43 protein-coding genes and 1 pseudogene are annotated in these 49,888 nt (G+C 65.3%); 10 read left to right on the forward strand and 34 right to left on the reverse strand.

Features of this window, described 5'->3' with window-relative positions; all coding sequences use genetic code 11:
* Positions 1–435 precede the first annotated feature (435 nt).
* The 6 genes from D779_RS11155 (at position 436) to D779_RS11180 (ending at position 6,572) form a co-directional block, all read left to right on the forward strand.
* The gene (locus D779_RS11155) at positions 436–639 is read left to right on the forward strand and encodes a hypothetical protein (RefSeq protein WP_043753862.1); all 204 of its coding nucleotides are present in this window, start codon (positions 436–438) and stop codon (positions 637–639) included.
* A gap of 7 nt (positions 640–646) precedes the next feature.
* On the forward strand, positions 647–3,382 hold the full coding sequence (locus D779_RS11160; protein WP_043753864.1) for a sensor histidine kinase: 2,736 nt from the start codon (positions 647–649) through the stop codon (positions 3,380–3,382).
* A 15-nt stretch (positions 3,383–3,397) separates the two neighbouring features.
* Complete coding sequence (locus D779_RS11165) at positions 3,398–3,772, forward strand: response regulator transcription factor (RefSeq protein WP_043753866.1); 375 nt, start codon at positions 3,398–3,400, stop codon at positions 3,770–3,772.
* A gap of 75 nt (positions 3,773–3,847) precedes the next feature.
* Entirely contained in the window at positions 3,848–5,299 is a 1,452-nt protein-coding gene (locus D779_RS11170; protein WP_052348059.1) for a DUF294 nucleotidyltransferase-like domain-containing protein, read from the forward strand.
* A 135-nt stretch (positions 5,300–5,434) separates the two neighbouring features.
* Positions 5,435–6,046, forward strand: a complete 612-nt coding sequence (locus D779_RS11175) for a hypothetical protein (protein WP_408606009.1) — start codon at positions 5,435–5,437, stop codon at positions 6,044–6,046.
* Between the two features lie 88 nt (positions 6,047–6,134).
* Positions 6,135–6,572: a DUF29 domain-containing protein gene (locus D779_RS11180; RefSeq protein ID WP_043753868.1), complete on the forward strand. Its 438-nt coding sequence runs from the start codon at positions 6,135–6,137 to the stop codon at positions 6,570–6,572.
* A 159-nt stretch (positions 6,573–6,731) separates the two neighbouring features.
* On the opposite strand, the gene D779_RS11185 is transcribed toward D779_RS11180, so the two are convergent.
* From D779_RS11185 to D779_RS11245, 13 genes are all read right to left on the reverse strand, one after another.
* Complete coding sequence (locus D779_RS11185; RefSeq protein WP_043753930.1) at positions 6,732–7,145, reverse strand: hypothetical protein; 414 nt, start codon at positions 7,143–7,145, stop codon at positions 6,732–6,734.
* Between the two features lie 15 nt (positions 7,146–7,160).
* Entirely contained in the window at positions 7,161–8,225 is a 1,065-nt protein-coding gene (locus D779_RS11190) for a sulfate/molybdate ABC transporter ATP-binding protein (protein WP_043753871.1), read from the reverse strand.
* Positions 8,225–8,890, reverse strand: a complete 666-nt coding sequence (locus D779_RS11195) for a molybdate ABC transporter permease subunit (RefSeq protein WP_043753872.1) — start codon at positions 8,888–8,890, stop codon at positions 8,225–8,227. Before D779_RS11195 ends, D779_RS11190 begins: the two co-directional genes overlap by 1 nt.
* Before the next feature lie 166 nt (positions 8,891–9,056).
* A complete protein-coding gene (gene modA / locus D779_RS11200) occupies positions 9,057–9,764 on the reverse strand; it encodes a molybdate ABC transporter substrate-binding protein (protein ID WP_043753874.1) in 708 nt (235 codons plus the stop codon).
* A 13-nt stretch (positions 9,765–9,777) separates the two neighbouring features.
* Positions 9,778–12,018 (reverse strand): TonB-dependent receptor, encoded by a 2,241-nt coding sequence (locus D779_RS11205; RefSeq protein ID WP_043753876.1) that lies wholly within the window; start codon positions 12,016–12,018, stop codon positions 9,778–9,780.
* Between the two features lie 15 nt (positions 12,019–12,033).
* Entirely contained in the window at positions 12,034–13,083 is a 1,050-nt protein-coding gene (locus D779_RS11210) for an ABC transporter substrate-binding protein (protein WP_043753933.1), read from the reverse strand.
* 116 nt (positions 13,084–13,199) lie between these two features.
* Entirely contained in the window at positions 13,200–15,482 is a 2,283-nt protein-coding gene (locus D779_RS11215) for a TonB-dependent receptor (RefSeq protein ID WP_052348051.1), read from the reverse strand.
* A 79-nt stretch (positions 15,483–15,561) separates the two neighbouring features.
* Positions 15,562–16,404 carry an energy transducer TonB gene (locus tag D779_RS11220; RefSeq protein ID WP_043753879.1) on the reverse strand — a complete coding sequence of 281 codons (843 nt, stop codon included), beginning with the start codon at positions 16,402–16,404 and terminating at the stop codon, positions 15,562–15,564.
* Positions 16,401–16,793: an ExbD/TolR family protein gene (locus tag D779_RS11225; RefSeq protein WP_043753881.1), complete on the reverse strand. Its 393-nt coding sequence runs from the start codon at positions 16,791–16,793 to the stop codon at positions 16,401–16,403. Before D779_RS11225 ends, D779_RS11220 begins: the two co-directional genes overlap by 4 nt.
* On the reverse strand, positions 16,793–17,452 hold the full coding sequence (locus tag D779_RS11230) for a MotA/TolQ/ExbB proton channel family protein (RefSeq protein ID WP_052348052.1): 660 nt from the start codon (positions 17,450–17,452) through the stop codon (positions 16,793–16,795). Before D779_RS11230 ends, D779_RS11225 begins: the two co-directional genes overlap by 1 nt.
* 73 nt (positions 17,453–17,525) lie before the next feature.
* Complete coding sequence (locus D779_RS11235) at positions 17,526–18,134, reverse strand: molybdopterin-dependent oxidoreductase (protein ID WP_081763468.1); 609 nt, start codon at positions 18,132–18,134, stop codon at positions 17,526–17,528.
* The gene (locus D779_RS11240; RefSeq protein WP_043753943.1) at positions 18,134–20,116 is read right to left on the reverse strand and encodes a TonB-dependent receptor plug domain-containing protein; all 1,983 of its coding nucleotides are present in this window, start codon (positions 20,114–20,116) and stop codon (positions 18,134–18,136) included. The genes D779_RS11235 and D779_RS11240 overlap by 1 nt, the downstream gene beginning before the upstream one ends.
* 407 nt (positions 20,117–20,523) lie before the next feature.
* Entirely contained in the window at positions 20,524–21,318 is a 795-nt protein-coding gene (locus tag D779_RS11245) for a TOBE domain-containing protein (RefSeq protein WP_232424161.1), read from the reverse strand.
* Positions 21,319–21,544: 226 nt separating this feature from the next.
* On the opposite strand from D779_RS11245, the gene D779_RS11250 reads away from it, so the two are divergent.
* On the forward strand, positions 21,545–21,973 hold the full coding sequence (locus D779_RS11250) for a TOBE domain-containing protein (RefSeq protein ID WP_043753885.1): 429 nt from the start codon (positions 21,545–21,547) through the stop codon (positions 21,971–21,973).
* Between the two features lie 79 nt (positions 21,974–22,052).
* Here D779_RS11250 and D779_RS11255 read toward each other — a convergent pair whose 3' ends face one another.
* The 16 genes and pseudogenes from D779_RS11255 to D779_RS11325 all read right to left on the reverse strand — a co-directional run bounded on the left by D779_RS11255 (position 22,053) and on the right by D779_RS11325 (position 39,575).
* Positions 22,053–23,027, reverse strand: coding sequence for a hypothetical protein (locus tag D779_RS11255; RefSeq protein ID WP_157726377.1), 975 nt, complete (start codon positions 23,025–23,027; stop codon positions 22,053–22,055).
* Between the two features lie 56 nt (positions 23,028–23,083).
* A complete protein-coding gene (locus D779_RS11260) occupies positions 23,084–23,365 on the reverse strand; it encodes a hypothetical protein (protein ID WP_052348053.1) in 282 nt (93 codons plus the stop codon).
* Between the two features lie 394 nt (positions 23,366–23,759).
* Positions 23,760–23,945, reverse strand: a complete 186-nt coding sequence (locus D779_RS11265; protein ID WP_043753891.1) for a hypothetical protein — start codon at positions 23,943–23,945, stop codon at positions 23,760–23,762.
* Between the two features lie 170 nt (positions 23,946–24,115).
* On the reverse strand, positions 24,116–26,377 hold the full coding sequence (locus D779_RS11270; RefSeq protein WP_043753951.1) for a putative bifunctional diguanylate cyclase/phosphodiesterase: 2,262 nt from the start codon (positions 26,375–26,377) through the stop codon (positions 24,116–24,118).
* Between the two features lie 25 nt (positions 26,378–26,402).
* A complete protein-coding gene (locus D779_RS11275) occupies positions 26,403–27,482 on the reverse strand; it encodes a protein-glutamate methylesterase/protein-glutamine glutaminase (protein ID WP_043753893.1) in 1,080 nt (359 codons plus the stop codon).
* On the reverse strand, positions 27,479–28,021 hold the full coding sequence (locus D779_RS11280; RefSeq protein ID WP_043753896.1) for a chemotaxis protein CheD: 543 nt from the start codon (positions 28,019–28,021) through the stop codon (positions 27,479–27,481). The genes D779_RS11275 and D779_RS11280 overlap by 4 nt, the downstream gene beginning before the upstream one ends.
* 13 nt (positions 28,022–28,034) lie before the next feature.
* A complete protein-coding gene (locus tag D779_RS11285) occupies positions 28,035–28,841 on the reverse strand; it encodes a CheR family methyltransferase (RefSeq protein WP_043753898.1) in 807 nt (268 codons plus the stop codon).
* A gap of 36 nt (positions 28,842–28,877) precedes the next feature.
* A complete protein-coding gene (locus D779_RS23350; RefSeq protein ID WP_456297599.1) occupies positions 28,878–30,542 on the reverse strand; it encodes a methyl-accepting chemotaxis protein in 1,665 nt (554 codons plus the stop codon).
* A 27-nt stretch (positions 30,543–30,569) separates the two neighbouring features.
* Positions 30,570–31,604: pseudogene (locus D779_RS23355) on the reverse strand (MCP four helix bundle domain-containing protein); the annotation flags it as partial.
* A 234-nt stretch (positions 31,605–31,838) separates the two neighbouring features.
* Complete coding sequence (locus tag D779_RS11295) at positions 31,839–32,390, reverse strand: chemotaxis protein CheW (protein WP_043753952.1); 552 nt, start codon at positions 32,388–32,390, stop codon at positions 31,839–31,841.
* 11 nt (positions 32,391–32,401) lie between these two features.
* Positions 32,402–35,029 (reverse strand): cache domain-containing protein, encoded by a 2,628-nt coding sequence (locus D779_RS11300; protein ID WP_043753904.1) that lies wholly within the window; start codon positions 35,027–35,029, stop codon positions 32,402–32,404.
* Between the two features lie 27 nt (positions 35,030–35,056).
* Positions 35,057–37,279, reverse strand: coding sequence for a chemotaxis protein CheA (locus D779_RS11305; protein WP_052348054.1), 2,223 nt, complete (start codon positions 37,277–37,279; stop codon positions 35,057–35,059).
* Positions 37,280–37,289: 10 nt separating this feature from the next.
* Positions 37,290–37,598 carry an STAS domain-containing protein gene (locus tag D779_RS11310; RefSeq protein WP_043753907.1) on the reverse strand — a complete coding sequence of 103 codons (309 nt, stop codon included), beginning with the start codon at positions 37,596–37,598 and terminating at the stop codon, positions 37,290–37,292.
* Positions 37,595–37,963: a response regulator gene (locus D779_RS11315; protein ID WP_043753910.1), complete on the reverse strand. Its 369-nt coding sequence runs from the start codon at positions 37,961–37,963 to the stop codon at positions 37,595–37,597. The genes D779_RS11310 and D779_RS11315 overlap by 4 nt, the downstream gene beginning before the upstream one ends.
* Before the next feature lie 27 nt (positions 37,964–37,990).
* Positions 37,991–39,130, reverse strand: coding sequence for a methyl-accepting chemotaxis protein (locus tag D779_RS11320; RefSeq protein ID WP_232424162.1), 1,140 nt, complete (start codon positions 39,128–39,130; stop codon positions 37,991–37,993).
* 43 nt (positions 39,131–39,173) lie between these two features.
* Positions 39,174–39,575 carry a response regulator gene (locus tag D779_RS11325; protein WP_052348056.1) on the reverse strand — a complete coding sequence of 134 codons (402 nt, stop codon included), beginning with the start codon at positions 39,573–39,575 and terminating at the stop codon, positions 39,174–39,176.
* Positions 39,576–39,799: 224 nt separating this feature from the next.
* Between D779_RS11325 and D779_RS11330 the strand changes: the two genes are divergently transcribed.
* Positions 39,800–40,648, forward strand: a complete 849-nt coding sequence (locus tag D779_RS11330; protein ID WP_043753912.1) for a PstS family phosphate ABC transporter substrate-binding protein — start codon at positions 39,800–39,802, stop codon at positions 40,646–40,648.
* The gene (locus D779_RS21105) at positions 40,645–41,676 is read left to right on the forward strand and encodes a GGDEF domain-containing protein (protein ID WP_052348057.1); all 1,032 of its coding nucleotides are present in this window, start codon (positions 40,645–40,647) and stop codon (positions 41,674–41,676) included. Before D779_RS11330 ends, D779_RS21105 begins: the two co-directional genes overlap by 4 nt.
* 48 nt (positions 41,677–41,724) lie before the next feature.
* Here the strand turns inward: D779_RS21105 and D779_RS11340 are convergent, their stop codons facing one another.
* The 5 genes from D779_RS11340 to D779_RS11360 form a co-directional block, all read right to left on the reverse strand.
* A complete protein-coding gene (locus D779_RS11340) occupies positions 41,725–42,357 on the reverse strand; it encodes a response regulator (RefSeq protein WP_043753914.1) in 633 nt (210 codons plus the stop codon).
* Positions 42,354–44,168, reverse strand: coding sequence for a PAS domain-containing sensor histidine kinase (locus D779_RS11345; RefSeq protein ID WP_043753918.1), 1,815 nt, complete (start codon positions 44,166–44,168; stop codon positions 42,354–42,356). The genes D779_RS11340 and D779_RS11345 overlap by 4 nt, the downstream gene beginning before the upstream one ends.
* 219 nt (positions 44,169–44,387) lie before the next feature.
* The gene (locus D779_RS11350; protein ID WP_052348058.1) at positions 44,388–45,395 is read right to left on the reverse strand and encodes a S49 family peptidase; all 1,008 of its coding nucleotides are present in this window, start codon (positions 45,393–45,395) and stop codon (positions 44,388–44,390) included.
* Positions 45,392–46,099, reverse strand: a complete 708-nt coding sequence (locus tag D779_RS11355) for an HAD family hydrolase (RefSeq protein WP_043753965.1) — start codon at positions 46,097–46,099, stop codon at positions 45,392–45,394. The genes D779_RS11350 and D779_RS11355 overlap by 4 nt, the downstream gene beginning before the upstream one ends.
* Positions 46,100–46,110: 11 nt before the next feature.
* Complete coding sequence (locus tag D779_RS11360) at positions 46,111–47,079, reverse strand: RluA family pseudouridine synthase (protein ID WP_043753921.1); 969 nt, start codon at positions 47,077–47,079, stop codon at positions 46,111–46,113.
* Between the two features lie 778 nt (positions 47,080–47,857).
* On the opposite strand from D779_RS11360, the gene rne reads away from it, so the two are divergent.
* On the forward strand, positions 47,858–49,888 hold a 2,031-nt coding region (gene rne / locus D779_RS11365; RefSeq protein WP_043753968.1), incomplete at its 3' end, for a ribonuclease E.

The raw sequence follows: 49,888 nt of genomic DNA on the forward strand, positions 1-49,888 counted from the left end.
CCTGTGGATCGGGCTGCAGCGCGCGGCTGATTTCGTGCTCGCTCTTGAGGCTCAGCGCTCTGCAGGGGCGAGTTATGGGTAAAGCCATGACCTCGAGGACGTCACATGCGTCCCGAATCTGCTATCGATTAAACACGCGCCCCCAATACTCCAACCTTCAGGGCAACGACCGCCCTGGTTCGACACGCGAAGAAACCGGCCGTTTCCCACTTCAGGACCGGCGAGCAATGCCCCGATCGAATCGGCGCAGACAAGACGCTTGCGACACTGGGTCACGCCCCTTGAATCGAAGAGGTGACCAACCATACTTCACCCAATCACTCAACCCCATCAGCTAATTCAAGTATATACACAAGAGTCGCTCGACGGACGAGATTCGACCCAGTAACCAGACCTGGATTCCCGACCGACCGAACCACAGCCACCGGAGCGATCATGCCTCGCGCCAGCCTGCTCAGACAACGCCTCCTGGCGCTCTTCCTCGCCGGAGTGCTGGCCCTTTTCTCGCCCCTGGTGAGCCAGTTCGAAACGCCCGAGCGGCTGCTCGGCATCCCGTCGCTCTTCATCTATCTCTTCGCCGTCTGGGCGGCCATCATCGGCGCCGCCGCCTGGATCCTCTCCCGCGGCCCGGACCGATGACGACGGCATGATCAGCGCGCCCTTCATCGTCGGCGTCTCCTGCCTCTATCTGAGCCTGCTCTTCGCCATCGCCTACTGGGCCGACCGGCGCGCCGACCGCGGACGTTCCGTCATCGCCCACCCCACCGTCTATGCGCTTTCGCTCGCGGTCTACTGCACCGCCTGGACATTCTACGGCAGCGTCGGGCGCGCCACCGAGAACGGCATCGGCTTCCTGCCCATCTATATCGGTCCGACGCTCATGGCGCTGCTCTGGGGCTCGGTCATGCTCAAGATGGTCCGGGTGAGCAAGTCCGAGCGCATCACCAGCATCGCCGACTTCATCGCCTCGCGCTACGGCAAGAGCCAGGCGCTCGCCGGCCTGGTCACCCTGATCGCGGTGATCGGCGTCGTTCCCTATATCTCGCTCCAGCTCAAGGCCGTCTCCTGGAGCTTCACCATCCTCCACGAGTATCCCCTGGTCCGCATGCCCGAGCAGACCAGCCTGCCGCTCTGGCACGACAATGCCTTCGTGGTCACACTGCTGCTGGCCGTCTTCGCCGTCCTCTTCGGCACCCGCCAGCTCGACGCGAGCGAGCGTCACGAGGGCATGGTCGCTGCGATCGCCTTCGAGTCCATCGTCAAGCTCGTCGCCTTCCTCGCCGTGGGACTCTTCGTCACTCTCGGGCTGCTCGGACTCGGCGACACCGGCCTGGACCGGCTGACGACACACCCCGACATCGCGGAGACGCTCGGGCCACTGCTCGCACCCAGCGTCTCGCCCTTCCAGGACTGGTTCGCGATCACGCTGCTGGCCGGACTGGCGATCATCCTGTTGCCGCGCCAGTTCCAGATGGGCGTGGTCGAGATCAGCGACGAGAGCCATCTCAGGCGCGCCATCTGGCTCTTTCCGCTCTATCTGCTGCTGATCAACCTCTTCGTCGTCCCCATCGCCATCGCCGGACTGAGCCTCTTCCCGAACGGCCAGGCCGACGCCGACACCTTCATGCTCACCCTGCCGATCGCCTTCCAGCAGCCGTGGCTCGCGCTGCTGGTCTTCATCGGCGGACTCTCCGCCGCGACCGGCATGGTGATCGTCGAAAGCATCGCCCTCTCCACCATGGTCAGCAACGATCTGGTCCTGCCCATGCTGATGCGACTCTGGCGCCGGCGCACGCCCCCGGCCGACCTCGGGCGCCTGCTGCTGAACGTCCGCCGCGGCGCCATCATGGGCATCCTGCTGCTGGGCTATCTCTATTACCATTTCGCCGGCGAGGCCTACGCACTGGTCAGCATCGGGCTCATCAGCTTCGTGGCCGTGGCCCAGTTCGCCCCGGCCCTGATCGGCGGACTCTACTGGCGCGGCGGCACCCGCGAGGGCGCGCTCGCCGGGCTCTCGGCCGGATTCCTGGTCTGGATCTACACCCTGCTCCTGCCCTCCTTCGCCCGCTCGGGCTGGCTGCCGACCGCCTTCATGGAATCGGGTCCGGGCGGACTGGATATCCTGGCACCGCTGGCCCTTTTCGGTCTGGAGGGCTGGAACAGCATCACCCACGGGCTCTTCTGGAGCCTCAGCGCCAACATCGGCGCCTTCCTGCTCGTCTCGTCCCTGCGCGAACCCAATGCCGCGGAGACGCGCCAGGCGCGGCTCTTCGTGGACGCACTGCGTCAGCGCCAGCCCACCAGCGCACCGCTTTGGCGCGGCAGCGCCGAGGTGCGCAAGCTAACCGCCATGGCGGAACGCTTCCTGGGGATCAAACGCACCCGCGAGGCATTCGCCCGGTTCGCCGAAGGGCGTGGATTCGAATCGTCCGATGCGCTTCCGGCCGACGCCGAGACCGTCAGCTTCGCCGAGACCCTGCTCTCGGGGGCCATCGGCAGCTCTTCGGCACGGGTCATGGTGGCCTCGGTGACCGAGGAGGAGACCTTGGGGCTCGCAGAGGTGCTGGACATCCTCGACGAGGCATCCCAGATCCGCGCCTACAGCCACGAACTGGAGCAGAAATCGCAGGCCCTGGAGGAAGCCACCGGCGAGCTGCGCGCCGCCAACCTGCGGCTGCAGGAACTCGACCGCATGAAGGACGACTTCATGTCCTCGGTCACGCACGAGCTGCGCACACCGCTCTCCTCCATCCGCGCCTTCTCCGAGATCCTCTTCGACGATCCGAAGATCCCGCTCGACCGACGCAGACACTTCCTCGGCATCCTGGTCAGCGAGACCGAGCGGCTCTCGCGCCTGGTCAATCAGGTCCTCGACCTGGCCAAGATCGAGTCAGGTCACGCCGACTGGAAGAACGAGACCCTCGACCTGCGCGAGGTCGTCGAGCAGGCCGTCGCGGCAACCCAGCAGCTGATCGCCGAGCGGGGGATACATCTGGAACGCGAGGTCCCCAGCGGACCCGCCCTGGTATGGGGCGACCGCGACCGCCTGATCCAGGTGATGGTGAATCTGCTCTCCAACGCCGCCAAGTTCGCCCCGAACGTATCCGGTCTCATCCGGATCCGGCTCGCGGCCGCCGAGGACCTCTGGCATCTCTGCGTCGCCGACAACGGCCCGGGCATCGCCGAGACCGACCTGGAGCTGGTGTTCGAGAAATTCCGCCAGACCCAGGTCGGCGGATCCAAACCGGCCGGCACCGGCCTCGGACTGCCGATCAGCCGGCAGATCGTCGATCACCTCGGGGGACGCATCTGGGCCGAAGACCGGCCGGGAAAAGGTGCTAACCTCTGTTTCGAGCTCCCCAGATATCCGGCGGACACCTAGGATGAAGGCATCGACATGAGCAAATGCATCCTGATCGTCGACGACGAGCCCAACATCGTCATCTCACTCGAATTCCTGATGATGCGCGAAGGCCACGAGGTGCGTGTCGCGCGCGACGGCGAGGCCGGTCTGGCCGCCGTGCGCACCCATCGCCCCGACCTCATGGTGCTCGACGTCATGATGCCCAAGCTCGACGGTTTCGCCGTCCTCGAGGCCGTCCGCTCGGATCCGGAGCTCTCCGACACCCGCGTCCTCATGCTCACCGCCAAGGGACGCGAGGCCGAGCTGAAGAAGGGGCTGGACATGGGCGCCGACGCCTACATGCCCAAGCCCTTCTCGACCCGCGAGCTGGTCGAGAAGGTCAAGGAGCTGCTCGCCCTGACCGACTGAATCCCCGGGCACGCACGAGGCCGGTGCCGCAATGGAGGCTTGGCGCCGCCGATCATCCCGACAGCGGAGGCCAGCATGACCGAGATGGCGACCCAGCCGACCGACAGCCTGTCCGACCTCGCCCAACTGCGCGTCCTGGCGCGATCGCAGCCGCTGGTCGTGGAGCCCGAGACGCGGCTGCGCGAGCTGCTGTTCCGTTTCAGCCAGAACCGCGAGGACGCGGCCGCGATCGCCGACCCGGCGACCCGTCTTCCGCTCGGACTCATCCGTCTGCGCGAGCTGCTGCACGTGCTCGGCGACGAGAACGCCGATCTGGACGACCCCATCGCCGCCCACATGACCGGCGCGCCACTGACCCTGACCGCCGACACCCCGGCCCACCGCGCCCGGGTCATGATGGCCAAGCGCGGCGTCGACCAGATCCTCCTGACCGAAGCGGACGGCACACTCTTCGGCCTGGTCGGCCACGCCGACCTGCTGGGCGCCCCGACCATCGCCGCCGAGACCCTCATCGCCACCATCAACCGCGCCCGCGACCTGGACGCCATGGTGATCGCCGCCGACCAGGTGCGCCGCCGCGGGGCCGAGCGCTTCCAGGCGGGCATGGGGATCGAGTCCCTCTGCCACTGGATGTCCGGCCTCAACGACCTGATCGCGATGCGCGTCATCGAGCTCATCGAGGACGAATTCGAGCTGCCGCCCGTGCCCTGGTGCTGGCTCGCCTTCGGTTCCGAGGGACGGCTCGAGCAGACCTTCGCCACCGACCAGGACAACGGCCTCCTCTTCGTCCCGCCGACGCCGGACGCCACCGAGGACATGCGCCAGGCATTCCTGCCCTTCGCCCAGGCGGTCAACCGCGCGCTGCACCATTGCGGCTTCGAGCGCTGCCCGGGCGACATCATGGCCGGCAATCCGGACTGGTGTCTCAGCGCCGCCGAGTGGAAGCGGCGCTTCTCGGACTGGCTGGAGGTCCCCGAACCGGAGGCGGTGCTGCACAGCAGCATCTTCTTCGACTTCCGTCCCATCTACGGCGACGGCAGTCCGGCGGACCAGCTGCGCGACTGGTTGAGCACCAACGCGCACAGTCATGCCCGATTCTTCCATGCGCTCGCATCTCTCAACCTCGAAAGCACCCCGCCGATCGGCTGGACCGGCCAGTTCACCTTCGACCGCAACCGCGATTTCCCCCACACCATCGACCTGAAGCTGCAGGGCGCGCGCTATTTCATGGACGCCGCCCGGCTCTGGGCGCTGAAGGAAGGGGTCTGGGCCACCAGCACCGCCGAGCGTCTGCGTGCCGTCGCCCATCGACAGCAACGCAACCCGGAGGAGCTGGCCGCCGAGATCGAGGCATTCCATCTCATCCAGCGCTTCCGCATCCATCAGCAGCTGCAGACGCGCGACCGCGACGCCGCCAACCGGGTCGACCCGGACGATCTCAACGAGCTCCATCGGCTCATGCTGAAGGAATCCTTCAAGCAGGCGAAGAAGATCCAGTCCAGGATCCGCCAGGAGCTCGTCTTCTGAAGCATCCCGGTCCGAGGGATGAGGCACAATAGCCGCCCCGGAACCGGACCGCTGCCGGTTCCATGGCCCGGCCATCCGCGTAGAGGCCGGCGACTTCCGCTATCAAACAGCAGCGATTCCGAAAGAGGCGAAATCATGATGACGAAGACAGGGGCCGCCGTCCTTGGACTCACCGCGGCGCTCGGCATCTCCGGCGCGACGCTCGCGGACGAGGTCACGGACCAGATCGAGGCCGCGCGCAAGTCCTACGAGGCGGGCGAGCTGCGCACCGCCGTCGAGACACTGAACTTCGCGGTGACCAAGATCCAGGAGCAGATGACGGCGAGCCTGCTGAAACTGCTCCCCGAGCCGCTCGAAGGCTGGAAGGCGGACGCCCCCGAGGCCCAGTCCGGCGGCATGGCGGCCATGATCACGGGAACGACCCTGAGCCGGCGCTATTACCGCGACGATCAGGGCGAGGTCAGCCTCGATCTCATGGCCGACTCGCCGATGATGCCCATGCTGACCATGGCCCTGTCGATGCCGCTCATGATGCAGAGCAACCAGGACATGAAGGCCTATTCGCTGAAGGGCTACCGGGGCATGATCGAGCATGCCGCGGACAGCGAGGACTACGAGATCACCCTCATGGTCGGCAACCGACTGGTGGTCCAGGGCAAGGGCTCGCACCTGAAGGACAGCAAGCCGATCGAGGACTATCTCAACGCCCTCGACCTGGATGCCATCCAAGCGGCGCTCTCGAAGTGAAGCGGGTCTGAGGTCTTATCGTCGGGGTACGGCAGCGTACCCTGCGTCGAACCGAGAATCCTCGCCCTACCCCCTTCCGGAGGAATGCATGTCAAGCCTCTATGAAACCGATTTTCACGCCTGGGCGAACGAGCAGGTGGCACTGCTGCGAGACGGCCGGCTGAGCGAGGCGGATGTCGACAACATCATCGAGGAGATCGACAGTATGGGACGCAGCGAAAAGCGGGAGCTGGTCAACCGCCTGGTCGTCCTCCTCCTGCATCTGCTCAAATGGCGTTTCCAGCCCGGTCTTCGCGGCAACTCCTGGCGGCTCTCCATCAAGGAGCAGCGTCTGCGCCTCGAATCGCATCTCGCCGACAATCCGAGCCTGAAGTCCAAGCTCGATGAATCCATCGGCCGGGCCTATCGGCTGGCCATGATCGAGGCCGAACGCGAGACCGGGCTGCCGGAATCCACCTTTCCCAGCGAATGCCCCTTCTCATTCGAACACATCATGGACGAAGGCTTCTGGCCAGAAGATTCCTGATCGCCGGCAACAGGAGTAGCGATCGAGCCGTCGACTCCAGGATGGTCGATTTGTGACCGCCACCCCTATTCTCCAGTCTTACCAAATCCTTAAGGCCGAGTCACACAGCTTATCCACAGAGCCGTTCACGCCGATTGGGGACAAGAAACGACGGATGCCTCACCGAGGCATCTGAGGTTCGACCTCGAGACGGCATTCCGGATCGCCCTCGGCACCGAGCGACTCGACGCAGCGATGCACCAGCCAGCGGCCGTCGGCGAGCCGCCAGGCGACGACCGATTCGGCATAGGCGAGCGTCTCGTAGAAGTCCTCGTCGTCGTCCGAGCGCAGATCGATCAGACGATAGTCGTGCGCGCTGTAGCAAATGGCACCGTCTCCGTCGTAGCCGAAGACGCGGCGCGCCGGGATCTCGAACTCGCGGAAGACGCGAAACGACTGTGGCGCGACGACCCGCGCGCGCCACTCATGCGGCAGCCCTTCCGTCCAGCTCGGAACGCAGGTGTCCGATCGGCTTCGGCGATGGCGGCGGGGATGCCTGCCGTAGGCGCACTCGGATGTGAAGGCGTCGTTCATGATCATGACCTCGGCTCAGTTGCATGCGGACGAAGGAATGGCCGGGACGCGCCCCCTGGCGGGCAGCGGCAGGATGCAATGCTCCGGAATCGAGAGGCGCGTCCGGGTCCCGGGCGGAGGCGGAGACGCCTGGGGCGGGAGGTGGATCTGCAGCGCAGTACGATCGGGCAGACGGCACAGCAGCGTCCGGTAGCCACCCATGTCGGTGATGCGGGCGATCTCGACCTCCAGGCCGGGACCCTCGGTCAGACTGGGACCATGGGGCCGGATGGCGACGAGCTCCGGTATCCCGGACGCGAGCGCCCCGTTCAGTCTCAGGCACCCCCAGCCGCCCCGCACCCAGCCGTCCTCGCAGCCCGAGACCGGGAGCCGGTTGTCCCAGCCCAGGACCCGGGCCACCTCGGCATCGCAGGGCGTCGAGAAGACCTCCGCCGTCGGACCGAACTGGCGCAGCTCGCCCTCGACCAGGACCCCGACCCGGTCGGCGAGATGGCGCACGTCGTCCAGATCGTGGGTCACCAGGACGGTCGGCATGGACCGATCCGCGACCACCTCCTGGAACAGCAGACGCAGCGACTGGCGCAGCCCCAGGTCGACGGCCGAGAAGGGCTCGTCGAGCAGCAGCACCTCCGGACGCGAGGCCAGGGCGCGCGCCAGGGCGACCCGCTGACGCTGACCGCCCGAGAGCGCGTGCGGCCGGCGCTCGGCGAACGGCAGCAGCTGCAGCCGCTCGAGCCAGAACCGCACCGCCTCCGCCCCATCGCCGCGCGGCTGGCCGAAGGCGACGTTGCGCGCCACGCTCAGATGCGGGAAGAGCGCATAGTCCTGGAACATGAGACCCACGCGGCGGAGCCTCGGGGCCAGATCGATGCCCCGTCCCCGGTCGAACCAGACATGCTCGCCGTGACGGATATGACCCGACCTCGGCCGTTCCAGACCGGCCAGCAGACGCAGTACCGTCGTCTTGCCGCAGCCCGAGGGACCGACCAGAGCGGTGATTCCGGTCTCCGGGACGCGGATCCGGGCGGCGAGCCGGAAGCCGGCGCGTCTGAAATCGAGATCGGCCTCCAGACAGGGCATCAGAGCCTCCCCAGCCGGCGCAGGATCAGGAAGAGCCCCAGGGACAGGATCCCGAGCAGGATCGAGAGCCGTGTGGCGCAAGCGAAGTCGCCGTCGAGGACCTGGTTGTAGATAGCCAGCGACAGGGTCTCGGTCGAGCCCAGGATGTTGCCGCCGAGCATGAGGGTAATGCCGACCTCGCCGAAGGAGCGCCCGATCCCCAGGGTCAGACCGGCGGCGATGTGACGCCGGATGACCGGGATCACCACCAGGAAGAGGGTCGCCAGGCGTCCCTTACCGAGCGTGTAGGAGACCTCGATCAGCTCGCGCGCGCTGCCCTCGATCGCCGACTGGATCGGCTTGACCACCAGCGGCAGACCGGCGACGAAGGCGGCCAGGACCAGCCCCGGAAAGGAGAACACCAGATCCCAGCCGAACCGCTCGTGCAGCGGCCCGCCGACTGCACCGTGACGCCCCAGCAGCATCAGCAGGAAGAAGCCGATGGCGATCGGCGGGAACACCAGCGGCAGCGAGACCAGGGCGTCCAGCAGATTCCGGAACGGGATCGGCTGACTGAGCGCATAGCCGAGCGCGATGCCCGCCACCAGGAAGAGCACCAGCACCACGCCGGCGACCTCCAGACTCAGCAGCAGCGCGGCGGGAGAACAGTCGAGCCAGGGTGTCATGCCGGGGTACTCGGGGAATCGAACCGCAAAGGCGCAAAGCGCGCAAAGGGTTTCGATGCTGGACGCCGAGGCATGCGAAACGACCCGCCCTGCGCAAACATGGATTGAATAGCGATCATTCGAAGATCTTTGCGTCCTTCGCGCCTTTGCGGTTCAAATTTTCCTGTCAGAGCCCGTATCTGACCAGGATGCCCCTGGCCCGGTCCGATCCGAGGAAGGTCTCGAATGCGCTGGCCGAGTCGGACGCGGTCCGGTCCTTGGGGAAGGCCAGGACGATCCGAGGCGGATCGTAGAGATCGAGCGGCAGCGCCTCGTATCCGGCGATCCGGTCCTGGATGCCGAGCGCGTCCGTGATGTTGATGAAGCCGGCGTCGACCGTTCCGGCGATCAGATAGGCCGAGACCTGAGGTACGGTCGCCACCACCATGAGCCGGTCCTTCACCTCCGGCATGAGTCCGCTGCGCTCCAGGAACTGGGTCGCCGCCTTGCCGTAGATGGCCTTCCCGGGATCCGGCAGGGCGATGCGCTCCACCGAGGGGTCGGCCAGATCGCGATAGCCGCCGAGCGCCTTGGGACCATAGGCCAGGACCAGGCGTCCGGTACCCAGCTCGACGTAGCGCGCGAAGAGCCCGGTCTTCTCCAGGAAGCCGCGCTCGCCGACCACCAGATCGACCCGCCCGCTGTCGCGGGCCTGGGCCATGACCTGCTGCATGTTGCCGAAGGCGGCCTCGACCCGGGTTCCGCTCGACGCCTCGAAGGCGGCATAGATCTCGACCATGGGCTTCTTATAGCCGGCGCCCGCGGCGATCAGGAGCGAATCCGCCCAGACCGGAACCGCGAACAGGAGGACCAGGGTGAGTGTGATGAGCCGCATGGGAATCTCCCCGCTAGAAGTTGGCTGACAGCGACAGGGCGACCGTGAAGGGGGCACCCGGGTAATAGTCGATGCTTTCGGGCCGGGCGTCGTCCTGCCCCACGTCGATGGTCGAGATGTAATCGGCGTCGAAGAGGTTGATCACGGACATCCCGATCTCGAGCGATTTCATGCCGGCGACCTTGCCGAGCCGATAGACCGCGTTGAGATCGACCGTGGCATAGTCGTCGACCGACTCCTGGTTGAGGGCATCGCCGTAGCGGCGTCCGACATAGCGCGCGATCGGGGTCAGACTCCAGTTGCCGTAGCGGAACTGGGCGCCCAGCTTGGCGAGCCATTCGGGGGCGTCCGGCACCTGGTTGCCCGAGGTCTCGAGCAGCGCCGAGCTGCCGGCGCGGATGTCGTCGTCGAGCCGGTTGCGGTTCCAGGACAGGCTGCCGAGCAGGGTCCAGTGCCGGTCGAGGCCCCAGCTCGCCTCCAGCTCGGCGCCGTAGGCGGTGGCGTCGACCCCGCTCTGCAGATAGGAGACGCCGACCGCTGGATCGTAGGCGGTGACCTGCTTGTCGCTCAGGTCGCTGTAGTAGAGCGTCGGGGTCAGGACCAGGCTGCCGTGACGCCATTCGAGACCCAGCTCGATGGTGTCGGACGTCTCCAGGGCCAGATCGTCCCACAGTTGCTGCAGCGGGATACCCGCCTTCTGGAACGCCTTGCGGTTGCTCATGTAGACGCTGTAGAGCGGCCCCATCCAGGGATTGCCGACGCTGCGTCCATAGGCGGCCTTGAGGTCCAGCGTCTGGGTCAGCTCGACACGCGAGCTGAGGGTGGGCAGCCATTCCTCCAGGGTCACCGCATCGGTGCTGAGTGCGGCCACGACCGCCGGGTTCATGGACAGCGCCGTATCGTGGCTCACGTTCGGCAGACCCGAGCCGTCGTAGCTGGTGATGCCCGGGATGCGGAAGCTCAGATAGCGCAGTCCGATGCCATAGCGCCAGCGTCCACGCTCGCCCGACAGCTGGAGATAGGGGCTCTCGTAGGCGCGGTCGCCCATGTCGGCGAGGATGCCCCATTTGGAGAAGACCAGACCGCCCTGAGCGTCGATCGCATAGACCTTCTGGCTCATGGGCGGCGGCATGGAGGAGAGTCGCTGGGTCCAGTAGCCCAGGGTCAGTGTCTGGTCGGCGAGCTCGGCGACCAGCTCGGCGGTGGCGCCGTACTGCTCCTGGTCGATGTCGATCACCATGACCTTGTCGGTCTTGCCGACCCGGCGCTCGCCCTCGTTCGACAGCCAGTAGGGACTGAATCGGATCTGGATGTCGTCGGTCAGCGCCCAGCTGAAGCGCGCGAGCAGATTGGTCTCGTCGAACTGCTGGCTGTTGTAGGAGTAATAGTCGGCGTCGGTCGTCGCCACCCCGGTCAGATCGGCGTTGTAGTCCAGATCCCCGTAGCGATCCAGGTCCCGGCTCTGTGCATAGGTCAGGGGACGATACTCGTCGCGATGGAAGCGGTTGTGGGCGGCATAGATCTCCAGGGATCCGCGCTCGCCGAAGGTCTGGGCGAAGCCGGCGTTGAAGGTGTCGCGGGACTGACCGCCCTCCCCGCGCCATTTGTCGCTCTCGGAGGTCGAACCCGAGACGAAGAGGCTGGAGCCGCCGTTGAAGGTACCCGTATCGATGCGACCGAAGAGCTTGTGGAAGCCGTCGCCGCCGACCGAGGTGCGCAGATGCGCCCCCGCCTCCTCGGTCGGCGCCTTGATCGCCAGGTCCAGACTGCCCGCCAGGTTGCCCATGCCGAGCCCGACGTCCGCCGGCTGGGCGCCGCGCCAGAGAGTGACGGACTCCAGGTTCTCCATGTCGAACAGATTGCCGACGCCGCCGCGCCCGGCGCTGACCGAGGATGGGGTGCCGTTCACCGTGACGGCCAGGTTGCTGTAGGTCGAGGCGGCGATACCCCGCACGCGCATGGCGTTCTGGTCGACGCTCAGACCATAGGCGTCCACGCCGGTGAGGTTGACCGATGGCATGAGATCGAGCGCCCGGTAGGGATTGGCCTGGGCCGGACCGCCGAAGGCGGCCAGACCCTCGGCGTCGACGCGCGAGGCCGAGTAGTCCTGCCCCGAGAGCGGCGCCACCGAGGGGATCGGCGAGGCCGTGACCTCGATCGGGGTCAGCTCGGTGTCCGGGGCGGCGAGCGCGCCCTGGGAGACCGCCAGCAGCGGCCACAGCAGCATGAGCGATGGGGTATCGTGCCGAATCATGTCATGACGTCCCCGTCAGCCCTTGCCCAGGATCGCCTGGACGTCCACGACCTCGGGCTCCACGCCGAGATAGAGGCTGTAGAAGGCCTTGATCTCCTTCTCCACATCCCAATCGAAGCGTTCCGGATACAGGAGATTGGCGAACCACTCCATGGCCACCGCGCGCATGAAGGACGGCGGACGCCCCATCCAGTTGAAGGGCTTGGAGGGCACCAGATAGACCTGGCCCTCGCGCACCGCGCGCAGAGCGCTCCAGGCCGGATCGGACTCGATGTGCGCGAACGCCTTGGGACGATCGACCAGGATGACGTCCGGATCCAGCTTTTCGACCTCTTCCAGGGACACCGGGTCGCGGCCGCACATGGCCTTGGTCTCGCAGCGCATCACGTTGTGCCCGCCGGCTAGCTCGATGACCTCGGCATGGAAGGAGTCATGGCACTCGGTGAGCAGCCCGTCGTTGCCCTCGGCGAAATAGACCCGCTTGCGCTCGGACTCGGGGATGGGACCGACGGCCTCGCTCACGCGCCGCAGGCGGGTACGGATATCCTCCGCCAGCAACGCCGCCCGCTCCTCCTCGCCGATCGCCTTGCCGACCAGCTCGAAGGCGGCCGGATAGTCGGCGAGATGTTCGAGATGGACGAAGAGCCCCGGCGTCTTCAGATTCTCGAAGGTCCGCTCGACCTGCTCAGCGTCGATGAAGGGGATGTCCCAGGCGATGCTGAGCTGGGGATCGGTCTTGGCCAGGAGCTCGGGATTGGGCGGCTGGCCCTCCCCGGTATAGCGCCCCACGATCGGCAGATCCTTGACCAGCGGGGACACGTAGGGCGCATCCTCCGGCTGGAAGGGGAAATTGAGCGTGACCAGCTTGCCCGGATCGATGGCATAGACCAGGGGCACCACGGGCGGGGCGACGGCGAAGACGCGCTCGACCGCGTCGGGCACCTGGACCTTGCGGCCGGTCATGTCGGTCAGCTCGGCCGCCTGGACGGCGAACATGGGCAGGGCCAGGGCCGCCGCGATCAGGCTCGGCCGAAAGGGGAAGGTACTATCTTTAGTGTCAGACATGATGAACGATTCCACGAAACGACAAGACGATCGCATTGGCGCCGGACGCAGCCCCCGATACAGGATAGGGATCCTTTGCGCCCTTCGCGCCTTTGCGGTTCAAAAAAGGTTCGACCTCAGAAATCCACGGCCACCTTGGCGAGCACCGTGAAGGGGGCGCCCGGGTAGTAGTTGAAACCCCCGGTGTCCTGGACGTAGCTGGTGTTGACGTAGCCGATGTAATCGGTGTCGAAGAGGTTGATGAAGCTCAGGGTGAAGCGGTAGTCGCCCGGGCCGAGCCGTTCCTCGAAGCTCAGGTCCAGATCGACGGTGACATAGTCGTCGACCTCCTCGGTACGGGCCGAATCGGCGTAGTAGTCGCCGGAGTAATGCACCACGGGCGAGACGCCGAAGCGCCCGATCCGCCAGTGCCCGCCGAGACTGGCATGCCACTGGGGAGCGCCCGGGATCTGTTTGCCTTCGACCTCGAGCTTGGCCCCGCCGGTGGTGACCAGATCCTCGTCGAAGACGGAATGGTCGTAGGACAGGGTTCCGAACAGATCGAGGTTTCGGGCGGCCTGCCAGGTACCGAGGATCTGCGCGCCATAGGCGTGGCTCTCGGCGATGTTCTGGGTGTAGGCGATCCCGACCGCCGGATCCCAGAAGGAGACCCCCTGATTCTCGTAGGAGGCGTAATAGATGGTCGGCTCGAGCGAGCCCCAGGGGAAGCGCAGACTCATTCCCAGATCGATGGCGTCCGAGATCTCGGGCTCGATGGTGTCCCAGATATCGGCGGCGCTGACGCCGGCGGCGGCGAACTTGGCATAGTTCATCTGGAATACCGGCCAGGCCCCGTAGACGGGGGCGCCATAGTTGCGCCCGACGCTCAGCTTGATGTCGGTCGCCGGATCGAGCGCATAGGTCAGCCCCAGATAGGGCAGCAGCTCGCGGAAGGTCGTGCCGCCCGTGCTGCGATTGCGATTGATTCGGGTAGCGCGCTTCAGTGCCCGATCGTAGGAGAGATCGCCGATCCCAGTGGTGTCGTAGACGTCGAATCCGGACATATGCTCGACCAGATAGCGCGCGCCGGCCTGGACCTTCAGATCGCCGAATTCATGGGTTCCCGTGGCGTACAGGCTCTGGAAGCTGTGACGCTCGGTCGGCTCGGCGAGCAGGGCCCATCTGGAGAAGGAGAGTCCGCCCGAGGCGGTCGGGTCGTGGAGCTTCCAGGCCGTGGGAGGACCGGGCGGGTCCATGGTGTTGAGCCAGTAGCCGACCTTGAGATCCGTGTCCTGGATGCGGGTCTCCAGCTCGGCGCTGAGGCCGTACCAATCGTGGTCGATCAGCCACTCGCGGACCTTGCCGTTGGACATCCCGTTGTAGAAGACCCCCTCCTCGTAGGCATAGAAGGGCTTGATGGTGAGCAGGGTCTCGCCCCGCAACGGCAGGGTGAATTCGCCGAAGAGGGTCCAGTCGGTGAAGTCCTGGGTGTTGTACTTGTAATAATCGACCGCCTCCGCGGGATTGGCGCTCGGCTGACTGTTGTAGCCGTAGTTGCGATAGCGCGAGAGATCCTTGGACTGGGCGTAGCTCAGCGACCGGTAGCTGTCGAGGCTCATGTCGTTGTAGGCGAAATAGAGTTTGGCCTCGGCGCCGTTGTCGAAGCGCTGGACCACCCCGCCCTCGAAATTCTCGCGCCCCTCGGGCGAGTCGCCGGGACCACGCCATTGATCACCCGAGGTATAGGAGGCCGACCCGAAGAGGCTCATGCCGTTCTCGAGCAGTCCCGAGTCCAGGCGCACGAAGCTGCGCGTGAAGTCGTAGGCCCCCAAGCTCTGGGAGAGATGGACGCCGGCCTCGGGCTCCGGCCAGCGCAGCCGGTTGTCGAGCACGCCCATGGTGGTGAAGAAGGCGAGACGATCGGGCGGGATCGGCCCCTGGGTCAGGGAGACCGACTCGATGTTCTCCATGTCGAACAGCCAGAGATAGCCGGGCCCCGGGTTGATGCCGGTCAGCGGCAGACCGTCGACGCTGCCCATGGCGCCGTGGCTGGCAATCTGGCCGCGCACCCGAAGCCCCTTGTTGCTGAACAGGTTCGAGAACCCGTAGGGGTCCATGTCGCCGACGCTCACCGAGGGCAGCTCGGCCAGGGCGCGATAGGGATTCACCTGACTCGGGGCGGCGAGACGCTCCAACGTCTCCCCAGAGATCCGATAGCTCGTGGAGGTCGTCTCCTCTTCCCGGCCGATCGCGGCCCGGTCGGACAGATCCTGCTGGCCATAGACGATGACGGGCGCGAGCTGGGTCTCCACGGCCATGGAGGGTGCGGACATGGCCAGGGCACATCCCGTCGCGATCAGCGTGCGGGGCACGTCGAGGCGCAGGGCCGAGAGGTACGGGCTCGAAAAGGGTGATTTCATACGGCGAATTCCCTCTGAAACGATGTCTTTCGTGAGTCGATGGGGCATGGAGCAGACATTCGGCAGCGCCCTGCCCGGCCTATTGATTCAGCCTGAAGCGAATGGGGATGCGGACCCAGGCCGAGATCGGCTGTCCGTTCCGCTGCGCCGGCTTGAAGCGCCAGCGGCGCACCGCACGGAGCGCGGCCTGATCGAGGCTGGAGACGCCCGAGGACGTGGCGATCCGCACCTCGCCCGGCCGCCCCTTGGCGTTGACCAGCACCCGCAGATGGACCGTGCCCTCCTGGCGCTGGCGGCGCGCCGAGCCCGGATAGCCGGGCGCGGGGTTGTTCAGATAGGCCGCCGGCGAACTGGCGCCTGCGGCGGCTCCACCCTTTCCCGAGCGAGACCCGCCGGCATGTCCGGCCTTGCTGGACGCCTGTCTTGTGGCCTGCGCCCTGGAGGACGCCGGACGCGCCTGGGGTTTGGCCTTCGGCTTCGGCTTGGCCTGCGGCTTCGGCTTGGGCTTTGGTTTTGGCTTCTTCTCGGGCTTGGGCGTCGGCTTCGGTTTGGGCGGCGCGACCGCAACCTGCTCCGGCGCCGGTTCCGGGACCGAGAGCGGCGACGGCACTGGATCGGGCGTCTCCTCGACGGGAGGCTCGGGCGGCTCCGGTTCAGGTTCAGGTTCGGGTTCGGGAACCGGCGGTGGCTCGGGCGCCACGGGCGGGGAAGGCGTCTCTTCCTCCGCGCCGGCCGCAGCGGAATCGGCCAACGCGGAGGCGGACACCAAACTCACTTCGATCGCATCCATCCCGGGCGGCGTGACGGGGCGCGACGGCCAGTTCGACAGACCGACCACGACCGCCGCCTCGGTCCCGAGGGCGATCAGCGTGGCCAGCCACAGGGGCAGTGCCGGCAGGGGCTGCGCCTCGGTCCGGATCACGCCTCGGGCTCCCGGGTGGCGATACCGATCCGGGTCACCCCGGCGAGCCGGCAGACGTCCATGACGGCGACCAGATCGCCGATGGCGGCGGCCTCGGCGCCGGCGATGACGACGCGGGTCTCGGTGCCACGCTCGCGCAGCAGCAGCCCCAGACCATCGAGCGTCATGGGCGTCCGATCGACACTGACCATACCCGCGGCGTCCAGGGTGACCACGACCTGGGGGGATTCGAGACGCTCGGCGCTGGCGCTCGACGGCAGACGGCTGTCGATCCCGCTGGCGGGGATCATGTCGAGCGTGACCATGATGAAGAACACCAGAAGGAAGAACATGATGTCGATCATGGGCACGATCTCGATGCGTGCCTTGCGCCGCTCCAGATAGCGCATCAGAGCCCCCCGGAGAGGGTCTCCGGGCCGCCGGTCACGGCCCCCCCGGACGCGGCGAAACGGTTGACCAGCATCACCTTGAGCGTTTCCATCTGGTGCACGGCGAGCCGAACGCGCTCGTTGAGACCGTTGAAGAACACCAGGCCGACGACGGCGATCAGCAGCCCGGCCGCCGTGGCCACCAGGGCCTCGGCGACGCCGCCGGTCACGGCATTGGGCGAGGCGCCCGGCTCGGCCAGCACGTCGAAGGCATGGAACATTCCGATGATGGTCCCGAGCAGACCGAGCAACGGGGCCAGGGTGACCGTGGTGTCCAGCACCCAGAGACGCCGGTCCAGGAGCGGCACCTGACGCAGAATGACCTCTTCCAGACGGCTGGCCAGCGTCTCCTGCGGGCTCGGCGGCAGGGTCAGCGTGGTCTCCAGCAGCGCCCCGTGCAGGGGGCGCGACTGGGTCTCGCGGATCCAGTCGAGCCCGGACCGATCCTGCGCGGAGAGCTCGGTCAAGGCCCGGGTCAGACGCTCGCCGTGACGGGTCAGGCTGCGCAGCGCCCAGGTGCGCTCGGCGATGACCGCCAGGGCGGCGGTCAGCAGGACCGCCATCAGATAGAGCACGCCACCCGAATGATCGGCCAGCTGCAGCAGGTACGAGAGGGTCATGGACGGTCTCCGCGCACAGTCGCTATATCTTTTTTGAAATAACGCATGGTTCAGTCGTTCGTGTCGGCGACGCTCAATCGACCAGCTGCCGAACCTCGATCCGGTTCAACCAGCGCACGTGACGCGGTCCGGTCCGCTGGTCGGTGGTCGAGATGAGCGCGATCTGTCCCTCCTCGACCCCGAGCGGCGCCCCGTCCTTGCGGAAATAGACGATGACGTGATCGCCGACGTCCGAGTTGAAGATCTCGGCCCAGGAGAAGACCGCGACATAGTCGTCTGTGGCCCTGGCGATCACCGCCATCTTGCGGAAGTCGCGCGGCGCGGGGGCCTTGAGCTTGGCCCGATCGAGAATGTCGCGCAGCAGGACGCCCCGCAGGTTCTCCTTCTTGCCGATGTTGACGCCCGTGTCGCAGATCATATCGACCTCGCCGATCTGCTGGGGCGGAAAGCCCTCCAGATCCGTCACCGACAGACTGAGCGGCTGCTCGACCGCCCCGGTGACGGCGACCGTCTCCGAGATGTAGGACATCTGCGGAGCGGTGCCATGCGGCGCGGCGGGATCGACTGCGGCAACCGCCAGGCCAGCCGCCAGCAGGCCCGGGATCAGGAAGGCGACTCCCGCCATGAGCCCGGTGGATCGTTCGACGTCGTCCGAAACGCGCCTGGTCATGAGATGAGCCATCAGAATTCGTACCTCGCGTTGATGAACCACATGCGACCGGCGCTCGGATAGCCGTCCGCCAGCTCGTAGTCGGCGTCGGCCAGATTGTCGAGCCGCGCCTCCAGGACGAGGTCGTCGACCGGCCGGTAGGAGAGCTTGAGGTTGGCGGTGGTATAGGCGTCCAGCTCGACGCTGTCGGACTCCCAGCGCGGCCCCTCGTGCTCGACGAAGAGCAGCGCCTCCAGACGCTCGATCGGACGGAAGAGCAGATGCGCGGTGATCTTGCGATCGGGCACCCCGGTGAGTTTGGTGTCCGGATCGCTGCGGTTCTCGCGATCGAGGAGGGTCAGATTGCCGCCCACCTCCCAATGGGTGCCGATCGGGGCCGATGCGCTCAGCTCCCAGCCGGTGACACGCACCTCGCCGACGTTCTGCATCTGGTACTTGTCGTCCTCGACGTTGTCGACCTGCTGGATGAGGTCCGTGACGTCGCTCAGGAAGACCGCCGTCTCGAGGTGCACCCGGCCCCATGGAGTTCCCTGATAACCGATCTCGTAGTTGATCGACTGCTCGGCCTCCAGGTCCGGGTTGGGAACGGCGTTCCCGAGACGCAGCGAATAGCGGTCCTTGAGGGTCGGGAAGCGGGTCTTGCCGGCGATCGTGCCGTAGATCCGGCCGACCTGGTCCAGGTCCCAGAAGAGCCCGGCCTGGGCGTTGGTGGCGGACTGGTCGTCCGGCTCGGGCACGGGATCGCTCGCCTTGTAGACGGTGTCGGCGCTCAGCTCGCTCCAGGCGACACCGAGCGAGAGGGTCAGGTTATCGCGCAGGGCGATGTTGTCCTCGAGGCCGACCGTGGTCAGGGTGTCCTCGAAATGCTCGGTGCGCTCGATGGTATCGTCGGCCTTGTGTTCGTCCTTCTTGAGCTGGACGCTGAACCGCAGGTCCTGACGCTCGAACCGGGTCGATCGCAGCTCGATCGAGCCGCCGTTGGTTCGGTCCTCGTAGACGCTCTTGCCGGCCGATCCGACGCTGCCGCGCCCGGAGGTCTTGAGCCTGGTGTAGGTGTCGTCGGTGTAGGACTCGACCGCGTTGTCGTACTCGTCGTGATAGAGCCGGATCTTCACCGACTCGGTCTCGCCGAGCGCCGTGTTGGAGATGAAATAGAGGCTCTCCTTGTCCCAGTAGGGCCATTGCCAATAGCGGGCATAGCTCGGATCGGTCGAGGGCGGCTGGCCCTTCTCGCCGCTCTGGCGGTAATAGCTCAGGGCGTACTCGTCGGTGTCGTTCGGGGTCAGACCGATCTTCAGCGACACCTTGTCGTCGCGCCGGTAGGAATTCTCGCGCTCGTCGCCGTCCTCGGTCGGCGTCGGATCGAAGTCGGACGAGAGACGGAAATCGTCGGACTCGACCCAGGAGGCCCCGGCCTGGACGTACCAGAGCCCCTGATTGCTGCCGAGATTGACCGAGGCGGTGCGCTCGTTGCCCTCGCCGTAGCCCAGGCTCAGGTCGCCCTCGATCTCGCGGGTCGGCTTGCGCGAGATGAGGTTGATGGCGCCGCCCAGTGCGTTGGGGCCATAGGTCACGGAGCTGAATCCCTTGGCGACCTGGATCGCCGAGAGATCGGCCGTGGTGAAGCGGTTGAAGTCCACGTAGCCGTCATAGGGGACGTAGACCGGGATGCCGTCGATGAAGAGCGGCACCTGACGCGAATCGAAGCCGCGGACGTAGACGGTCTTCTCGTTGCGCGAGTTGGTCGACACCGTCACGCCCGGCAGCAGATCGAGCGCGTCGCCCACGTTGTCGCGGTTGTAGCGGCGTATCTCGTCGAGCGTGATCACGGAGGACGCCTGATCTCCCCCCACCTCGCCGAGCTGGGATGGGGTCGCCGTCACCTGGACCGCGCCCAGGTCGTAGAGCGGCAGGACCTCGTCGGCCTGGGTGCCGACGGCGGCACCGAGGAGCGACAGCCCAATGGCTTTTTGGATACCTGTTCTGCGTTTCAAGATCTGTTCTCGCTGTCGGATCTGTTGATGGTCGCGCATCGAGCCGCTCGCCCCGAGGGGGCAAAACCGAGCGGAACGCATGTCGAGGGATCGGAGACCAAGTGGTCCGATCTCGATCCCAACCAATCGTTATACTCAATCTGATATAACGATGAAGAGGAGCAGGCGTGCAGTCGCGTTCGGCCTGTCAGAGGTTAAGCATTTTCAATGCCATATTCGAATATTTCATCAAAAATCCGCCCAACCACCTGTCTATTAAAGATATTTATAGAAACACCGGATCCCTTGAAAATAGAACTATGGGGAGAGTTGGGTGCAAAGGCGCCAAGCGCTATGTCGCATGTTATACAACGGTGCGCAATCCTACATCGATAGGGCCAGAAATACGAGAAGGATCCCCGATGCGCTCAGTTCAGGGTGACTAGAATGACGCTGGATGCCTTGAAGACGGCGCAGACGGATGCGCCGACCGTCAGCCCGAGGCTCGCGGCGCTCTCCTTGGTGACGAGGGCCGTGACCGTGCGTCCCCCGGCGATCACCAGGGTCACCTCTGTATTGACGGCGCCTTGGTGGATGCGTTTGACCTGGCCCCAGAGGTGATTGCGCGCCGAGGTCCGCAGATGCGGATCGACCGAGAGGATGACGGATGACGCCTTGATGAATGCCTGGACCTCGCGACCGATCTCGAGCTGGAGATGGCTCGCACTCTCCCTGGTGATGAGCGCGGTCAGCTCGACCCCGGCATCGACGTCCAACCGCACCTCGCTACTGACCTCGCTGAAATGGATGCCGGAGACCTTGGCCACGAACTGGTTGCGGGCGCTGGTCTTCATACCCATCCGCCTCAATAGCCGACGGCACTCCTGGAGATCCGCTTCCTCGTTTTGGCTCATCTCGCGCGAGAGCCGCTCCAGGGCTTCCTGGTATTCCTGCTCGACCGCACGGAACATGGCGATGAGCCTGGAGCCATAGGGGGTCAGATGCGTGCCTCCACCCTGGCGTCCGCCCACCGAACTCTGGACCAGAGGCGTCTCGGCGAGGTTGTTCATGGCATCGACGGCGTCCCAGGCCGCCTTGTAGGACATGGGCACGGCCTTGGCCGCGCGCGAGATGGAACCGTAATGGCCGATGGCCTCCAGCAGCCGGATGCGGGTATCGCCCAGGAAGCTGCCGAGCTGAGTCTCGACCGACAGCCTGCTCATGAGGCGGACGGATTCTGCACCATTGGGGAGCATTGGATTCGCTATATTGAAAAAAATATAGCGCCGATTATACAACGGAGATCGCTACCGACCAGCGGTCGCTCGCTATGGTTGCAAATACAAACCGCATCGCCATAGATTGAGCGCGTCAGGAGACTGGTCTGGCAACGATGGGGTCCCCTTCGAGGGACCACTGCAACCCTAGTGAAGAAGAGTGAGTTCAGACATGAAAATCAGTGCACGCAATATCCTTCGCGGTACGGTCGAAACGGTCAAGGCCGGCGCGGTCAATAGCGAAGTGGACGTCCTCTTGCAGGGCGGTGACAAGCTGGTTGCCATGGTCACCAACGACAGCGCCCAATCGCTGGGTCTGGCCGCGGGAAAGGAGGTCGTCGCCCTCGTCAAGGCATCGTCCGTGCTCGTGATGACGGACGATTCGGGAATCCGCCTCAGTGCACGCAACTGTCTGGCCGGCACGGTCAAGAAGGTCACCGCCGGTCCGGTGAGCGCCGAGATCACCATCGCACTCGCGGGCGGTGACGAGGTCCATGCCACCATCACCCACAATGCCGAGTCGGAGCTGGGCCTCGCGGAAGGCACCTCGGCCATGGCCGTCTTCAAGGCATCGGCCGTCATCCTCGGCGTCGCCGTCTGATCCATCGAACCGCACTGCGGACCGAGTCCCCTAGCCCTCCCGCATAGGGGACTCCATCTCTGCTCAAGACCCATCGGTCTCAATCGAACAGCGCTCGGATCAGGCTCTGCCAGATGGGATTCTCCGGGCGACCGGGAGGCTCACTGGACTCGATCAGCATGAGGGCGCGCCCTTCCGCATCGTAGAGCCTCAATTGGTAGCGCCCTCCCCTTGGACCCGGCCGTTCGAGCACCCAGGCACTGTCGATCGCTTCCGCGTCGAAACGCACCTCGGCCAGGTCGCCCGACCAGCGCAGCTGGTCGCCTTTGCGCTGACGAAAACTGTGGAAGCATCCCGTGCAGCTCTGCGCCACCCCTCGGGTACCGGTGAACAGACGCACGCCCAGGGACTGATCGGAGACGGCCTCGAGAAAGCAGGGAACCAGTTCGGGCGCGGCCAGACGCGCGCGCCCGCGGGACTGCATCCGCGCCGGGTTCAGTGTGAGCCGGCCACCGACTTCGGCCAGGTCGCCGACGTCGGGCGGCGATCCTCCGAGCCTCAGGACCGCGGCCAATGTCTGCATCCACTTGTCCAGCCGGGTGAAGCGATCCGCATCCGCCCGCATGGGAGCCGTTCTCCCGCCATGCGGACAATGGATTCCGAGAAAGGTCTTGAGCAGGAATGCAGGCCCGCCGGGCTCGGCCGACACCCGCATCAGCGTTTCCCGATCGACGCCCTCGATGCAAAGCCCTACCCCGGGGTCGGACAGGTTCGATGTCGAGGGACGCATCGCATGCCAGGCATCGAGCAGACAATAGAGCTCGAACCCAGGTCCGGCGGCATAGCCCAGCCCTTCGCGAAGATGCAACCCCTGCAGATGTATCCTCTGGGAGACCTGAATGCCCGGTATGCGGGTCTCGACCCGAACCCGGCCGAGACAGGCCAGGTCCCACAGCATCTCGGTCCAATGGCCGCTCTGCCGCGCCGACTCGAATCCTCGGCCCGCGGGTTCGTCGTCATCGACCCAAGGCGTTCCAAGGGCATGAATGGAAGAGAGGGATGTCGCGGCGGTCATGGCTGCACTCCAAGGCTGATCGGGCATCACGGGATTGCGGTCGACATGGCCCGGCATCACGAGGACGCGGTGGCCGCTGCGCATCGGGGCGCGCCACGATGCCCGGCGATCCAGCGCCAGTGCCGGGCGAAACGGCGATAGGCGCATTGCTCCTCGGGGTCGCGGCAGACCTCCGGGTGGAGATAGAGTGCCTCGAGATGACGCACGACGGATTCGGCCCTTTCGGCGGTCCCTTCGTGCGCATAGCCGCGAATCAGGTCGCCCACCTTGGACTCCAAGACGCGACGATCGAGACGACCGAGATCATCGGCCGACAGCATGGCGATGAGATGTTGCATCCAGCTTCTCCATAGGGATTGATTGCGAACGGCCGGCGGGCGGCCCGGAACCGAGTCCCTGGGCGGCTGGCATGGCGATCTCGATGAGGAACAGGCTCGGCATTCGCGGAAGCCCCCTGACATTTATTGCTAATGCGAACCGTTCTCAATAAATATAGAAGCCTATCGGCCAATGGTCAAGAGCCCAATGACAGGATGGCGAACCGATACACGAGGCCCATTTCCGTGCAGCCGGGATCCCGTGCGGGCGATCTCGGCCACGGAGAGACCATGCCTATTTCAGGCATTCCTGTCCGGAGGAAGGAAACGGAGAACCACCGACCCGTGCCGGGAAACGGCGGATAGGGACAGGCTGGCCTGAATCCAATCCCAGGCGCAGCGAAGGATGAGAAGGCTATTCGGATCGATCGCGGCAGTGACGACCCGATTCCTTGGCGAAGCGGTGAATCATGCCCCAGCGTTCACGCCGCCGGCTCATCGGCATGGAGTCGAGAACGGCCCGCAGCCAGCGCTGAAGGCGCCCGCGGAATCGGGTCTTGGAGGAGAGCGTGCGATCGAGACAGGGACTCAAGAGGCTCATGCAGACTCCTTCGGGCGGCGACGGAACAGGTTCGGCGCCGTTTCGGGGTAGAGTTGGCATAGCAAAAAATACGAACAATTCGCATTGATTTCAAGACCCGGAATTCGCCCCGCCTCGATAGCAGTGCCGGTCGCGGGTCGGCGTTCCTGGAAATGCGTCCTCGAGAAGACTCAGGTCCCCTCCGCCGAACGCACCATCAGTGTCCGTCCGTCGCGCAGCAGACGCTCGCACGCCTCGGCCGGAAGCGGACGGCTGAAGAGAAAGCCCTGCACCTCCTCGCAATCGTTCAGCACCAGATAGCGCAGTTGAGCCTCGGTCTCCACGCCCTCGGCGACCACCGAGAGCCCGAGCGAATGCGCCAGGACGATGATGGCGCGCGTGATCGCCTCGTGATGGCCGCCATCGCCACCGAGCGGACTCACGAAGGAACGATCGATCTTGAGCCGGTCCAGCGGGAAGCTGCGCAGATAGCCGAGCGAGGAATAGCCGGTGCCGAAATCGTCGACCGACAGACGCACCCCCATGTCGTTGAGCTCGTTGAGGATGCGGATCGCATCCTGAACGTCCTCCATGAGCGCGGTCTCGGTGATCTCGAGCTCCAGCTGGCCGGCCTCGACGCCACTGCGCATCAGCATGGTCGCGATGCGCTGGGCGAGATCGGGCCGACGCAGCTGACGCGGCGACAGGTTGACCGCCATGGTGCCCGGATTCAGCCCCTGATCCAGCCAACTGGCCTGCTGCTCCAGTGCCTGCTGCAGAACCCAGTCCCCGATCTCCAGAATGAGTCCGGACTCCTCGGCCACCGGGATGAATTCGGCCGGGCTGATGGCCCCTTCCTGACGGCAGTTCCAACGCAGCAGCGCCTCCCAGCCGGTGATGCGTCGGGTGAGCAGATCGATGCGCGGCTGGTAATGCAGATGGAACTCCTGCTCCTCGATGGCCACACGCAGCAGACCCTGCAGCCGGTGCCTCCGCTGGACCTGCTCGGCCACCGGACCGTCGTAGAAGGCATAGCTGCCGCCCCCGGATGTCTTGGCCCATCCCAAGGCCAGGTCGGCCTTGCGCACCAGCTGGCTCACGTCGCGGCCATCGGATGGAATGAGCGCGATGCCCAGGCTCAGCGTCTGACGGTGTTCCCACTCATTGATGAGGATGGGCGCGGAGAATGCCGCCAGGATCCGCTCGGACAGAGCGACGACGGACTTGCGGTCGGCCCCAAAGAGGACGGCGACCAGCACGTCGCCGCTGAAGCGCACCAGGGGCGTGCCTGGCGGCAGGATCTCGACCAGTCGCGCACAGACGGCGACCAGCAGGAGGTCGCCGAACTCGTGCCCGAGCGATTCGTTGACCTGGCGAAAACGGTCCAGATCGATCAGGGCCAAGGCGCCGGGCACGAGGAGCCCCTGCTCGTCGGCCAGGATCTGGGATAGCTGCGAGCGATTCGGCAACCCCGTCAGATCGTCCTGGGTGGCCATGGTGTGCAGCAGATAGGTTTGGCGGGTCTGCTCGGAGGTGTCCTGGACGAACGCCATGACCAGAGGCCATCCGCCGATACTGGCACAGCTGAGGGTCATGTCGGTGGTGACATCCCTGCCGTCAGGCCCAACCAGGGGGAGAGACACCGAGCTACCGGATTCGGGCTCGGCGCAGTCTCCGAGTTCGGCGAGCGCGCGGCGCAGGGACTCCCGACCCGAGGCATCGGGAATCAGATCCAGCAGGTTAGCGATAGCGAGGGGCTCGTCCGTCTCGCCCATCATGGTGGCGAACTGTCGGTTCACGTAGCGAATGCCGGCGTCCATATCCATGATGAGGATACCCGCCGGGGCATGATCGATCAGACGCTCGATGCACTCGACGCTCGGCCTGGGCCTCAGGCCGGACGCTTCGGTCTCCTTTGGAGATGCCTCCCGCAGCATCCAATAGAGCCCGACCAGCATCATCAGATCGACAACCGGCTGGAACGGCGCAAGACCGGGCATCCGATACGTCAACCCGAGCGCCAGCACCCAGATCTGCAGCAGGATCAGACCCAGCAGTATGGTCCGACGCCGGCGACTGGCGCTGCGTCCCGTGGCGGCGGCGAGAACGACGATGGACGCGGCATAGACCGACAACAGCAGCCAGCTCGTCAGGTCGAGTCCCGCGGCCAGTGCGAGCAGAACGGCGAATGCCGCCGCCAGCGGAATCCGCAGGCTCCAGCTCGCCCGAGTCGAGGAGCCGATCAGACCGACCCTGACCGCGGCCCGCTCGGCGAGGGTCGCGGCGAAGGCGGCCATCGCCACCTGGACGAGGCCCCTGAGCATGCCCGGGACACCGGACCAGACATCGCCGAGCGAACCCGAGATCAGCCAGATCAGGGCCGGCAAGGCCAGGAGGATCGAGACCCTGGTGACGGAGATGGGGCGCCTGACGTCAAAGGGCCCAAGATGCATCGTCATACTCCACCGACCTTGTTCGCTATCTCCGCCCCTCTCCGAAGGCCATGATGGTCCCGGCGATATCGCCGAGCGGCATCGACCGCTCGACGGCACCCAGCTTGACCGCCTCCTTGGGCATACCATAGACGACGCAGGTCGCCTCGTCCTGCGCCACCGACATGGCGCCAGCGTCGCGCATCTCCTTGAGTCCGCGTGCGCCGTCGTCGCCCATGCCGGTCATGATGACCCCCAGGGCGTTGCGCCCGGCGCTGCGCGCGGTCGAGCGGAAGAGCACGTCGACGGACGGCTTGTGCCGGCTCACCGGCGGACCGTCCATGATGCTGACCTGATACTGGGCGCCACTGCGCTTGAGGACCATGTGCCGACCTCCGGGCGCGATCAGTGCCCGTCCCTGAATCACCCGGTCGCCGTTCTGGGCCTCGCGGACCTCCATCTGGCAGAGACCGTCGAGCCGCTTGGCGAAGGCGGTCGTGAACTGCTCGGGCATATGCTGCACCACCACCAGGCCCGGCGCCGTGCGCGGCAAGGCGGTCAGGAGCACCTCCAGCGCCTGAGTGCCGCCGGTCGAGGTACCGACCGCCACGATCTTCTCCGTGGTCTGATGCATCGCCCGATCGGGGGCACTGCCGAGCACCACGTCGGCCGTATATTTCGGGACCACCGCCGGGGCCGGAGCCGATGCGACCCGCTTCATATTGGCCTTGGAGGCCGCGCGTACGGCCCGGGCGACCTCCTTGGCCGCCGAGGAGAGAAAATCCTTCAGCCCCACCTGGGGCTTGGTGATCACCTCCATGGCGCCGGCGGCCAAGGCCTCGATCGTCGTCTGGGCACCCTTCTCGGTCAGGGAGGAGCAGATGACGACGGGGGTCGGATGCTCGGCCATCAGCTTCTTCATGAAGGTGATGCCGTCCATCCTAGGCATCTCCACGTCGAGGACGATGACGTCCGGCCAATCGCGCTTCATCTTCTCGAGCGCGAAGATCGGATCCGAGGCGGTCGCGATCACCTTCAAGTCGTGCTCGTTCTCGAGCAACCCGGAAAGCACCTGCCGTACCGTGGCCGAATCGTCCACGATCATGACCTTGATGCATGCACTCATGCCACTTTCTCCTTTTTGCACCGACGGCACCAGCCCTCGCAGACGACGGGGGAATGCTTGAGCCAGGCGAGACCGCTGGCGACATCGAACACCAGTTGACGATGCCCGTGACCGCCAAGATGCTCGGCCACCACCGGATGCCCGAAATATTTCGCCAGTTCGCGACCGGCCGCGATATTGCGCTCGTTGACCCGATTGGTGGAGATGTCGCATCCGGCATCGGGACAGGGAAACATGATGCCGCCACCGAAGAGCTTGGCCTCGAACTCGTGCGGCGGACGTCCGGTCGCCTCGATCTCGCGCTCCAGCATCGCCATCGCCGAATCGGCGTAACAGCCGCCACGGTCGGGCTTGAGGGAGGCAGGGGAACGGGAGATCATGAAATGGCAGAGTCCTCCGATCCGTAGCGTCGGATGCCAGAGGGTCACGGCGACACAGGAACCGAGGACGGTCCGCAGACGCGTCTCTCCGCCCCCGAACCAGATGTCGCAGGGATAGACATAGATGTCTTGTTGGTTTTCTTGACGGGTATTGGTCATGGAGGCGGTCCGCTCAGACCTTGCGATAGACGGCGGGGGCGATTCCTTCCAACCCCTTGACCAATCCGGTGAGACTCTCCGAGTGTCCGATGAAGAACCAGCCCCCCGGACGCAGACGGTTCATGAGACTCTCGACCACCTTGCGCTTGGTATCCGGCTGGAAATAGATCATGACGTTGCGCAGAAAGATGGCGTCGAAGGTTCCGGTCGAGGGCAATGGCGCCGTCAGGTTGATCTGGGCGAAACTCACCCTGGAACGGAGCTGGGGCGAAATGATGAAGCGTCCCTCCTGGCTGCCGATCCCCTTGAGACAATAGCGTTTCAGCCGGGCCTGCGACAGCTCGGGCGCGCGCTCCATCGAATAGAGCCCGGATTCGGCCTGCTCCAGGACCTTGCTGCTGATGTCGGAACCCAAGACCTCCCAGGAGCCGGCCCCCAGAGACTCCTCCAGCACCATGGCGAGCGTGTAGACCTCCTCGCCGCTGGAGCAGGCCGCGCTCCACACCCGGAAGGGACGTTCGCGCGGATGCTGGGCCAGGAGCCCGTCGCGCAGCAGCTCGAAATGCTTCGGCTCGCGGAAGAAATGGGTCTCGTTGGTGGTCAGCAGATCCACCGCGATCTGGCGCTCCTCGCTCTCGGCCGAGATCAGACGATAATAGTCGGTGAAGCTATTCAGACCATGGTGACGCAGACGCTTGGTCAGGCGCCCCGCCACCAGCGTCTTCTTCACCGGGGACAGACTGATACCGGCGACGCCATAGATGAATTTCCGGAATTGAGCGAACTCATGGTCGCTCAGCCGCGTCTCATGCGTGCTCATGTCGCGTCTCGTCTTCGGATGCCATGACAACCTCCATCAGAAACTGACGAACTCGGAATCCAGCGTCGGGCTGGCCGACAGCCGCTTGAGGCCCGGCTTGGATACCATGCTCGCCTCCTCGGGGGCCTTGAGCGCCTTGGATGCCGATGCGGCAGCCGCAGGGAGGGGGCGGGCCGACTCGCCGCCGGTCTTGAAGAAGCTCATCATCTGCTGGAGCTGCTCGGCCTGGCCGCTCATCTCCTCGGCCGTCGCCGCCAGCTCCTCGGAGGCCGAGGCGTTCTGCTGGGTCGTCTGATTGAGCTGTTCCATGGCACCGTTGATCTGGCCCACGCCGGTCGACTGCTCGCTCGACGCGGCCGCGATCTCCTGCACCAGGTCCGAGGTCTTGGCGATCGCCGGCACGATCTCGTCGAGCAGACGTCCGGCGCGCTCGGCCAGCTCCACGCTGGAGCCCGCCACCTCGCCGATCTCCTGGGCCGCCTCCTGGCTGCGCTCGGCCAGCTTGCGCACCTCGGCCGCAACCACCGCGAAGCCTTTGCCGTGCTCGCCCGCCCGCGCCGCCTCGATCGCCGCGTTCAGGGCCAGCAGGTTGGTCTGATAGGCGATGTCGTCGATGATCCCGATCTTCTGGGCGATCTGCTTCATGGCATGCACGGTCTCGCGCACCGCCTCGCCGCCCTCGGCCGCCTCCTTCGCCGCCTTGGCCGCCATGCCGTCGGTCACGGTGGCGTTCTCCGTGTTCTGCGCCACCGAGGCCGCCATCTGCTCCATCGAGGCCGAGGTCTCCTCGACGCTCGCGGCCTGCTCGGTCGCGCCCTGGGACAGCGACTGGGACGTCATGCTGACCTGATCGGCGGCCGAGGTGAGATCGTCCGCGGTATCGCGCACATCGACCATGGTCTGAGCCAGCTTGGCCACCGTGTTGTTCACCGTGGTGCGCAGCTCCTCGAGCCGCCCCTGGTAGCGGGTCTCGATGGTCTCGGACAGATCGCCCTCCTCCATCAGGCTCAGGATGCGCATCACCTCGTTCACCGGACCGATCACCGCATCCAGGGTCGCGTTGATCCCCTCGACGATGCGACGGAAGTCGCCGCGATGATGGGCGGCGTCGGCGCGCACCTCGAGCCGGCCGGCCACGGCGGCCTCGGCCAGCCGGTCGGCGTCCTCGATCAGGGCCTTGATGTTGCCGCGCACCTGCTCGACGGTCTCGTTGATGAAGCGTTTCTTCCCCGGAAAGAGTTCCAGCTCGGCGTCCATGTCGCCTTCGCCGAAGGCCTTCACGCAGGCCATCGCCTTCTTCTTCACCGCGATGTGGCCCGCGACCATGTCATTGACCCCCTTGGCCATCGTCCGGAAGTCGCCCTTGAACCGTTCCTCGTCCATGCGCACGTCGATATCGCCCGCGTCGTGCTCGTCCGCCATCCGGCTCATCTCGTCGATGAAACCGCGGATGTTGCCCCGCACCTGCTCGATGGTGTCGTTGATGAAGCGTTTCTTCCCCGGAAAGAGTTCCAGCTCGGCGTCCATGTCGCCCTCGCCGAAGGCCTTCACGCAGGCCATCGTCTTCTTCTTCACCGCGATGTGGCCCGCGACCATGTCGTTGACCCCTTTGGCCATCGTCCGGAAGTCGCCCTTGAACCGCGCCTCGTCCATGCGCACGTCGATGTCGCCCGCGTCGTGCTCGTCCGCCATCCGGCTCATCTCGGCGATGAAACCGCGGATGTTGCCCCGCACCTGCTCGATGGTGTCGTTGATGAAGCGCTTCTTCCCCGGAAAGAGTTCCAGCTCGGCGTCCATGTCGCCCTCGCCGAAGGCCTTCACGCAGGCCATCGCCTTCTTCTTCACCGCGATGTGGCCCGCGACCATGTCGTTGACGCCCTTGGCCATCACCTGGAAATCGCCCTGGAACCGCGCCTCGTCCATGCGCACGTCGATGTCGCCCGCGTCGTGCTCGTCCGCCATCCGGCTCATCTCGGCGATGAAGCGCTGGATGGCGTCAGACATCTTATTCATTGCCGCCATCAGACTGGAGTCATCACCCTTTTTGAGGACGATCTCCGAGCCCAGATCACCGACCGCGATCCGGTTGGCGACCGCGGCGGCGAAGTCGGGCTCGCCGCCCAGCTGCTTGAGCAGACCGCGCGTGATGGTGATCCCCAGGAGGCCGACCACGAACAGGGTCAGAGCGACCAGGATCAGGGTCGTGCCGAAGGCGCTATCGCGGGTGGTCTCGGCCAGATCGGCCGCCCGATTCGCCAGTCCGACGTTGTATGCGAAATGCTCGTCGAGGACGGTGTCGAGCTGCCTGGCGATCGAGGCGATCGCGGACGCCTGCTCATGGGCCGCCTCGAGGTCGTTGGTGCGCGAGCGCATGAGCAGCGGATCGAGTCCGACGACGTATTGCTGGTACAGCGCCATCTCCCGCTCGAGAAACCCCTTGTCCGTCTCGTCGGAGACGAGGGACAGGTAGGCCTGCTCCGCCTGCTCGAATCCCGCGCGACCCTCGGCGATCTCCTTCTCGACCGCCGCCATCCTGGCCGAATCGGTACTGAGGATATGACGATAGACGCTGACCCGAAGCCGCGCGAACCGACCGCGCAAGTCGTCCAGGGCCACCAGGCTGGGGACCGAATTGAGGGTGCTGTAATTCGCCGCCTCATAGACCTTGACCATCTGCCGGTCGTTCAGGAAGGTCAGCAGTCCGATTCCGAGCAGCGCCGCACCCACGAGCAGGGTCATCTTTTTGGCGACAGTGAACTTCATGAGGATAGGTCCCCTTGATTAGTGTGAAATCATCCAACCATGCAGGAATGCATCGGCTCGGCGGACCAATCTGCGAGGCCTCGCCGTCATCTGGAATGCCCTTCATGGACTTCGGGGGATCCATCGATGCCTTCGTCCGCCACCGGCGAGCCGCCCCTCCGAGCGCAAAGCCGGCCATGATCAGACGACCGGTCCCGACACCCGACGGAGGCGGAACCGGTCGCCGAGGAGTCTTCAACCCGAGGATGCGGCCCGATTGGAAACGGCGGCGATCGCGGGGGACACGAGACCGATGAGACCCTCGGTGCCCAAGACGCGCGAGACGTCGAGCAGGATGACGAAGCGACCGTCCACCTTGCCCATGCCCCGAATGAAGTCGCTCTTGATGCCGGCGCCGAAGGCCGGTGGCGGCTCGATCTCCTCGGGCGAGATCTCGAGCACCGCCGAGACGCTGTCGACCAGGATGCCCACGTCCTGAACGCTGCCTTCCTCGTTCATCTCGACGATGACGATGCAGCTGCGCCGCCCGGCCTCAGCCGCCCGTCCATGGAAACGGGCGGACAGATCCACGACCGGAACCACGGCCCCGCGCAGATTGATCACGCCCCGGATGAAGTCGGGCATCATGGGCACGCTCGAAACCGCGCCGTACTGGATGATCTCCTTGATCGCCAGGATGCCGATGCCGAACATCTGTCCCGCCACGGTGAAGGTCAGATACTGGCTGGTGCCTTCCTCCTCGACGTCGATCGGACCGGACCGCGTGTTTGGATCCTTGGATGCCATGATCACCTCCCTCAGAAACTGACGAATTCGGAATCCAGCATCGGACTGGAGGAGAGCCGCTTGACGCTCGGCTTGGATACGATTCTCGGCTCGGCGGACGCCTTGGGCTTGGCTGGCGCCGCCGGAAGCTGGACCGAACCGCCGCCGGTCTTGAAGAAGCTCATCATCTGCTGGAGCTGCTCGGCTTGGCTGCTCATCTCCTCGGCCGTCGCCGCCAGCTCCTCGGAGGCCGAGGCGTTCTGCTGGGTCGTCTGATTGAGCTGCTCCATGGCGCCGTTGATCTGACTCACGCCGGTCGACTGCTCGCTCGACGCGGCCGCGATCTCCTGCACCAGATCCGAGGTCTTGGCGATCGCCGGCACGATCTCGTCGAGCAGACATCCGGCCTTCTCGGCCAGCTGAACGCTGGAGCTGGCCACCTCGCCGATCTCCTGGGCCGCCTCCTGGCTGCGCTCGGCCAGCTTGCGCACCTCGGCCGCGACCACGGCGAAGCCCTTGCCGTGCTCGCCCGCGCGCGCCGCCTCGATCGCCGCGTTCAGGGCCAGCAGGTTGGTCTGATAGGCGATGTCGTCGATGATGCCGATCTTCTCGGCGATCGATTTCATCGCCATCACGGTCTCCTTCACCGCGACGCCGCCCTCGGATGCCTCCTTCGCCGCCTTGGCCGCCATGCCGTCGGTCACGGTGGCGTTCTCGGTGTTCTGCGCCACCGAGGCCGACATCTGCTCCATCGAGGCCGAGGTCTCCTCGACGCTCGCGGCCTGCTCGGTCGCGCCCTGGGACAGCGACTGGGAGGTCATGCTGACCTGATCGGCGGCCGAGGTCAGATCGTCGGCGGTGCTGCGCACGTCCTGCATGGTCTGAGCCAGCTTGACCACCGTGTTGTTGACCGTGGTACGCAGCTCCTCGAGCCGCCCATGGTAGCGGGCCTCGATGGTCTCGGACAAATCGCCCTCCTCCATCAGGCTCAGAATGCGCATCACCTCGTTCACCGGACCGACCACCGCGTCCAGGGTGGCGTTGATCCCCTCGACGATGCGGCGGAAGTCGCCGCGATGATGGGTCGCATCGGCACGCTCGTCCAGCCGGCCCTCCAGGGCGGCCTCGGACAATGTGCGGGTATCCGCGATCACGGACTTGATCGCCTCGATACTGGTGTTGACGGCCGTGGAGATGGCGTCGAAGGTCTCCTTCGCCTCCTGGGTGTCGGCATCGGCGGCATCGGTCAGGATCTGGAAGTCGACGTCGCCCTCGGCGAGCTTCGTCAGTCCCGTCACCAGCTTGTGGGTCTCGGCCTTCTGATACTCGGAGACCTTTCTCGCGACCCGTTCGTTGCGCTTGACCTGGGTCTGATCGACGATGAACTCGAAGGCCCCGACCACATTGCCCTCGCCGTCCACCAACGGGGCACCTGAATAGGCGATATCCAGATCGCGGCCGCCCGGATGGGCGTCGGTCTCGCTCGATGCGGTCTGGTTCTTGTTCATGGCGCAGGCGCTGGCGCACTTGGCCGACTGACAATCACTCGTCCTGAACTGGTCGTAGCATTTGGTACCCAACAGCTGGTCCGGCGATTTGCCGCCCATCTTTGCCCCGAGTTCGTTGATGTACTGGATGTTGAAATCCCGGTCCATGATCATGGCCGGAGCCGGCATGAAGTCGAGGAAGCCGACCAGACGATCCAGGGTCGCGTTGATCCCCTCCACGATCTTGCGGTATTCGCCGGCATGCTGGCCGGCGTCCGCGCGCTCGTTGAGACGGCCGAGCTCGGTCTCGCGGATCAGCCGCCGGGTATCGGCCGACATGGCGCGGAGACTGTCCTGAACCTTGCGTACCGCGCGCAGCAGCTGGCCGGTCTCGTCGCGGCTCTGCGAATCCACCAGCTGGCTGAGATCGCCGGTGGCGAGCAGATCCGCGGCCTCCACGGCCCGACCGATGGGGCGCACGATGGAGCGGGTGATGAGCACCGCGAATCCGAGCAGCACGATGGCCGAAACCAAGGCGATGGCGCAGAGGAGCAACGCGGCCTCCCAGAAGGTCGCGTTCACGTCGTCGATATAGACGCCCGTACCGATCACCCAGCCCCAGGGCTCGTAGAGATGCCCGACGGACAGCTTGGCGACTGGCTCGCTGTGACCCGGCTTGGGCCAGAGATATTCCAGGAATTCCCACTCGCCGGACATGGCATGATCGACCAGCTTGCGCAGGATGCTCACGCCGGTGCTGTCCTTGACACCGGAGACGTCCTTGCCGACCAGTTCGGGCTTGATCGGCTGAACCAGCATCCGATAGTCCGTGTCGATCACGAACAGATAGTTGTCCCCTTCGTAGCGCATGGCAGAGAATGCCTCCTTGGCCTCTTCTCGGGCGGCCTCCGGTGTCATGGCGCCGCTCTTGACCTGGCTCTCGTAATAATCGAGCGCACTCACGCCCAGCTCGACCATGTTCTGAAGCTTGTCCTGCTTCTCCTGCATGATCGAGGATCGCAGAACACCCAGTGAGACAGCCGTGATGACGATGAGTACGAGTACGACGCTGGCGATCAATAGATTGAGTCGGGTTCCGATCCTCATGTCGAAACGTCCCTTGCCGGCCTGGTCCTGAGTGGAATTGGAATTGCTGGATTGAGCTTGGTCCATGGTGTCACCTGAGCAAACTGCTGAATGTCAAACGAGGTCGATCTGTTCTTTGCCGGGGCTGGATTCCACCGCCCCGCCTGCTTCGCGCTGTACGGAAATTCGAATGAGCTCCTGAACGTCCAGAATCATCGCCACCTCCCCCCCACCGAGGATGGTGGAGCCGCCGAAGAATCCCCGGAGATGGTTCAACAGACGCCCCAATGGCTTGATCACGGTCTGGAACTCGCCCAGCAGATAATCCACGACCAAGCCGACCCGCTGGCCGGCGTACTGAATGACGACGATGTTCTGACGCCGCGGCGGAGTGCCCCCGATATGGAAGAGATCGCGCAGACGCAGGAAGGGCAGCACCTGGCCGCGGAGATTGATGTAGTCCTTGTCGCTGGTCTCGGCCGGATCGCATTTCATGCACTCGACCACGCAATCGAGCGGAATGATGTAGTAGCCGTCTCCGACCCCGACCAGGAAGCCGTCGATGATGGCCAGGGTCAGTGGCAGACGAATGGCGACCCGAGTACCGACTCCGGGCTCGCTTTGGAGACCGATGGTGCCGCGCAAGGCGTCGATATTGCGCCGAACCACGTCCATGCCGACCCCGCGTCCGGAGAGATTGGTCACCTGCTCGGCGGTCGAGAAGCCGGGCTCGAAGATCAGGTGATCGATTTCATGATCGCTGAGCGTCTGACCCGGCTGGACCAGACCCCGCTCCTGGGCCTTGGCCAGGATCCGGGCGCGATCCAGACCGCCGCCGTCGTCGACGATCTCGATGACGATGCTCCCGGATTCGTGATAGGCGTTGAGGCGCAGCGTCCCCTTGGCCGGCTTGCCCGCCGCGATCCGCCTTTCGGTGGATTCGAGACCATGGTCCATGGCGTTGCGCACCAGATGCATCAGCGGATCGCCGATCTTCTCCACCACCGACTTGTCCAGCTCGGTCTCGGCACCGGTGATGACGAGGTCGATCTCCTTGCCCAGATCCTGGGAGACGTCGCGGACCACGCGACGGAAGCGGTTGAAGGTCTCGCCGATCTCGACCATGCGCAGCCGCAGCGCGCTGTCGCGGATCGACTCCACCAGACCGCCGATGGTCGCATTGGCCTCGACCAGCGAGCGGTTGCGGCTGCGGCGGGCCAGTGTCTCGGCCGCCGAGCCCGCGATCACCAGTTCGCCGACCAGATTGATCAGATCGTCGAGCTTGGCGGCATCGATGCGGATGACCCGGGCCTCGCGCGTCTTGGCCTCCCGGGTACGGCGCTGCTTGTCCAAGGCCGCGTCCACCAGCTCCTGCTGGACCAGCTCGCGTTCGACCAGGATCTCTCCCAGCGGCTGGGCCGGCTTCACATCGCCCCTATCGACCGGCTCCTCCTGACCGCCGAACTGGATGCGCAGCCCCTCCTCCAGCTCGCGCTCGGTGAGCGTCCCGCAGGCGACCAGGATCTCGCCCAGACGGGCCGAATCCTCGGGGAGATCCTGGATCAGATCGATATAGGCACCGATCTGGCTGTTTGGAGGGAGAATGGTGAGCGTGCAGTCCGACTGCACGAACTCGAAGGCCGATTCGATGTCGCCCTTGGACAGTGCGCCGGCCAGACGGATCTCGAAGCCCAGATAGCATGCCTCGGCGTCCATCTCGTCGCCCGCCGGGATGGCGTCGTCGATCACCTCGACATGGACCAGGGTGCCGATGGTTCCCAGATAGCGCACGAAGGACAGGGGATCGAAGCCGTTGCGCAGCAAATCGCGATCGAAGCGGACCGAGACGTGCCAGGTATCCTGATCCACCCCTGCCCCCCCCATGCCCATGCCCGGGGACGCGCTCGCCGGAGACTCGGGAGCCGCCTCATCCGAGACCGGGGACTCCCCCAGATAGAGATTGAGACCGGCGATCAGGCCGGTGCTCGCCGTCAAGAGGTCGGCATCCGGAGTCTCGTTCCCGGCGGCCAGCTCCTCGAGCAGGGTCGCGATATGATCCTGACAGCCGAGGAGAAGCGCGATGAGCTTGTCGTCAACGCTCAGCTCGCCGTCTCGCACGCGATCCATCAGGCTCTCGGCCACGTGAGTGAAGCTGACGATGTGATCCAGCCCGAAGAGGCCCGCCGCACCCTTGATGGTGTGCATGGCGCGAAACACGGCGTTGATGGCATCCGTATCGCCCGGCGACGTCTCCAGGGTCAGGAGCGCATCCTCCATGGCCTCCAGTAGCTCGCGACTCTCCTCGATGAAGGTTTGCTGGGCCTTGTCCAGGTTCATGGATCGGTCCTCAGGAGTTGGATTCCAGTCCGCGGGCGTCTCCGAAGCGGACCGTCAGATTGCAGAGATCGAAGACGTCCCGAACCGAATCGCTGGGATTGAGGAACCGCAGCGGCTTGCGCATGCGCTCGGCCTCCTGCCTCGCCAGGATCAGCACCTGAAGCCCCGCCGTATCCAGCTCGGTCACGGCCGACAGATCCAGGGACGGATCCTCGGCCCGACTCAGGAACTCCATGAGCCGCATCTTGGTCTCGGAGGCGCAGTAGATGTTGAGCTCGCCCTCGAGACAGAGCGCGGAGTGGACCTGGGCCTCGCTCATGGCAGCACCAGCTTGGAGACCGCCGCGAGCATCTGCTGCGGCTGGAACGGCTTGACGATCCAGGCCTTGGCACCCGCTTCCTGGCCCCTCTGCTTCTTGTCCGCGGCCGACTCCGTGGTCAGCATGATGACCGGCGTGAACTTGTAGGACGGATGGGCTTTGACCTGCTTGACGAAACTGATGCCGTCCATGTTCGGCATGTTGACGTCACTGATGATGAGATGAAGTTTGCGCCCGTCCAGCTTGGTCAGGGCATCCTTGCCGTCGCAGGCATCCACGACGTCGTAGCCGGCACCCTTGAGTGCGATCGAAACGACCTGGCGCACGCTCGCCGAATCGTCCACGATCATGATCGTTTTGCTCATCTCGAACTCCAGTTCGGAAATATCGGTTTAGAAGAAGGTGATCTCTGTATTGTCTTGCGCGTCGGCAGCGGCCCCACCATGGTGGTTGTCCATCTGCTCGGCGGTGGTATAGGTCCGGCACAGCTCCTGAAGCCAGTGGCCGGCATCGATGGCCTGGGCGCGATGGCCGAGCTCCTGCTGCTCGAGAACCTCCTCCAGGTGGGACGCCAGGCGCTCCATGTCGCCCGTGGCCTGGACCAGGATCTGACTCACCCGGTCCTGGAATTGCAGCCCGACCAGAACCTCGGCGATCTCGCCCTGCACCGCCGCGCCGACCTCGCGGAGCATCTCCGCCGAGCCCGAAAGCCCGTCGGCGCCACGCTCGAATTTGTCCACGACCGAGTGGATGGCATGCTCGGCGCCCTGAACCAGCTGAGCGTCCTCCTCGGCATAGCGGGCCGCGGTGTTCTGCGCGAGCATGATGGCCTGATTGATGGATTTGACCCGCTCGGCGATCTGCTTGCCGGTATCGCCGGACATCGCCGAGAGATTGCGCACCTCGTCGGCCACGATGGCGAATCCGCGTCCTGCCTCTCCGGCGCGGGCCGCCTCGATGGCGGCATTGAGGGCCAGCAGATTGGTCTGGTCGGCGATCTTGGCCACCGCGGCGGCCATCTCCCGAAGCTCGGAGGTGAAGGCCGCCAGCTCCTGGATATGCCCCAGCATCTCGCCCTTCGCCTCCAGCGCCGTGCGCAGGCTGGCCACGACATCGCTCAGCTCCCGGCGGCTCTCTGCCAGGGTCTCCACCAGGCTTCCGGACCCGGACAACCCGCCGGCCGCCTCCCCCGACAGCGTCATGGTCGATTCGAGCCTGTCGTAGATCCCGCTGAAGCGCCCGGTCAGACCTGTGATGGCCTCTTCGGTCTGATGGCGGGCGGTGTCCACCTGGCGACGCCAGATGGGCAGGACCTGTACGCAGAGCTGATCCAGTCCCTCGACGGACAGGGGTGGCGGAGGAATCTCGGCCAGCGTCCGGGCACGGACCCGCTCGCCCTCCCGCTTCAGCGCACGACGCGACAGCAGGGCCGTCGCCACCCCAGCGGCGACACCCAGCAGCACCAGTATCGTGGCCGTCGGCCACTGATCCCCGGCATGGAGGATCACGGCCCCGCCACCGAGCACACCCATGAGTGATGGGATCGCGATCTGCCACGAAACGCGTATCGCTTCTTCAGGATTCGGCATAGCTTGCTCCGGCTTGGCTACCCTTGTGCGCGGACCAGTAGGCCCGATCCTCGATCAGACTCAGCAATTGCGGATAGTCCATGGACTTGTCGAAATACCAGTCGGCTCCCAGATCCAGGCTCGCACGGCGCAATTCGGCCTGATTGCTGAAAACGGCCACCTTGGTGGGCAAGTCGCTGCCTCGCACCTCCTGGAGCAAGTCCAGTCCGGTGCCGTCGGGCAAGGCGATATCCAGCACCAGCAGGTCCGGACCGAAGCCGGACAGGCAGAGACGCGCTTCAGCCAGGTTGCGGCTGTAGGCAAGGAGCGACACGTCCGAAAGATCTCGCAACATGTCGAACAACCGCCGCCATACGATCAGGCTGTCATCGACGATCAGAACTCGCATGAGGAACTCGACTGGGTTTCCATGCGATGCAGAATAGCCCCCAGGAGTCTAGCGAAATATCAGACGGAGGCGGGATTTGCGGTCAGGAGCGACCGAGTTTGCTGTCAGATTTTCCTGACATTGGGCTTGGAGGTCCGCGGCTCGGCGCCGGACCGGGGTCCACGGCATGAGGCCCGTGCTATGATCGGCGCTCGGAGCAGTCGTCATCCACTCTGGAGCTGTAGATGCCCATCCGAGGATTGCGCGGTACCGGCCTCATCGCCCTGCTGACCTCCAGCTGCTGGGCCGCACCGGTCGCGCACGCCTCCGAGGCCATGTTGATCGGCGGTACCGGGGGAGCCCTCGGAACCCTGGCGCATCTGTTGACGGCATACCGCTCGCTCCATCCGGATAGCGAACTCGAACTGCTCGAGACGAGCCTAGGAACGGGAGGCGGCATCCGCGCCCTGACCGACGGCCGTCTCGCCATCGCCCTGGCCGCACGCGACCTGACCGAATCCGAGCGCGCATCGGGGATCCGGGTCCATCCATTCGCCAGAACGCCGCTCGTCTTCGTGACGCAGCCGGCGGTCGAGGAAAAGGGTCTCACGATTCGGACCCTGTCGGAAATCTATCGCGGACTGCGCACCACCTGGTCGGACGACAGCCACTGCCGTCCGGTCATGCGTCCATCGACCGACTCGGACACCATGGTGATCCGCACGCTCGATCCCGAACTCGCTCGATCGGTCGACATCGCCGTGCGGCGCTCCGATCTGCTGGTCCCCCTCACCTCCCAGGAAAACCTGGACACCATCGCCAGAATCCCCGGGGCCTTCGGCTACGCACCCTATGCGCAATTGTCGAGCGAGAATCGGGACCTGCCGATACTCGCCTTCGAAGGCGAGGAGCCGATCAGGGACGGGCGCGCCAATCGCGCCTACGCACTCTGGACGGACTTCTCTCTCGTGACCCGGCCCGCTCCGCCCCCCGAGGTGTCGCGATTCGTCGATTTCGTCTACTCGGGACGAGGACGGGCGATCATCCAAAGCGAGGGCAATCTCGCCCTTCCGGCCCCGGCATCCGCGCCGTGACGTCCTTCGCCACGGCCAGTCGCCATATCGCCAACCTCCTGCGATGGGGCGTGGTCGTCATCGCCCTGACACTCACGATCCTGATCCCGGTCATGCACTTCAATCTCGAGCGACATTTCATCGCCGGAATCCTGGCGACCCTCTCCGAATATTCGGCGAAGCAGATCATGGAAAAGGTGATCGCCCGCAACCCGACGCTCTGGAGCTACGAGGATCCGAGGTTCGTCGGACTGCTGCGTCGAGAGGCCCTGGGCAGACAGGTACGACAAGCGGTCTACAAGCAGGACGGCACACTCCTGATCGCGCTGGGCAGACACCCCGACCCGCCGACGATCAAGGAGCGCGCGCCCTTGTTCGATGCCGGCGTGCCCGTCGGCTATCTGGAAACCAGCGCCTCGCTGGAGCCCACGCTGCGCATCAGCCTCACCATCGCCCTCTTCATGGCGCTGGGGGGCAGCATCGCCATCCTGCTGTTCGATGTCTTTCCATTGCGCCAACTGCGCCGAGCGGAATCCAGGATCCACTATCTGGCCGAGCACGATCCGCTCACCGGCCTGCTCAACCGCTATGTCGTGGAGCCCAGATTCGAACAGGAGATGCATCGTGCCGAGCGCTACGGCCTGCAGCTGTCGCTGATCCTGTTCGACATCGACCATTTCAAGCGCATCAACGACTGCTTCGGCCATACCAAGGGAGACGCCGTGCTGCGCCAGCTCAGCCTGCTGGCGGAACGACACATCCGCAGCAGCGACACCCTGGTGCGCTGGGGCGGCGAGGAATTCCTCGTCATCTCGACCCATACCGATCTGACCATGGCCAGGGAGCAGGCCGAGAAGCTGCGCCGAATCGTCGAACGCGCGGATTTCGGCATCGGGCAGAAGGTCACCATCAGCCTGGGAGTCAGCACTTGCGAACCTCGGAGCAGTCTTCAGACCTGCGTCGACCGTGCGGACGCGGCCTTGTATCGCGCCAAATGCGAGGGGCATAACCGTTGCGCGCTGGCCCTGCCCGAAGACTGCGAGCAATAGTCCGCCGGCCGGCAGCACCCCATCGGCCGCTCGGCGCGAGAGCTCGGGTCAGGAGATGAGTCCGCGCTCGATCCCATAGCGCACCAGTTCGGCCGCGGACTTCAGATCCAGCTTCTGCATGATCCGCATCTTGTGGGTGCTGACGGTCTTCGGCGAGAGATGCAGTTCCTCGGCGATCTCGTTGAGCCGCTGCCCCTTGATCAGATGCAGAAAGATCTCGTACTCGCGATCGGAGAGGGATTCGTGGGGCGGCGCCTCGCTGCCCAGCCCGGTCTCGAAGACCATGCGCTGCGCCAGCTCGGGCGACACGAAATGCCCGCCACGGGCGACCCGGCGCACGGCGTTCAAGAGCGCGGCCGGCTCGCAGTCCTTGGTGACATAGCCATTGGCGCCGGCCTTGATGGCCCGAGCGGCCACCTGGGCCTCGCCATGCATGCTCAGCACCAACACGGGCAGACCCGGGCGCTCCTCCTTCAGACGCTTCAGGAGCTCGACACCACTGGGGCCGGGCATGCTCATGTCGGTCAGAAGCAGATCGACCGGCCCATCGCGCAGCATCTCGATCACCTCCCAGCCATCCTTCGCCTCGGCGACGACCTCGAAATCGGCCCCCAATGCCAACACCTGACGGATTCCCTGGCGCACCACGGCATGGTCGTCGGCGATCAGAATACGGATCATGCGTCCCCTCGCGGCTTGATGGGCAGATGGATGGTGAGGCGGGTGCCCTTTCCGGGCTGGCTGTCGATTCGCGCACTGCCGCCATAGATGAGGACGCGCTCGCGGATTCCCATGAGCCCGAAGGTCTTTTTGGCCCTGACCTCGGCCGGATCGAATCCTCGGCCGTCGTCATGCACCTCCATGCGCAGCATGGCGTCCGACGCGGAGATGCGGATCTCCACGCGCTTGGCGCGTGCGTGGCGGGTAACGTTGGTCAGACACTCCTGAAGGATGCGGAACAGCGTGGTCGCTTGATCGTCGTCGAGATCCAGATCCTCGGCACCGGCGACATCCAAAAGACAGGGAATCCCCATGCGCTCCTGATAGTCCGCGGCCAGCCATTCCGCAGCCGAGACCAACCCGAGATCCAGGGCGACGGGCCGCAGTCGGGCGATGACGCGACGCGTCTCGGCGATCAGATGGTCGATCAGCTCCTTCATGCTGGCGAGATGCCGCTTCAGCCCCTCCCCATCCTCGGAGACCAGCAGATCCATGAGGTTGGCCTCCATGCGCAGCGCGGTCAGATACTGCCCCAGATGGTCATGGATCTCGCGGGCGATGTAGGCCCGCTCGTCCTCGCGGACCCGTTCGCGGTGCGCGGTCAGCTCGCGCAGCTTGGTGCGGGAGTTGACCAACTCTTCCTGTTGACGCCTCTTGAGCGTGATGTCGCGAATGGAGGACTGGATCATCGTCCTGCCGAAGAGCTCGAAGCGGGTCACACTGACGGTCGTCGGGAACTCCTCGCCGTCGAGCCGGCGATGCTGCCAGTCGAACACGAGGGACCCGGAACGCAAAGCCATAGCGATGAAGGTCCCCTCCTTTCCGTGCGCGGAGAATCGCCCCTCTTGCTCGGCGGTTGAATAGTCCCACAAGGGGCGGGAGACGAAATCGCTCTCGTCCTGCGCCCGGAACATGGTCACCGCGGCCGGGTTGGCGCGCAGGATCCGCCCATCCTCGGGATCGATGACCAGAAGAGCGTCGGACGAGCTCTCGAACAGCAGACGATAGCGTTCCTCGCTCTCGCGCAATGCCTCTTCGGCCCGTTTGCGCTCGGTGATATCCCTGGCGACCCCGAAGGTTCCGACGATCTTCCCGGTGGCATCGTGCAAGGGTCCCCGCGAGGTCAAGAGCACCTGGCGAGAGGAGACGATCTCGTACGTTTCCTCCTCGGTGAAGACCTGATCCTCCTGAAAGATACGGCGCTCGATCTCCTCCAGGCGCCGGACCATGTCCGGGGGATAGAGGTTTCGATAGTTCTCGCCCCTGACGTCCTCCGGCCGCTTGCCGAGCAGGTCGCAGATGACGGGGTTGCAGAGCAGATAACGTCCCTCCAGATCCTTGGCGAAGATGCCCTCGTCCGAACTGTCGGCAATCGCGTTCAACAATTCGAGCGCACGCAGTTTCTCGGCCTGGACCTCGCGTGCGCGCTGACTGGCGATCAGCTTCTCGCGCTGGCGCATGAAGAGCACGGTGACGACCAGAATCGTCAGGGCCAGAAGCCCGGCGAACAGGAACCAGGGCGCATGCCTCGCGAGAACGGCACGGAAGTCTTGGCGATCGACCCTGGCCATCACCAGCCGATCGGCGTCCGCAATGGAGGCCGTAACGCCCACCGAAGGCACGCCGTGCGCATTCAGACCCGCCAGGATCTCGTCATCGTCTCGGGGATCGAGCAGCGCCTGATCGCGTCGAGCCCCCTCCTGAACCGTGTGGACCTCGGCCGCGGCCGTGGCCACGGCCAGGATGGCGACGATGGAGAAGGCGCCAATCAATGAAGACCGGCACAGGGATCGGACGCGACACCCGGATGACCCAGCGACCTCACTCGTCCTTGCAGATTCCATGTCGATCATGCCGCATGACTCCTTTCGGCCGATCACCCACACGGGGCCGGCCTGTCATCCAAGCCAGCCGAGACTGTCAGGCGATGCGTTCACCAGATCGGCATCCTTAGGATTGGATCCCGGGACCCTATGAAGACAGGCATGGCGTCAATGCGGAAGACCCGAGCCTCCCACGACGCCGAGACTCTCCAGAATACCGCTCCCAATCCGCACCCCAAGACGCTGCGCGACCGAGTCCAGCAGGTCGCGCTTGCGGGTATAGTCATGAATCTTCTCGGCGCCGATAACCTCGCGCGCGACATAGCTCGAACTCCCCAGCCCGTCGGCGAGCCCCAGGTCGACCGCCTCCTCTCCACTCCAGAAGAGGCCGCTGAAGATCTCGTCGCCCCCCTTCAGCTTGTCCCCTCGCCCCGTCTTCACCGCGGCGATGAACTGCTGGTGCAGCCGGTCCAGAACGCGCTGGAGGAATTGGCGCTGCGTCTCGGGCAGCGGAGAGAAGGGATCCAATATCCCCTTGTTGGCCCCGGCCGTCAGCAGTCGGCGCTCGATGCCGAGATCCTCCATCAGACCCTGAAAGCCGAAGCTGTCGATCCGAACCCCGATCGATCCGACCAGGCTGGCCTTGTCCACATAGATGGCGTCGGCCCCCACCGCAACGTAATAGCCACCGGAGGCGCAGAGATCGACCGCCACGGCATAGACCGGCATCTCCTTGTCGTGCTCCTTCCTGTACTTCGCCTTCAGCCGAGCGATTTCGTCGTTGATGTACCCGGCCTGAACCGGACTGCCGCCCGGACTGTTGATCCGCAGCACGACACCCTTGACATGATCGGACTCGAAGGCGGTGCGCAGTGCCGAGATGATCCGGTCGGCGCTGGCGTCGCCGTCGGCCGCGATGACACCCTTGACCTCGATCAGCGCGGTATGCTCCTCCGAGGAAGAGAGACCCTCGACGAAACGGCCGGAAAAGGTCGCCGCCATGAGCCCGATCAGATAGAGGAGGATCAGCAGCTTGAAGGCCAGCCCCCAGCGCCGCCGCGCCCGCTGATCCTGAAGATACTCGACCGCCATGCGGTTGATCAGCGCCTGCTCCCAGTCGTCCTGGCCGGGCGATGGCATGGGCTCCTTGGATCCGCCCCAGAATTTCCACTTCATCCAACCGCTCCCATACCGCGCAAGGAACCCATCCCCGTCGTCGAGGACTCGCCGGCACGCCGCTCCAGCCACGGCCTCAGCTCGGACAGCGCGTCCAGACAGGCCAGCGGCCCATGGGCCATGAGACGCTCGGGCGGATGGACACCGTAGGAAACCGCCAGCGACTCCACCCGGGCATTGCGCGCCATGAGCAGATCGTATTCGGTGTCTCCGATCATCAGCGTCTCCTCCGGAGACGCGCCCAGTTCCTCCATGAGTTCGAGCAGCATCTGCGGATTCGGCTTGGAAAAGGTCTCGTCGGCGCAACGGGTGGCGTGAAAATAGCTCCCGAGACCCGTCTCCCGCATCGACTTGTCCAGCCCCGGCCGGCTCTTGCCGGTCGCGACCGCCAACCGATGGCCCCGTCCGGCGAGCCAATCGAGCGTCTCCCGAACCCCCGGAAACAGCACCGAGGGCGTTGCGTCGCCGCCGAGGAAATGGCGCCGGTAATGGGTGATCAGCTCGGCCCGCAACCCGGGACCGGCGCCGGGCATCAGCCGCGCCATGGCCTCGTCCAGCCCGAGACCGATGATGTCACGCGCGGCCTCGCGCGAGGGGACGGGAAGGTTCAGCTCGGCGAACGCCTTGTGGATGCAGGAGACGATGCGCGCCTCCGAATCCATCAGGGTTCCGTCCCAGTCGAACACGATCAGTTCGAATGTCAGTCGCTCGAAACTCACTCGGTGGCCTCCAGTTCAGCCAGAAATTGCGCCAATTCGTCGGGTAGGGGAGCGTCCACGCTCAAGGCCCGCTCCATCCCCTCGATCCGGAACCGCAGCGAGGAGGCATGGAGGAAGAGCCGCGTCAGCCCCAGCGGCTTGAGGGCGCGGTTGATCTCCTCGTCGCCATATTTGGGATCGCCGGCGAGCGGGGTCCCCAGGTGCGCCGCATGTACGCGGATCTGATGGGTGCGGCCCGTGATCAGCTCGGCCTCGACCAGGGTCAGGATACGCTCCCCCGCGCGCAGCCGCTGCAGACGTCGAAAGATGGTGCGGGCCGGCTTGCCCTGCTCCGGATCGACCCTCACGACACGCTCGCCGCCCTGCAGCACGTTCTTCTTCAGGGGCGCGTCCACCACCAGTTTCTGGCGCGGCAGCTCCCCGAGGATGAGCGCCTGGTAGCGCTTGGTCATGCCGCCCTCGCGGATGAGGCGATGCAGCTCGCGCAAGGCGCTGCGGCGCTTGCTGATGACCAGACAGCCGGAGGTCTCGCGATCGAGCCGATGGACAAGCTCCAGCTCCCGGCCGGGACGCGCGTGACGCAGCGACTCGATCAGTCCGTAGCTCAGGCCGCTACCGCCGTGCACCGCCATGCCGCTCGGCTTGTCGATCACCAGCAGACGCTCGTCCTCGTAGAGCATGCCGCGTTCGAGGCGCTCCATCTGGCTGCGGGGGGCGCGATCCGAGGGTTCCGGGGTCGAGGTCCTCAGCGGCGGAATCCGCACCAGATCCCCGGCGTTCAAGCGATGACTGGCCTTGACGCGGCCCTTGTTGACCCGCACCTCTCCACGGCGGAGTACGCGATAGAGATGGCTGCGAGGCACGCCCTTCAGGAAGCGAAGCAGAAAGTTGTCGATACGCTGACCAGCGGATTCGGCGTCGACCTCGACGAGTCGAACCGAATCGATGAATTTTGCCGAATCCATTGGTTGTACCGAAGCCCCCGGACCTCTATCTTCCAGGGGTGGGGGACGAAGTGCATAGGCATCGCCGGACGTCGATTCGGATGGCAATCTGGAGTGCGGATGTGGAGATTTCAACGGGATCTGAACCTGCCCTGTTGGCTCAATTGCTGCTAATGGAGTTCACTGATACCATTGGACGCCTGCGCTGGCCAATGGAATCGAGATCTTTTCCCGGAGCGGCGAGTGCATCCGGAGGACCGGGTCGGCCCCCAATTCTTCAGGCGTCGACAGGGTCCTCGGGCCATCTACCGGCATCCGAAACCTGACCATGCCGCCCAAGGGGCCGCGAGGTGCGTCCAGCGAACTCGCGACGTCGAGTGGCGCAGATTTTACACCCTGTGACTTCCCCAAGGCGTGCCTCCAGGCAAACCAGCGCAGCCGGCGCCATCTCAGCCGCTCCGTATCGAGCCCGTCGCCACATGAGGGTCGCATCGACCGTTCTCCGGAACTGTTCGTCCTTGCGTCCCCGTACCCTGGCCTCCTTCGCCCGCCGCGATGGAGGCCAGGCCGACGAGGCTTACCAGACGCGGGTGCCCATCGGGACCCGTAAACGATAGTTCATGTGCGCGTGCCCGTTGCTGCCGTCCACCACTTTGGCCGCACGGACAGTGCCGACGCCCTAGGCTCCCGGAATTTCGAGCCGATTGGCGACGCGCCGAACCGCCCGCAGGATCGCCTAGCCGATCCCCGGCGCGGCGCCAACCACGGGTCACGCGCCGTGGTGTGAGTAAGGAACAACATGAAGAGAATGCTGATCAACGCGACTCAGCCGGAAGAGTTGCGAGTGGCGACCGTCGACGGCCAGTTGCTCTACAACCTCGACATCGAATCACCCGGCCGCGAGCAGAAGAAGGCCAACATCTACAAGGGCATCATCACCCGGGTCGAGCCCAGCCTGGAGGCCGCCTTCGTCGATTATGGATCCGAGCGCCACGGTTTCCTCCCGCTCAAGGAGATCGCGCGCGCCTATTTCGAGCCCGACAGTGTCAAGCCGGGATCGCGCACCAACATCAAGGAGGCGGTGCGCGAGGGCCGCGAGGTCGTGGTCCAGATCGACAAGGAGGAGCGCGGCAACAAGGGCGCCGCCCTGACCACCTTCATCTCGCTGGCCGGACGCTATCTGGTCCTCATGCCCAACAATCCGCGCGCCGGCGGCGTCTCGCGCCGCATCGAGGGACAGGACCGCAGCGAGCTGCGCGACGCCATGAGTCAGCTCGAGATCCCGGAGGACATGGGGCTCATCGTACGCACCGCGGGCGTCGGCAAAAACGTCGAGGAACTCCAGTGGGACCTCGACTATCTGCTCCAGCTGTGGCGCGCCATCGTCGCCTCCAGCGAGAGCCGCAAGGCCCCCTTCCTCATCTACCAGGAGAGCGACGTCATCATCCGCTCGATCCGCGACTATCTGCGCGCGGACATCGGCGAGATCGTGATCGACGACCGAGCGGTCTACGATCGAGCCGAGAACTTCATCAAGCAGGTGATGCCGCAGAACCAGAAGAAGCTGCGTCTCTACCAGGACGAGGTCCCGCTCTTCACCCGCTATCAGATCGAGACCCAGATCGAGTCCGCCTTCCAGCGCGAGGTGCGCCTGCCCTCGGGCGGCTCCGTCGTCATCGACCACACCGAAGCCCTGACCTCGATCGACATCAACTCGGCGCGCGCGACCAAGGGCGCGGACATCGAGGAGACGGCGCTCAACACCAATCTGGAGGCGGCCGACGAGATCGCCCGCCAGCTGCGTCTGCGCGACCTCGGCGGTCTCTTCGTCATCGACTTCATCGACATGACCCCGCCCAAGCACCAGCGAGAGGTCGAGAACCGGCTGCGCGAGGCGCTCAAGCAGGACCGGGCAAGGGTTCAGGTCGCCCGCATCTCGCGCTTCGGGCTGCTGGAGATGTCGCGCCAGCGTCTGCGTCCCTCGCTCGGCGAGTCGAGCCAGCAGGTCTGCCCGCGCTGCAAGGGCCGCGGCGCCATCCGCGGCGTCGAGTCCCTGGCACTGTCGATCCTGCGCATCCTCGAAGAGGAGGCGATGAAGGACAACACCCAGCGCATCCTGGCCCAGTTGCCGGTGAGCGTCGCGACCTTCCTGCTCAACGAGAAGCGCCGCACCATCCTCGACATCGAGCACCGCCAGCAGGTCGAGATCCTGCTGCTGCCGAACGAGCACGTGCAGACGCCCGACTATCAGATCGAGCGCATTCGTACCCAGGACGCCGCCAAGCAGGCCGAGGTCCAGGCCAGCTACGATCTGACCACGACGTCCGAATCGGAGACGGCGCCCCACTACGCCAAGCTCGGCCAGCCCGTGCGGATCGAGGAACCGGCGGTCAAACAGGTCACGCCCAGCGTCCCCGCGCCTCAGCGCGAGCCGCTCAGCAGTCCGCTACCCTTGACGACGCCCCGCCAGGATCAGGAGCGCCCCGAGTCGGAGAGTCTGCTCAAGCGCATCTGGACCGGGCTCTTCGTTTCTCGCATCAACGACGCGGACATGTCGACGCCCCCGGCCAACTCGAGTTTCGACAATGACCGACGGCTCGATCGGCCCTATGGCAGGACCTATGAGCGTGCCCCGTCCCCCCAGGAGGACCGGACCGAACAGGCGGCCGAACCCTCGGACGAGGGCCAGAGGAGCTCGCAGCGACGATCGGAGCGAGGGGCGCAATCGCGCGACGAGCGTCGGCGCGAGGATCGAACGCGCAACGGCTCGGCACGCAACGGCTCGGCACGCAACGAATCCGGCGCCACCGAGTCCGCCCGCCGCTCCCAG

This window comes from Imhoffiella purpurea, from assembly GCF_000585215.1.
GTDB classification, from domain to species: Bacteria; Pseudomonadota; Gammaproteobacteria; order Chromatiales; family Chromatiaceae; genus Imhoffiella; species Imhoffiella purpurea.

Excerpts from the sequence above, each read along its gene's own strand:
- D779_RS11340 (WP_043753914.1), bottom strand. The coding sequence starts at position 42,357 with ATGATCCGTATTCTGATCGCCGACGACCATGCCGTGGTGCGCCAGGGA.
- D779_RS11180 (WP_043753868.1), top strand. The coding sequence starts at position 6,135 with ATGTCAAGCCTCTATGAAACCGATTTTCACGCCTGGGCGAACGAGCAG.
- D779_RS11360 (WP_043753921.1), bottom strand. The coding sequence starts at position 47,079 with ATGGATTCGGCAAAATTCATCGATTCGGTTCGACTCGTCGAGGTCGAC.
- D779_RS11205 (WP_043753876.1), bottom strand. The coding sequence starts at position 12,018 with ATGATTCGGCACGATACCCCATCGCTCATGCTGCTGTGGCCGCTGCTG.
- D779_RS11245 (WP_232424161.1), bottom strand. The coding sequence starts at position 21,318 with ATGAGCAGGCTGTCGGTCGAGACTCAGCTCGGCAGCTTCCTGGGCGAT.
- D779_RS11210 (WP_043753933.1), bottom strand. The coding sequence starts at position 13,083 with ATGTCTGACACTAAAGATAGTACCTTCCCCTTTCGGCCGAGCCTGATC.
- D779_RS11235 (WP_081763468.1), bottom strand. The coding sequence starts at position 18,134 with ATGGCTCATCTCATGACCAGGCGCGTTTCGGACGACGTCGAACGATCC.
- modA (WP_043753874.1), bottom strand. The coding sequence starts at position 9,764 with ATGCGGCTCATCACACTCACCCTGGTCCTCCTGTTCGCGGTTCCGGTC.
- D779_RS11225 (WP_043753881.1), bottom strand. The coding sequence starts at position 16,793 with ATGCGCTATCTGGAGCGGCGCAAGGCACGCATCGAGATCGTGCCCATG.
- D779_RS11215 (WP_052348051.1), bottom strand. The coding sequence starts at position 15,482 with ATGAAATCACCCTTTTCGAGCCCGTACCTCTCGGCCCTGCGCCTCGAC.
- D779_RS23350 (WP_456297599.1), bottom strand. The coding sequence starts at position 30,542 with ATGAGCCGGATGGCGGACGAGCACGACGCGGGCGACATCGACGTGCGC.
- D779_RS11300 (WP_043753904.1), bottom strand. The coding sequence starts at position 35,029 with ATGGACCAAGCTCAATCCAGCAATTCCAATTCCACTCAGGACCAGGCC.
- D779_RS11155 (WP_043753862.1), top strand. The coding sequence starts at position 436 with ATGCCTCGCGCCAGCCTGCTCAGACAACGCCTCCTGGCGCTCTTCCTC.
- D779_RS11250 (WP_043753885.1), top strand. The coding sequence starts at position 21,545 with ATGAAAATCAGTGCACGCAATATCCTTCGCGGTACGGTCGAAACGGTC.
- D779_RS11285 (WP_043753898.1), bottom strand. The coding sequence starts at position 28,841 with ATGAGCACGCATGAGACGCGGCTGAGCGACCATGAGTTCGCTCAATTC.
- D779_RS11160 (WP_043753864.1), top strand. The coding sequence starts at position 647 with ATGATCAGCGCGCCCTTCATCGTCGGCGTCTCCTGCCTCTATCTGAGC.
- D779_RS11260 (WP_052348053.1), bottom strand. The coding sequence starts at position 23,365 with ATGCAACATCTCATCGCCATGCTGTCGGCCGATGATCTCGGTCGTCTC.
- D779_RS11185 (WP_043753930.1), bottom strand. The coding sequence starts at position 7,145 with ATGAACGACGCCTTCACATCCGAGTGCGCCTACGGCAGGCATCCCCGC.
- D779_RS11230 (WP_052348052.1), bottom strand. The coding sequence starts at position 17,452 with ATGACCCTCTCGTACCTGCTGCAGCTGGCCGATCATTCGGGTGGCGTG.
- D779_RS11280 (WP_043753896.1), bottom strand. The coding sequence starts at position 28,021 with ATGACCAATACCCGTCAAGAAAACCAACAAGACATCTATGTCTATCCC.
- D779_RS11350 (WP_052348058.1), bottom strand. The coding sequence starts at position 45,395 with ATGAAGTGGAAATTCTGGGGCGGATCCAAGGAGCCCATGCCATCGCCC.
- D779_RS11190 (WP_043753871.1), bottom strand. The coding sequence starts at position 8,225 with ATGCCCTGTCTGGAGGCCGATCTCGATTTCAGACGCGCCGGCTTCCGG.
- D779_RS11330 (WP_043753912.1), top strand. The coding sequence starts at position 39,800 with ATGCCCATCCGAGGATTGCGCGGTACCGGCCTCATCGCCCTGCTGACC.
- D779_RS11320 (WP_232424162.1), bottom strand. The coding sequence starts at position 39,130 with ATGGGTGTGCTCGGTGGCGGGGCCGTGATCCTCCATGCCGGGGATCAG.
- D779_RS11265 (WP_043753891.1), bottom strand. The coding sequence starts at position 23,945 with ATGAGCCTCTTGAGTCCCTGTCTCGATCGCACGCTCTCCTCCAAGACC.
- D779_RS11175 (WP_408606009.1), top strand. The coding sequence starts at position 5,435 with ATGATGACGAAGACAGGGGCCGCCGTCCTTGGACTCACCGCGGCGCTC.
- D779_RS11165 (WP_043753866.1), top strand. The coding sequence starts at position 3,398 with ATGAGCAAATGCATCCTGATCGTCGACGACGAGCCCAACATCGTCATC.
- D779_RS11310 (WP_043753907.1), bottom strand. The coding sequence starts at position 37,598 with ATGAGCGAGGCCCAGGTCCACTCCGCGCTCTGTCTCGAGGGCGAGCTC.
- D779_RS11270 (WP_043753951.1), bottom strand. The coding sequence starts at position 26,377 with ATGCATCTTGGGCCCTTTGACGTCAGGCGCCCCATCTCCGTCACCAGG.
- D779_RS11195 (WP_043753872.1), bottom strand. The coding sequence starts at position 8,890 with ATGACACCCTGGCTCGACTGTTCTCCCGCCGCGCTGCTGCTGAGTCTG.
- D779_RS11325 (WP_052348056.1), bottom strand. The coding sequence starts at position 39,575 with ATGCGAGTTCTGATCGTCGATGACAGCCTGATCGTATGGCGGCGGTTG.
- D779_RS11315 (WP_043753910.1), bottom strand. The coding sequence starts at position 37,963 with ATGAGCAAAACGATCATGATCGTGGACGATTCGGCGAGCGTGCGCCAG.
- D779_RS11275 (WP_043753893.1), bottom strand. The coding sequence starts at position 27,482 with ATGAGTGCATGCATCAAGGTCATGATCGTGGACGATTCGGCCACGGTA.
- D779_RS11305 (WP_052348054.1), bottom strand. The coding sequence starts at position 37,279 with ATGAACCTGGACAAGGCCCAGCAAACCTTCATCGAGGAGAGTCGCGAG.
- D779_RS11295 (WP_043753952.1), bottom strand. The coding sequence starts at position 32,390 with ATGGCATCCAAGGATCCAAACACGCGGTCCGGTCCGATCGACGTCGAG.
- D779_RS11255 (WP_157726377.1), bottom strand. The coding sequence starts at position 23,027 with ATGACCGCCGCGACATCCCTCTCTTCCATTCATGCCCTTGGAACGCCT.
- D779_RS11170 (WP_052348059.1), top strand. The coding sequence starts at position 3,848 with ATGACCGAGATGGCGACCCAGCCGACCGACAGCCTGTCCGACCTCGCC.